Genomic DNA, 57,671 nt, shown 5'->3' with positions numbered 1-57,671 from the left:
CACACAATGATCGAGTATTTGTGCACCGGAATGAATGACACAGTTCTTGCCGATGGTAACATGATGTCCCACAAACACATTCGGATAAACCACTGTGCTCGGATCGATCACCGCAGAGTCGCTGATCATTTTCGTAGCCGGCTCAAACGGACGGAAATGTTTTACAATGGCGGAGTATGCTTCAAAAGGATTTTCAACAACCAGTAAAGCTTTGCCTTCGGGCACCATTACATTCTTTGTATTGATGATGATAAACGATGCCGCCGACTGAATGCACTTATCATAGTATTTAGGATGATCAACAAACACCAGGTCGCCTGGTTCTACTTTATGTATCTCGTTTATTCCCGTGGCTTGTCCGTTTGCATTGCCTATAAGTTCTGCTTTTATAAGATCTGCTATCCATTGAATAGAAACAGGAGAAGGAAATTGCATGTTTTGATTTTTTGCAAAGTTATAGCTGTGTTCAAAATGGCGAAAAATGATTTCAAGAGACAAAAACGGTGTTTGGACGACCCGCTACCCAAAAAATTTTTTGCGGCTCTGAATCGTTAACAAACGATTTATTTGAGGCTGTTTTTCTCCTTCCTCAAACAGCAATGATGATGTTGTGTTTTATAAAAAAGCATTTAGTTTTAAAACACGAAGCGCTGAAACGCTTTGGTACAAATAGTTTCAGAGGATGATAGAAATGCGACGACAAAAAGAGAAAGTATGAAAAACATTTTAAAGCAATTATAAGAGATCGTTTTTACTGTCACAAACAGGCGGCCTTATCCACAGGGTCAAAAAAAATGTGAATAAAATTTATGTCAAAAATTTTCTAGTTCGCAAAAATTATTTTTAATATTGTGTAGGGAATTTATTTTCCCATTACTTACTAACCCATTCATATATAAAAGTCCCACACAAAATGTGGGACTTTTTATTTGTACATGCATCACTACTTTATCATTTATAAACCATATGAAGTGCTTTGTCAGTTCAGCAAAGAGGGTGACAAGAAAACCTTGAAGGACTTCTTTGATGTGCCTTCCGATGTTTATCCTGTTGGCAGGCTCGATTATGACAGCGAAGGTTTATTGCTGCTCACCAATGATAAAAAACTTAATCATCGTTTACTGAATCCGGCCTTCGCACATGAACGAACTTATTGGGTGCAGGTTGATGGCGACATTACCAATGAAGCAATTTCTGCTTTGAACAAGGGTGTAACGATCACAGTAGATGGTAAGCCTCACCACACAAAACCAGCGAAGGCAAAAAGGATTGATGTGGACCAATCGGTACCGCCTCGTAACCCGCCTATAAGGTTCAGAAAAAATATTCCTACTTCATGGATCGGGTTAACACTTACCGAAGGAAAGAACAGACAAGTTAGAAAAATGACAGCGGCAGTTGGCTTTCCCACTTTGCGATTAATAAGGTTCAGCATGGAACGCATAACAATTGATGGGCTACAACCCGGAGACATGGTGGAGATAGAGGAGAGAGAGTTGTATAGGAAGTTGAAAATTGAAAGTTGAAAGTTGAAAACGGTAGGGGCGGATTCCATCTGCCCTGTTCAACAATCTACAGAAGCAGGTCTTGGCACCAACACCACTGACCGAATTTTCAATTTTCAATTTTCAACTTTCAATTCTCCACTCTCCACTCTTTTCATTACTTTGCTTAAAATTTAGACTACGATGCTCAAATCAATGACTGGCTTTGGAAGGGCCGAAAAAAATGTAGGAGATAAAACTTTCCTGATTGATATAAAATCCCTGAACGGAAAGCAGTTTGAAGTAAACCTGAAAATGCCTGCATTTTTAAAACCGTTTGAATTCGACATTCGTAGTATCCTTTCCAAGAAACTTGGTCGTGGTAGTATCGATTGTACCATTAGTTTAAAACAAACCGGCTCCGCAAAACCGGTGACTATAAATGTAGATCTCGCCAAAGCGTACTATGAACCCGTAGCTGCTTTATCAAAAGAATTGAATCTCGATCCTGCGCATATCCTCAGCTCATTATTGAAACTTCCCGAGGTAATCACTCCAACCGGCGATACTTTGACAGAGAATGAGTGGAACGAATTTGAAAAAGTTATTCTCGCGGCCATCGACGACCTGAACCTTCACCGCACCGAGGAAGGCCGAATTCTGGAAGAAGATCTTCTGCTACGTATATCCAACATTGAGAGTCAGCAAAACAAAGTGATCGAGCTGGAACCTTTACGCAAAACAAAAATTAAAGAGAACCTTGTAAAGCTCCTGGAAGAAAATGTGGGATCTGATAACTACGACACCAATAAATTGGAGCAGGAGCTCGTTTATTATATCGAGAAGATCGACATCAGCGAAGAACAGGTGCGTTTGAAGAACCATTGCGATTATTTCAGAGCGCTGATAAATGAGAATGGCGAAGAAAAAGGTAAAAAACTTTCCTTCATATTGCAGGAAGTGGGTCGCGAAATAAACACCACCGGTGCCAAAGCATACGACTCATCTATCCAGAAATGTGTAGTGATGATGAAAGATGAACTGGAAAAAGCAAAAGAACAAGTTTTAAATGTATTATAGGAAGTTGCTAGTTTACAGTTGTTAGTTGTTAGAAATGGCCGATAAGCGGAGACTTCTAACAACTATCAACCAACAACTAACAACTAGATCAAATTCCCCTTCATGAAAAAATATTTGCCGATAGCTTTTGTTGCATCGTGTTTGATTGGCATTTTAACGGGTTGTGCGACGAACGATGTTTTTGAAAAGAACGTTAAGATCAAAGATCAACAATGGAACGCTGCCGACAGACAAAGTGTTCAATTTGACATTGAAGATACCACGGCGCTTTACAATGTGTTCATCACACTAAGACACACAGATGCCTATAAATACAATAACATCTGGTTGAATGTTTACACAAAAGCTCCGGGCGACCTAAAAGGAACAAGACAGCAACTTGACCTGACGCTTGGCAACAACGATAAAGGTTGGCTGGGCAGTGGAATGGACGATATTTTTTACCACCGCATACGTATTACCCGCGATCCGGTGCATTTCAATAAAAAAGGAACATACGATTTTGCGCTCGAGCAAATTATGCGCGATGATCCTTTGGAGCATGTTATGAATGTGGGTTTGCGGGTTGAGAAAGCGAATTAGGAGGGTGCTTAACGCCCAACGCAGAACGCTGAACGCTTAGTGCTGCATACGGCATTGTGCGTTCAGCGTTAGGCATCAGCCGTTCAGCGCATTCCTCCTCAAACCTTCAAAACGATGTTTAGAAAACTGGTTCCGGCAAGGAAACTTGGCTTTGCCTCCGCATTATTTTATCTACTTCTGCTTTACATAATCGCCGCTTTGGTTTGGTGGTTCGTTTCGCTCATGCGCCAGAGCCATCAAATGACCAATTACAAACTGGAAGAACTCAAGGCAGACGATCCCGCTTATCTTACAAAAGTTCAGCAAATAACTGATGAGCAGCATCGCTCTACTGCAAAATATGTTGGAGAAGGCACAGTCTTTTTCTCCCTTATTATTGTTGGTGCATTTTTCGTGTATCGCGCCGTAAGAAGAGAATTTAAGCTGGCGGAGCAGCAGCATAATTTTATGATGGCGATTACGCATGAACTGAAAACGCCCATCGCCGTAGCAAAGCTGAACCTTGAAACGCTGCAAAAGCATAAGCTGGACGAAGAAAAGCAGCAAAAGATCATCTCAATGACCTTGCAGGAAACCAACCGGCTGAATACTTTAGCAAATAACATATTGGTGTCGGCGCAAATGGATGAGAAAGCATTTCATTCTTCAAAAGAAGAGCTAAACCTCTCGGACCTCGCAAGGCGAAGTGTTGAAGAATACAGAACCCGTTTCCCCGGCAAAAATTGGAACATTTCTGTCGAAGAGGATCTTTCGCTTGTGGGTGACCCTTTGTTGTTGCAAATACTGATCAATAATCTTGTTGACAACGCTGTAAAATACACGGGCAAAGAAGGTGAGATCGGCTTTACCATACAGCGCAAAAGAAATATGATCCTCGTAAGCGTTACAGATAACGGCGTGGGAATTCCGGACAATGAGAAACAAAAAATATTTGACAGGTTCTACCGAATAGGAGATGAAAAGGTGCGTAAAACAAAAGGAACCGGTCTTGGACTATATCTTTGTAAAAGGATCGCATTTGAACACAACGCACGCATTGTAGTAACCGATAATTTGCCAACCGGCGCTAACTTTACCATTCAGTTTCACGTATGAGCACAAAGAAATCAATTTTACTGGTAGAAGACGAAGAGAACCTTCACGAATCGCTGAAATTAAATCTTGAGCTGGAAGGATACGAGGTAACTTCTGCATTTGAAGGAAACGCAGCTTTAAAGGCCCTTCAGGGCGAGTATTTCGACCTGGTAATACTTGACGTTATGTTGCCGGAACTCGACGGCATTACCGTACTGGAAACCATGCGGGTGAAGAGCAACGAAACACCCGTGCTGATATTGAGCGCAAAGAACAGCAGCGCAGACAGAGTGCTGGGTTTAAAGAAAGGTGCAGACGATTATCTTACCAAACCATTTAACCTGGAAGAACTCTTACTGCGTGTTCATAAACTGATTGAAAAGAACGCTAAACTACAGGATAAAGACACCATTGGTGATACATATAGTTTTGGCAACAACACAGTTGATTTTAAAGCGCAAGAAGCCTCTACCAAAAATGGTGAAACGGTGCAGCTGAGCAAAAAGGAAACAATGCTCTTAAAGCTCCTGATAGAAAATAAAAACGAGGTGGTGCCAAGGGAAAAGATCCTTCAAACGGTGTGGGGCTACAACGTATATCCAACCACCCGCACTATCGACAATTTCATTTTAAACTTCCGCAAATACTTTGAAGACGACAGCCGCAATCCGAAGTACTTTCATTCAGTGAGGGGCGTGGGGTATAAATACAGCGAATGATTGAATAACTGATTAACTGAATAACTGAGTGTTTGAATTTCATATCTGCGCTGTGACCGCCAGTCACTCAGTTATTTGTGCTCTGCAAGGCTTGTAGCCTTGCAGTTTTATTTTGTTGCCTTTGGCAATATCATTAAAGTTAATCGCCAGAGGCGATAGAATGTTCCTGCAAGGCTACAAGCCTTGCAGAGCAAAGGGTTCAATAAAATAAAACTCCGAAGCCAAAAGCTTCGGAGAGCATAAGTTTCAATTTCGCAGGGCGACATTCAACCTTCAGTTATTCAGTTACTCAGTTATTCAGTCATTCCTACCAATCCTTGTCCGGCTGTGTAGGGCTTGCATCTTTCTGCTGCATCTTCTTCTGCACCTCTTTTTCTTTTTGTTGAAGGGCCTGGAGCAATTGTTCAACCTGCTGTTTATTTAGTTTACTTTGTTGCTCCTTAGGTTGCTGATCTTGTTTTTGATCCTGCTTTTTATCCTGGTCTTTTTTATTGTCTTTCTTGTTATCCTGCTTGTTTTGCTGTTGCTGCTGCTGTTGTTGCTTTTGTTCCATCAAAGCTTTTTGCAAGTTTTCTCTCGCCTCTTTATCGTTCCCGTTAAGCTTTAATGCGTCTTTGTAAGCCTCTATGCTTTCTGGCAATTTCTTTTGCTTGCTGAATGAAACGCCCTTGTTGTAATAAGCATTTTGCTTAAGTGTGTTATCGTTCGTATTTGAAACGGTATTATCGTAATCGTTTACCGCATTCTCAAATTTATTGTTGCGAAAGTTTGCGTTGCCGATGTTGTAGTTAATGGTAGAGTTATTCGGTGCAGCCTGCAATGCTTTGTTGTAAGCCTGCAGCGATTGATCAAACTTTTTCTCCTTATACAACTTGTTTGCCTCGCGCAGGTCCTTACCGCCCGATTGCGCGAGCAGCATCAATGGCGAGAACGCCGATGAAACCAGGAAAACGTATGTCAGATGTTTTGTTGTCATATCGTCCGATCAAATAATATAATTAGGGTTACCGCCCTTCTTTTCCGAAATTAACATTTCTACCAAAAGCAAAACGATCGCCAGCGCAATGAACCAATAAAAATAACTGATGTAGTTGATATAGGCATTGTCCGTTACTGCCTTTTGCTCTATCGTGCCGAGTTGTTTTGTAATTGCATCAGCCGTTTCAGTAGGATCTTCAAGCCTTTCATAAATGCCGTTTCCTGCCTGGGCCAACTGTTGCAACTCTGCTTCGTTGAGTTTCGTTATAACGTTATTGCCTTGGGCGTCCTTTTTAAAATCATTGGTATTGGGATCAATGATGGGTGCTCCTTCAGGGGAACCAATACCTACCGTGTTGATCATTACGCCATCCTGTTGCAATGTTTTCGCAACCGGCATAGCCTCAGGATCGTGGTCCTCACCATCAGATATCAGCACAATGGATTTGTATTTTCTTTCCTTGCTGTTGAATGCGCTGTTGGCCATTTTCAATGCTTCGGCTATCACCGTACCTTGTGTTGGCACTACATCCGGACTTGCATTTTGCACATACATTTTAGAAGCAGAATGATCTGTCGTTAATGGCATTTGCATGTAGGCGCGTCCGGCAAAAAGCACCAGGCCAATACGATCGTTTTCCATCCTTTCGATGATTTTGTTCACCAGTTGCTTGGCACGCTCGAGCCTGTTGGGCTTAATGTCTTGCGCCAGCATACTTTTGCTCACATCCATTACGATCATTACATCAACGCCTTTGCGGGTCACATTCTCCATTTTGCCTTTGCGCTGCAAATTTGCCATCGCAATAATTATCGCCGAAAGCGCGATAATGGACAACAAAAATTTGAGGTTAAATTTTTTTGGAGAATAATTCTTCAGCAATTCCTTTACCAATGAAGGATCGCCGATAGCAGCCGAGGTTTGCTTCTTCCACTTAAGTAGTCTCCAAAACAGGAAAACCACCAGCGGAACAACCGCAAGGCCGACTAAAAAAATGATATGCTCGAATCGAAAGTTCAAAATAAGTCAATTAAGGATCAAGTATAAGTAAAAAATCAAAAGTAAAAAGTAAAAACCATGCCTGTTTTTTGAGTAATTAATAATTAATAAAGAATAATTAATAGGTGTAGCCTGTGGAGGTATGGTGATATGTCTATGTTCAACACATAAGAATGCCACATTGACTAATAAATGCGGCCCTATTAATTGTTAATTATTAATTATTAATTTTTTGACGAAGGCGTTACTCAAACAACTCAATCTGTGCAGACACAATGTTAAAGCTTTTCCTATGATGCTGGCACAGGCCATGCTGGCCAATGGCGGTTCTGTGTTCCTCGGTGCCATAGCCTTTATTACTTTTCCAGTTGTAGTGCGGGAAAGAAGTGTGCAGATTCTTCATGTAAGCGTCACGATAAGTTTTTGCCAGGATGCTGGCGGCTGCTATAGAGGCATAAATGCCATCGCCTTTTATAATGCAGTGATGCGGAATTTTTTTGTAGGCTTTAAAACGATTGCCATCAATGAGCAGTTGCTCCGGAACTACCTGTAATTTCTTAATGGCAAGATGCATGGCCTTGAAAGAAGCGTTGAGAATGTTGATCTCGTCAATTTCACCCACCGTTACCTGCGCTACTGCGTAGCAAATAGCCTTTTCTTCTATGTAGATTTTCAATTCGTCCCTCAGGGATTCCTTTATCTGCTTGGAATCATTCAGTTCAGGGTGAAAAAAATCTTTTGGCAGGATAACAGCTGCAGCAAATACGGGTCCCGCGAAGCAACCGCGACCGGCTTCATCGCATCCGGCTTCTACTAACGTTTCATGATGATATGCCTGCAGCAAAGGGTAAAATTTTTCCAAAAATAACAGAACTGTTAATATTTGGCAGGGGTTTCCCAATAAAATTATTCACTTCTTTTGGGCTAAACGCTAAATGCCTAACGCTTAACACAGAGTGCAGCCCGCGGGCGTTGGGCGTTTAGCATTTTGCCTTAAGCGTTTTAGCTTTTCCATTCACCTTTTTATGCGATATTTGGCCGGCAAAACAGCGATATGAGTAAACCCGGACATATTTTTAGAACCCTTTCAAAGATGGCAATAGGCAGTTTTCTTTTGGTAGCCTGCGAAAACGACATTAACGAGGTGCGTGCACTTACCAAAAGCGTAGTTGCTATGGAGCAGGGAAAAGATATTGTTACCTACTACAGCCAAACCGGAAAGATGAGGGCAAAACTGACTTCGCCCATTATGAACCGCTACGATATTGACACCCCTTATATAGAATTTCCTAAAACATTACACGTAGATTTCTTCAACGATTCACTGAAAATAGAAACCAAACTGGATGCGAAGTATGGCAAGTACAGGGAAAACGAAAACAAAGTGTTTTTGAGGGACAGCGTGATCATCATTAACATGAGCGGAGATACGGTTTTCTGTAAGGAACTTTGGTGGGACCAGCGCAAAGAAAAATTCTACACTGATAAATACGTGGAGCTTCGCAGGAAAAGCGATACACTCAGAGGGCTCAATGGCATGGAAGCTGCACAGGACCTTAGCTCCAGAACTTTTTTCAACGCCAAAGGAATAACTATGGTAGCCAATGATAGCATGCCGTAGAAAATGACTGAATAACTGAATAATTGAATACCTGAGTGGTTGAGTTTCGGTTTTGCATTACAACCTTCAACCACTCAGTTATTCAGTCATTCAGTTATTCAATTACTATCCCCTGTAATACGGCATATGCGCATCTGAAAAATTCTTCTCAGCTTTTTCCCAGCTCTGCAATACCTGGTTTGTTTTTTTATTCAAATTCGTATTCACATCGTTGAAAGTCTGCACCGCGCTATTCATATCATTCACCGCTTTATTAAAAGCATCCACATCTGCTTTTGTACTGTCGGATTTGCTGTCCATCGTTTTTTTCAGCTTTTCAAAATTTTCCTGCTTCAGGTAAAAATCAAGCATTTTAGGAATGTCGTTTTCTGCAGCTTTCTTATAGCAGTCGATCGTTTCTTTGCAGGCGGATGCCAGGGCAGGATCATTGTCAAAAGAACTTAGCGAACTGCCTTGCAGGCTAGAGAAGCCTTCACCGGCATATTTGATGAGTGCATTGCGAGCTTGCTCCGCATCGTTAAGTTTCTTTTTGTTGAGCGATTCTATTACCTGGTTGTACTCCCAGTTGCATTTGAAAAATATCAGGTAAAGTTGGTTGGTGTAGTGATTCAATTTGCCCGCCACTTCAAGTTTTTCACTAAGCACGTCTTTTTCTCCCGCCACAATTGTTACATTGTTTTTGGCAGCGAACGCTTTTACCGCCACATCCATTTTGCCTGATGCCTGCTTCAGGCTTTCGTTTGTTTTTTCCTGCATTAAAATATATGCTTCCATGCCATCAAATGATTGCTCGGCAATTTCTTCCATGTTCACAATTTTGCCATAGTCTTCATTGAAAATGTTGTAGCAGAATTGAATGTAGTCGATCCCCGCTTGCCTTAGGGAATTATCGCCTTTGTAAATAGGAATATCAATTGTTTTGTAACGGGCATTGGTAATGGATTCCAGGGTTTGCTGTCGCATTTTTTCAATTTTCTTCGCTCGGCGTCCATGCGCTACGGCGCTGGTGTAGGCCATGTATTTCTGGTTCATTTCAACCTGTGCGTTGGAGACGGCTGTCATATAATCGCCGGGATTATCGAGCGATTGGGAATGGGCATCAAAGCCGCAAAAAGACAGCATGCCGACAAGGGCAAACGTGAGGGTGATTTTCATATGCGTATATGGTTTAGGTAGGTTAAAAATAATACAGGTAATTCAATTTGAAAATATGAGAATTTGAAGATTTGAAAATGAGCGGCTTTCCTCCTAAATCTGTGTGCGTCATACCAATTAAAAAATGCAACACCCTGCCCTTTACCTTTTTCGCGCGAGCTCTTCTAATAAATGTGCTTGCCGCATACGCTAACATGTCGCCCCGCTGGGGCTGGCATTAGGTTCTCCAATCGCCATTTATGCTACGGACGTTTAGCCCCGCTGGGGCTGTCTTCCCGATTAGCTGAAGTTGTTTTCGAATAGCGGAAAAGAATTTATTGGAAAAGAAACTCGAAACTAAGACAAGCCCCAGAGGGGCAAAACGTTAGTAGCAAAAAAGAAAAACAATCTAACCAATCAACTGCCAGTCCGCCGCGGCGGACGACATGTTAAAATTCGCGAAGCGAAAACACTCGCGGCGCGTCCAAAGCAGGCAACCCTATTTAAAATCCGTCATCAACAAATCGTACGCAATTTTGATATACGGATCTTTTTGCAACGCTTTTCTCCACTCGTTGTTCAGTCTTTTGAGATCTTCATCGCTGGCGAAGCGCTCTTCATCAAACGAATGATTGCTGATTACATAATAGGAATTGCTGGCTGTTTCTTTTGGCACTGCGTCGTCCTTTTCTTTGACCTTTTTTCTTGCGGCCAATACATCATTCAGGTAAAGCGAAATGTCCTGGTTGGCCATCACTTTTTTATATTCGGTAGCATACTTTTTCAGTTCGTTGAAATATTCCGATTGATCAATTTCCGGATTGGCCTTTTCCTGCAAAGCTGCAACCGGCAAGGGAGCAAGGGGTTTGTAGTATTTATTGGCCGCAATCACAGATGGCTTTAGCGCAAATGGCTCATCTGCTTCCCTGTGCGAATCTATTTCCAGGATATCCGGCAATTTCACATCAGGAATCACCCCGTTAAACTGTGCAGTTTGCCCTGTTACGCGGAAGAGTTTATTGATGGTGAGCTTTAAATAACTATCTGCTTTAGCATTGTTGGCATTATGATTTGCCAGCGCAGCGGTGTCCATTGGCATAATGAGCTGTGCGGTTGCCTTGCCATAGGTAGGCGAACCCACGATGAGCGCCCTGTTGTAATCCTGCATGGCCGCTGCAAGAATTTCAGAGGCGGAAGCGCTGTAACCATTTACCAGGAACACCAGCGGACCATCGTACATCGTGCCCCTGTTTACATCCATCATCGTGTACACTTTTGCATCGCGGGATTTTATTTGTCCCACCGGGCCGGCATCTATAAATATTCCGGCAAGCTCAATGGCTTCCTGTATGGAGCCGCCGCCGTTAAAACGCAGGTCAATGATCAATCCGGTAATATTCTCTTTTTTTAATTTCAATATTTCCTTTGCTACATCATTGGCACAACCATGATCTTCTGCGCTATTTGTTTCCCAATCGGTATAGAAAGCGGGCAAAGAAATAAAACCAATATTCTTCGCACCCTTCAATACAAAACTTTTCACTTTGTTATCCGCTTCATCATTTTCATTGGTGGCTTTTTGCAGTATTACTTTTCTTATTGTTCCATCCGCTTTTTTTATGGTAAACGTCACTTCTTCATGATTACTGGCATCCAGCACTTCCGAGATTTCTTCGCGGTTTGCTTCAGACACATCAATCTCCTCTTTGCCCGCCCATTGCAGCGCCATTATTTTATCGCCCTTGTTCAACTGACCGCTTTTAAATGCCGGACTGCCGGGCAGGAGTTTACCAATGGTTACATTTCCGTTGTCGTCTTCCACCAACTGAAAACCGAAACGCAGCGGTTTTGCGCCGAGCTGACTTTCGAAATTTTCTTTTTCTGTTAAAGGAAAATAAGCAGTGTGCGGGTCAAAGTAGGATGCGAGTGTATTGCAGTACGCATCTCCAACTACCTGGGATATACCGCCGGGGCTTTGCAATATCTTTTTCATCTCCAGCTTAAGTTTCAACTGCACTCTTTTCCTCGTTACGAGTTCTACGCTGTCCATAATTTTCTTTTGCCTATCGGCAGGCAGCGATGCGCTGTTTTCTGCAGCAAGCGAAATTTTGTTGAGCATCAATTTCTTGATGCTTTTTGCAATCTTGATCCTTTGAAGATTTGTATTGAGGGCAAATGAAGTATCTTCTGCTTCTGTAAGCGTTTCTTTTACAGAGAAATTGAAAGGCTTTTTGCAAATATTATCGATCATGGTATCTACCTGTGCGACCCTGGCCTGGTAGATAGTGGAAAGCTGCCCGAGAAATGCCGTTTTTTTGCCCAGTAATTCTTCATCCAAATGCATCCTGAAAGGCTGAAGCTTGTCAATATCTTCTTTTATAAAAAACATCCGTTCATCGTCCAGCGCATCAATTACATGGTCAAACAAATTATAGGAAAGCGTTTTGTCAACGGGCTTGGGCTCTACGTGGTATTTGTCTACTATCCGCGTAATGATAAAAGCGTTGGCGGCCACTTTATCCAGGACAGGGTTCTGGGCAGTTAGCTGAATGGTTAAAATGCTTGCAACAAAAACAAAGGAAAACTGTTTCATGTTGGCGGATAGATTTAAATGCTCCGTGATTTAGGAGTGTTTCAAATTTAATATTTAAATCTATAACCGGAAATGATATTAATTCAACCATCGATTGCGAGGATAGCTTTAATTTTTTGGGTGTAATTTAGCAGTACTCTTCTCACAACCCCATTGACAGATTGCTAAATATAAATTTTACGATATGGAATACCGTTATTTAGGTAAAACCGGCTTACAACTAAGCGTTCTGAGCTTTGGAAGCTGGGTTACTTTTCACAAGCAAATAGACGATAATCACGCAGACGAACTGATGAGCTTTGCCTACGACAATGGCGTTAATTTTTTTGACAATGCGGAAGTGTATGCTTTAGGAGAAAGTGAAAAAATGATGGGCCGCATATTGAAAAGAAAATCGTGGGACCGTACATCCATTGTGCTTTCTTCGAAAGTATACTTTGGATCGAGGGGCAAGGAAAACAAACCCAACCAAACGGGCCTCAGCCGCAAGCATATTATTGAAGCCTGCAAGGAATCTTTGCAAAGATTACAGGTAGATTACCTTGACCTGTTCTTTTGCCATCGCCCCGATCCTAATACGCCGGTGGGCGAAATCGTGTGGACAATGCACAACCTCATACAGCAGGGAAAAATTTTATACTGGGGCACCAGCATGTGGAGCGCAGAGGAAATTGTGAGCTCCCACAAATTTGCAAAAGAGAACAACCTTATTGGGCCTGTTGTAGAGCAACCAGAATACAACATGTTTGAAAGAACAAAAGTGGAACAGGAGTTTGCACCGCTCTACAAAGAACCGGGATTGGGAACCACCATCTGGAGCCCCCTGGCAGCGGGATTCTTAACAGGAAAATATTTAAACGGCGTTCCGGAAGGTTCAAGACTTGCCATGCCGGGGTTTGACTGGTTGAAAGAGCGCTGGGTGCAGGAAGACAAAGTGAAAAAGGTGCAAGCCTTAAATGACCTCGCAAAACAATTGAATGTTTCATTGCCTACAATGGCACTTGCATGGTGCATTAAAAATCCAAATGTAACAACCGCTATTCTCGGCGCTACCAAGCGCGAACAACTGGAAGAAAATTTCAAATCCCTTGAAGTGGTGAATGTGCTGAGTGAGGAGGTGATGGGGAAGATTGACGGGATATTGAAGTAACTGATTAACTGATTAACTGAATAACTGAGTGGCTTAAGATCGAAAAGACTTTTCGAATATGAACATTCAGTTATTCAGTTACTCAGTTATTCAGTTATTGGCTTATGCTAGCAGCTCCGCTTCAGAAGTAATATTCGTATTCAAAACCTTCGAAATCGGGCAGTTTTTTTCTGCGTTTTCTACGCTTGCATCGAATTGTTCTTTGGTGATGCCAGGAACTTTTCCTTTTACGATCAAATGAGATTTAGTGATCGCTCCATTTTCAAACGTGATCTCACATTTTGTTTCCAAAGAATCTGCTGTAAAACCTGCTTCGTTCAAAACGAAACTCAATTTCATTGTAAAGCAACCCGCGTGAGCAGCCGCTACAAGTTCTTCAGGGTTTGTTCCAACTCCTTCCGCAAAACGGGAATTGAAGCTGTATTGCGTTTTGTTCAGTGTTGTACTTTGTGTGGTAAGATTGCCATTACCTTCTTTTCCAGAGCCGTTCCAAACGGCTGTTGCGTTACGAATCATGGTATTTTATTTTAAGATTTGAAAAAGGTTGATTAGTTGTTCGTTGTGAAAAACTTTCGAAGTTCATAAAGGTAGCGGATAAATTAAGATGCCGCAATATTTTACAATAAAATAACTGTGCCAGAGGACGAAGCAGGGCGAATGCAATTCGCCCCTACGCGTAATAATGTTCCATTTTCAATTTTCAACTTTCAATTTTCAATTATCTAATCGCTTTATACAACGCTTCCTGAATTCTTCCACGTATGCTCATTGCCGTAAGCTTGTTAATGTTTGGCTTTGCAGCGTTCACTCTATTGGAAAGGAAGATGAACGTCATGTTGTATTTTGGGTCCACCCACCAGCCAATGCCTGTAAAGCCGGTGTGGCCAAAGGTTTGTGGTGATGCTGACAAACATGGATATGGTTCTTTCAATGTCGCGTTGTCTTTCTCCGGTTTGTCAAAACCAAGCCCCCGTCTGCTAACGTTACTTTGATAGGCGGTGAAATAATCGATGGTTTCTTTTTTAAAAATCTGTTTGCCGTAGATCGTTCCGCCGTTTAAAAGCAATTGTGCAATAATGGCCATGTCATGTGCATCGCTAAACAGTCCTGCGTGTCCCGCTACTCCGCCCATGATCGCAGACCCTGGATCGTGCACATCGCCGCGCAACAATTGTTTGCGAAAAATTTCTTCGTTCTCCGTTGGCGCTACACTATCCAGTGGCAAAAATGTTCTTGGCAAAAATCCGGTATGCGTTAATCCCAACGGTTCGTAGAAAGTTCTCTTTGCGTAATTATCAAGACTCTCTCCTGTAATGGCTTCCACAATTTTTCCGAGGAAAATAAAATCATTGTCGCTGTACAAATAATGGCCCGTTGGAGCAACATCACTTTGCAACATGCGCTTGTAGACCGTATCCTGAAAATCTTTTCTCAGGTAAAGACTCTCCGCTACACGTGTCGGGAATTCATCTGATTGAACCAAAGAATAATAGGTATCCCCGGGTTGCTCTTTTGCATCCAGCGTTTCTTTGTAAAAAGGGATAAAAGCTTTCAACCCAGCCTGGTGCAACAACAGATTTTTTACGAGAATATTTTCTTTGTTGGTGCCTCGTGTAGACGGCAAATAATCCACCAAACGTTTATTGATATCCAGTTTGCCCTCTTCATACAATTTCATTACAGATAAAGTAGTCGCGCAAATTTTTGTAACAGAAGCGAGGTCGTATATCGTATTTGTAGTTACCGGAGTAGAATCCTGGAAGGCATATTTTCCAAATGCTTTTTCATAAACGATCTTGTCATCTTTTGTCACCAGCACTACTGCTCCCGGAAAAGCAAGCGCGTTCAAGCCATCCTGCACAATGCAGTCAATTTCTGTTTGTATAGAATCGTTCATGCCCACTTGCGAAGGCGCTACCGGCAAAAGACTCAGGTTTTGCGTAATGCCTGCACCGTATTTAAATTCTTCGCTAACGGTTACAGGCAATTTTCCTTTAGGATCAATTTTTCCTTCCAGCAGATCGAGGGCTGCCGTTTGTATATAATCGTTATCATCATAACATGCGACGATTACTTTTCCATCGCTGAAATTTTTAATCGCGTAAGGATTGCCAAAAGCAAACGTTACACTCCTGTTTTCCTGCTGCAATTGTTTGATCAATTTTAACGAAGCGTCGCTAATGCCAAAATTATTTCTTGGAAAACGACTGTAGCCATGTACACCGATGATCACAACATCGTACCTACTTTTCACCAGTTGCGCAAGCGCCTCTGCTTTTTCAACTGATTGCGCGTTTTCAAAAAAGTACACATGCGCTTTAAATTCATCGCGCAGCCTGTTTGCCATGTAATTATCTTCTGTGGCGCCAATGGCAACGTATGCTACTTTTCTTTTTACAACAGCCAAAGGGAACGTCGCAGAATCATTGTTACGCAACAATGTCAACGCGTTCTCTGCGACCAATTTCCATGTTGAGCCGGCATCCTTGTTTAAGTCATTCGCAATGTTCTCAATCGCAACAGGCTGCCATTTTGCAAGGCCGTAATTGTATTTCGCATACAATACTTTCTTCACGTGCATATCAATGTCGGCCCATTTTAATCTTTTCTTTTTGATGGCCTGCTTTACTTTATCCAAAGTGTTTTTCACATCACCCGGTAAGCAAAGCATGTCGTTGCCCGCAATTAACGATTCTACCGAAGCCAATCCATCAGGATAATATTTGGCAACGCCTTTCATTTCCAGTGCGTCGGTAAATGTCAAACCCTGAAAGCCCATTTCATTGCGCAACAAATTAGTTACAGCGTTTGCAGAAATGGAAGTTGGTTTGTTTGGTGTACTATCAATGGACGGAACAGACAAATGCGCGACCATTACGCTTCCTACTCCGGCGTTAAACATCTGGCGGAAAGGATACAATTCCAGCGAATCCAGTTGTTCGCGGCTTTTCATGATGATGGGCAGGTCCAAATGTGAATCAACCGCAACATCTCCGTGGCCGGGAAAATGTTTGGCGCAGGCCATAATGCCGTTGTCCTGCAGCGCCTTCATGTATTGAATGCCGTAATTAGCTACCCTGTATTTGTCTTCCCCAAATGACCGGTCGTTGATCACAGGATTGTCGGGATTGTTATTTACATCCACTACAGGCGCATAATTCACCTGTATACCGGCTCGCTTGCACTGTTCGGCTACCGCTGTTCCGAATTTGTAAACAATGGAAGGGTCCTGCACGGCTCCAAGCATCATTTGCCTTGGCAGGTTCACAACGCTGTCGAGCATGCGCATGCCCAGTCCTGTTTCGCCATCAATACAGATCAAAATGGGCGTTTTTGTCATTGACTGGTAGCGATTGATGAGCATTGCCTGTTTTGCCGGCCCGCCCTGGAACAAACAAATTCCGCCAACATTGTATTTGTTGATGGCTTCCTCAACCTCTTTATCGTAAAAAACAACACTGCCGTTGGTAAGCCCGGAGAGTCGAACTACCATTAGCTGCGCTATTTTCTGGTCGTTATTTAATGTGTGGAAAACGCTGTCAACCCACCTGTCTGCATCCGCATTTTGTGCCATTGCCTTTGCTGAATAAAATAGAATAGAAATCCAGATCGATAGTTTCCTCATGATGTGTGTTTACTATTTGCAAATTATGAAAAATGGTGAATCGTCAATGGTCAATCGTGAATGTTGCACGCTAAACCTTATTCACGATTCACAATTGACGATTCACGAACGTGCCCATCACACATCCTTTAAAAACCCAAATTAGTCCTTTGTTCCCTCCCAAAGGTGTAATTGATCCGTGCTGGCGTGGCATTGCAGGTATCTTAACGCGCAAACATTAGAAACGGCAGGGTTGAAGTTGTGTTACAATCATTGGTTATCCTGACCGGAAAATGACTATTAATTACCGATTATTTGGAGGAGAAGCCAGTGTTTAATGACCATCAAACGTACAGCGAAAAGGAGCTCTATGCAAGAATTGCAGACGGAGATGAACAGGCCTTTTTGCTGCTCTTCAAAACGTTTTCTCCAATGATCCGGCCTTTTACCCGCAAGATCACAAATTCAGAAGCCGATGCAGAAGACGTTATACAGGAAGTATTTGTTCGCATCTGGCTCTACCGCGACCGCTTCACAGAAATTGAGAATCTAAAATCCTGGATATTTACGGTAACAGCGAATGAGTGTATGCGGTACATGAGGCAAAAACTCACTTACGAACGTAAGACGGACGAATTGGTTCATCGCCAGCCGTCGCCGGAGAACAACACTCCCCTGGAGTATGCGCAACTGAATCAAATCAGCCGTTTTGTAAAGGAAGCGGTTGAAGGAATGCCTGCCCAACGCAAAAAAATCTATTCTCTTAGCCGTGACCATGGCATGAAACCCGCTGCTATTGCGGCTGCGCTTTCCCTATCGGTAGGCACCGTCAAGAATGTTTTATCCCGTGCTTTGAATGACATCCGCGATCATCTTGTTGCCAGCGGAATCTCATTGAGCGTGATGCTTTTCCTGCTCCGCTAAACCTCACCCCAGCCCTCTCCAAAGGAGAGGGAGCAGAACCCGCTTCTGCAAGCAACCCCAAGAAGTCGAACTCATAAAAATGATATTCCAAAAAATTTTTGGCTCCGAGTGTTACGTTTTGTTTTGACGTGGTTCTTAATAAAGATCACGCGGCCCACTGAGCATTGTTACCCTTAGCAATGACCTTGGTGACCGGGGTTTTCTCTTCTGTTAATCCTATCCTACGAATCCCACCAGCCATAGCGCTGGTTCATTTAACAACGTCCCTATTACCCATTCGTAACGAACCTGAAAAACATGGAACCAGAAAGAATAAACTACCTGATAGAAAAATATATCTCGGGCAAATTAGCCGGAGATGAACACAGCGAACTGTATGATCTCCTTATTCAGCCAGAGAACAGAATAATGGTGCATACGCTGGTGGAGCGCTTGAGGAAAACATCTGAGAAGCCGGTAGCGATTGATGATGAAGCATCTCTTGCAGCTGTTAGAAATATTGTTGGTGTCGACAAACCAGGATATACAGCCGGTATTGTAAAGCCGATGAACAGAGCCAGGTTAATTGTACGATGGGCCGTGGCAGCATCCGTGATCTTTTTTATGGCTACGGGAAGTTATTTGTGGTTTCAAAACCGCACTGTGCCTTCGGTTAAGCTACAGGCAAAGGCACAACAGGATATTCCCGCCGGTAAAACAGGCGCAATACTTATTCTGGCCGATGGAAGCAAAGTGGTACTGGACAGCCTGGGTAACGGAGTAGTAGCACAGCAAAACGGATCACAGGTGATGTTGAAAAGCGGGCAATTGGCTTATGATGCATCGAGGTCATCATCAACCGAACTGACATACAACGTGCTCAATACACCGAAAGGCAGGCAGTTTCAACTGGTATTGCCAGACGGTACAAAAGTGTGGCTGAACTCAGCGAGCTCATTGAAATACCCAACCACATTTTCCAGTAAAGACAGGAGAGTGCAGTTGAGTGGTGAAGCTTATTTCGAAGTATCAAAAGCAGTTGACAAACCTTTTATCCTGATCCTGGCCAATAACGCAGAGGTAAAAGTTTTGGGTACAAGCTTTAACGTAAACGCTTATGATAATGAAAGTAAAATCAAAGCGACACTATTGGAGGGAAGTGTAAATGTTACTGCTTCCACTTCTTCTGGTGCAGCAAATGGTGAAGCGGCCATTTTAAAGCCACGCCAGCAGGCTCAGTTAACACAGGCAGGCAACGACATCGCTGTTGTAAGCAATGTTGATGTAGACAAGGTGGTAGCATGGAAGAATGGCGTGTTCAATTTCGAAGGCGTTGGTCTTACTGAAATGATGAAGCAACTGGAGCGCTGGTATGACATAGAAGTAGTGTATGAAGGCGAGGTGCCTAACATTGAGTTCTATGGCGAATTGAGTCGCAACAACAGCCTGAACGATGTGATTGCGGCGCTGAAAGATTCAGATGTGCATTTCCGCAGGGAAGGAAGAAAGCTGATCGTTTTTAAGTAAAGCCTCGGTTCGTGTCCCCACGAACCGAAACCGGGTCGCCAACATGTGGTTCGTGGGGACACGAACCAAGGCAAGAAGAAAGCTGATCGTTTTTAAATAAAGATTTTTTTGACATAACAGAAACAGCAATGAGAAAGCCGGAACAACAATCCGGTAGAAAGATTTGCCTGCTCTGAGGATTTCTATTTTTTAACAAGTAAACCAAGACAAATTATGCAAAAAACCGGAAGACGGCACAAGGCTGCCGCCTGGACGCGCAGTTATTTGCCCCAAACATTTCTGTACACCAAACTGACGCTCCTTTCCCTCGCTGTAACTTTTCTAACTGTTGCCACTGTTTGCGCACAGTCTGTAACGTTGTCCGCGAAAAACATGCCCCTTAAAGAAGTATTTACTTCCATTAAAAAACAAACGGGTTATAATTTCTTTGGAAGAAATGAATTGTTCAAAAATGCAAAGCCGGTAAATGTATCGGTTCGTGAAATGCCTTTGTCGCAGGCATTAGCCATGGTTCTGGCTGATCAACCAATTCAATACCGCATCAATGGAAACGACATCATTTTGTCGCACAAAGAAGCGGCGGCTCCCCTGTCACCAGCTCAATTGAGTGCAGACACAAGTGCTCCGCGTACTTTTCCTGTTTCCGGCACTATCTATAACGGAGAAGGGCTGCCTCTGCAAGGCGCAACAATTACGTTGAAAGGAACTACAACCACTGCAGCATCAAACACCAAGGGTCGTTTTATGATCAATGGTGCTTTGGATGACATCCTGGTAATTAGTTACGTGGGCTATTCAACTGCACAAGTCACTGTTGCCAGCGCTGCTCCGGTAAACGTTACATTGACCCTTGATGACAAACGCATGAATGACGTGGTTGTAACGGGGATCTTTAACCGTAGAGCAGAAAGTTTTACGGGTTCTTCTACCAAGATCACTCGCCAGGAATTGCTAAACGCTGGTACTACCAACGTTTTCCAAAGCCTTAGAGCAATTGAGCCAACGTTGAAAATAACTGACGATTTTGTAAATGGATCTGATCCCAATAAAATGCCCAACATGCAAATCAGGGGAACATCTACTTTTCCTGATGTAACAAAGCAATACACAACTGATCCGAACATGCCGCTTTTCATTGTTGATGGATTTGAAAGCACTATTCAAAAAGTAAACGACCTGGATATCAACAGAATTGAAACGGTTACCATTTTGAAAGATGCTGCGGCGAAAGCCATCTATGGTTCTAAAGCAGCAAATGGTGTAGTGGTTATCGAAACCATAAAAGTAAAACCAGGTGAACTACGCATTGATTACACAGGAACGATAAACGTGGAAATGCCCGACCTGAGCAGCTACAACCTGACAAACGCAACAGAAAAACTTGCTTTGGAAAAACAACTGGGTGCCTACAATCCACCTTCAAATGTTCCAATTTTTGGTCTTAGCAAAGACAGCTTGTATTATGCTAACTGGAATCAAATTCAAAACGGTGTAAATACCGACTGGCTTGCACAACCGGTGAAAACCGCTATTGGCTACAAGCACACGCTTAATATGGAAGTGGGTAACGATGCACTGCGTGCAGGTTTAACACTATTTACCGGCAACAATCCAGGGGTTATGAAAGGTTCCGGCCGTGAGAACTTCGGTGGCGCAATGACTTTGATTTACCGCTACAAAAAAATATTGTTCAGAAATGTACTTCAATACACTTCAGTAAAAGCGACCAATTCTCCTTATGGCGATTTCTCTCAATACGCCAGGTTAAACCCTTACTGGAAACCGTACAACGATGATGGAAGCGTGAACATGACGCTTGGCCTTGGACCGGTTTATACAGGTGCTGTTTACAATCCTTTGTACAACGTGCCTTACATGAAAAGCACCAGTCAATATACTGACCTTACTAACAACACCTATCTTGATTATATCTTCAATAGCAACTTAAAACTTACGGCAAGAATTGGTTTTACCAATACGGTAAACGGTTCTGACCTGTTTTATTCAAGTAAGCATACCATGTTCCTGGGCTATGCTGACTCCTCTTTCTTTACCAAAGGAAGTTATACCAAAGGCAACGGAAAAATTTCTTCTGTTAGCGGTGACCTTAACCTGAACTATAACAAATCTTTCGGCAGACACAATGTTTTTGCCAACGCAGGTGCTATTATCCGCGAAGACAAATCAGAAAACTTCCTGTATAACGCTGTGGGTTTTCCAAACGACAAAATGGATAACATCATGTTCGCAAATCAATATGCGATCAATGGTAAGCCTAGCGGAAGCGAATCTCACAACAGAGAAATTGGTTTCTTAGGGGCGGCTAACTATTCTTTCTCCGATAAATACTTTGCCGATCTCTCTATCAGAACAAGTGCTTCTTCTCAATTTGGCTCCAATAACCCATGGGGTTCTTTCTGGTCCGCGGGTATTGGCTGGAACGTGCACAAAGAAAAATTCTTTGCCGGAATGACCAATGTTGTAAAACAATTGAAACTGCGTTCGTCTGTAGGTTATACAGGATCGCAAAATTTCGATTCTTACCAGGCCATGTCATTGTATAGCTATTATACCAACGCATCTTACCAGGGCCAGGTTGGAACTTACTTAAATGGCCTCGCAAACGAAAACCTGAAATGGCAACAGCGATATGATTTCAACGTTGGTTTTGACATGAATATCCTTGATAAGGTAACCCTTCGTTTTGATCACTATCGTTCTACTACGAATAACCTGTTAACGGATATTACAACGCCTCCTTCTATGGGTTTCGCTTCATACAAAGAAAACCTTGGACAACTGTTGAACGTGGGGTACGAGTTTAAGGTTAACTACAGAGTTTTCAGCAATCCTGCCAGCCGTAGTTCTTTGAACATTTATGTGTCAGGCGCATCGAATAAAAACACCATTGAAAAAATTTCCAACTCTTTGCAAAGCCTTACCAAAGTAATGGATGACAGCTCTGCTAAAAGGAATACAAACAAACCATTGGTTCGTTTCCAGGAAGGTCAATCGCTGGATGCTATCTGGGCGGTTAAATCTAACGGTATAGATCCTGCAACAGGAAAAGAAATCTTTGTTAAGGCCAATGGCACCGTTACAGATACATGGGATGTTAATGATAAAGTTGTTGTTGGCAGCAGTCAGCCAAAACTATTTGGTGTGTTTGGTGCAAACTACGAATACAAAGGCTTTAGCATTGGCTTCTCTTGCAGATACACTACAGGCGGCCAGATCTACAACCAAACGCTCGTTGACAAAGTTGAGAACGCTGAAATCAACTACAATGTTGACAAACGCGCTTACTACGATAGCTGGAAACAACCAGGCGACATAGCATTGTATAAAGGTCTTGGCGTAAACAAAACTTCTACACTGGCAACTTCCAGGTTTGTGCAGGAATTGAGTGAAGTGGATATCGCTTCTGTGTATGCAGGGTACGATTTCTACAAATTCAGATTTGTTCAAAAAATGAAAATGCAAAGACTGAGAGTGTTGTTTAATATGAATGATCCTTACCAATACTCGTCTGTGAGAATTGAAAGAGGAACTTCTTATCCTTTTGCACGTAACTGCTCATTCACAGTGTACGCTAACTTTTAATTAACCAACTAGCTATTTTAACATGACACGATTCAAATTCATAATAATATTTTCCGCCGTTGTTTTAGTTACGGCAACATCCTGTAAAAAATGGTTGGATGTACAGCCAAAGACAAAAATTAAATCGGAAGATCTCCTGAGAACTGAGCAGGGGTACAAAGATGCATTGATAGGTGCGTACACTATGATGACAACGGAATCACTGTACGGCCGTGAGTTATCATTTGGTTTTTTTGATGCGTTGGCAAAGGAGTATGACGCTACGTCAAATGCATACACAGATCTTGTTAACGGTACCGGCAACGCGAATGTTTACAAGCTTACAACTGTAAGGCCGAGAATAGACCAGTTCTGGGGTGGATTATACAACATCAACGCCAACGTTAATAATATCCTGGGCAACATTGATGCCGATTCAGCCATTTTTACCGGCAACAATTACTCTATCGTTAAAGGTGAAGCTCTTGCTCTCAGAGCATTTCTTCATTTGGAAGTGTTTAAAATGTTTGCATTAAACGATTCCCTGAGTTTAACACAGCCGGCTATCCCTTATGTGAAAACGCTTTCAACCGGCGTTACCAAAGCCTCCACCGGGGCTCAGGTGTTAGCCTATGTTAGCCAGGATTTGCAGGATGCGGCAACCTATTTGCAAAAAGATCCGATCATTAACGGACAAAAAAAATCATCCGATGTGTTCCTGAACGATCGTAATCTGCGTCTTAATTATTATGCTGTAAAAGGTTTGCAGGCGCGTACGTATATGTGGCGAAAAGATTATGTAAACGCTTTGGCAGCAGCGCAGGCGGTAATGTCTGCCGGTGACCAGATTTTCCCTTGGGTAAACCCTGCGAACCTGATTTCCAGTGATAATAAGAATATAGACTTCACTTTTTCAACGGAACATCTGTTTGCATTGAACGTGTTCAACCTGCAAACCATTTCAAACAACTGGTTTATATCTGCGCTTACCAGCGGCAACCAATTATCCAGGAAAGGACGTACGCAATCAGGCTCTTCCATCACTTATTATTATGAAGGCTTTTTTGAAAACACAAGCATCAATAGTACAGGGTTAACCGACTATCGTTACGCGAGAATTTCTGATCAAAATATAATGCCCGCAGATGCTTCAAGCAACTACTATGTGTCAAAGAAATATTATCAGCCGTCAGGTTATAACTCAAACTACGCGGCCCGCATTCCTTTGCTTCGCCGTTCAGAAATGAACTACATCGCTGCTGAGTGTATTCTAAACGCACAGGGAGATTATCCTACTGCCGTAGGTTATTTGAATGAAGTACGCAGACACAGAGGTATCACAAACGATCTTGCAAGCACTCTGACCCCAACAACGTTACGTACAGAAATTACCAAAGAATACTATAAGGAATTCCAGGGTGAAGGGCAGTTCTTCTTCTATGCCAAAAGGAACAGAAGCGTTCCGGTAAACTTCCCAACATCAGTTAACAGCACAGGTACATGGAGTTACAATACGTTTTATTCGTCGCCTTCTACTTTTTGGTTTTTGCCAAAACCGGATAACGAAACTGAATACAACCCTTAATCGGTAACACCACCATTTCACTTCATTAAAAGTAAAAAAATGAAAACAGTAATATACATCGCGGGCGCATTTGTAGCAGGTATTTTGCTATTCACTGCCTGCAAAAAAAGCAACATTGAAACCTATCAACAGGATGCTCGTGTGTACTTCCGTATACCGGGTGAATTTGATAAAACTGTAACAAGAGATTCTTTGATATACTCTTTCCCTTTTCATCCGAATGTTACCACACAGGATACCATTTGGTTTGAAGCCAACGTGATGGGAAACGCAGCATCGACAGACAGGGAAATTGGTATTAATGTAGTTACCGACAGTTCAACCGCGAAAGAAAATGTAGATTTTAAAATTGCCAGTAACATAATGCCCGCAGGAGCATTCAAAGTAAACATCCCCATCGTTATTTACAAAAAAGCGGTGGTGACGGATTCCGTTTTACGATTGCAGCTTTCTGTAGTGGAGAATAGCAATTTCAAGCTTGGCTATGCAGGCAAAACTAAAGCTGTCTTCCTTTGGGGATATAAATACCTGAAGCCTGACAACTATGATAATTCAAACTATGCATCAGCTTTCGGCACTCCATTTTCAAGAGTGCGTACTCAATTTATTCTTGACTCGTGCCACATCACCAGCTTCCCTGATCCGAATAATCGCGCTTTGATGGGCTACTATAACCAAATAATACGGAACGCCTTAACCAACTATAACAGAACACACACTCCCGCATTAAAAGATGAGAATGGTGTTCAATTGTTCTTTGGTGTGTTTGGTGGCCCGGGACTTGGCTAGTGAAAAATTAAACGCATTGCCTTAGATAAATGCAATGCAGTATTTAGTTCTAAAATGATAAAAGAGACTCATGAAAAAAATTAAGTTAATTATACTATTTTCTTTGACAGCCGTTGCATTTACAGCCTGCTTTAAGGATAAAGGGAATTACGACTATAAAAATCTGAACGCCACTTTTGTGGATGCTTCAAAATTTGCATCACAAATGGTGGTGAGGCAAAATGACATATGTTCAGTTACTCCGACCTTTATGAAAGGAGTAGATCCTTCTAAATTAACATACGAGTGGAGGCTCACAAAGTCTGAATCTACGCCCGGTATTTCAGGAAAATTCATTGATACTGTTTTGAGCACAGCTCAAAATTTGTCTTCAAATATGTATTTCAGCCCCGGCACTTATATGCTGAGATTGCACGTTTCTGATCCTGCTAACGGGAACGTAACGCAAATAATCAATACGCCTTTTACGGTAAGCTCATTTGCTATGTCGGGCCTCATGTTACTGCATGGTGACGCTACGTCCTGCGATGTCAGCATTGTAGTAAACAATAAATTAAATACAGTGGTCCCAGCAGGCGTTGATTCAGTTCAAAGAAATATCTTCTCACTGGTTAACGGGAAAAAAATTGAAGGCGAGGCAAGGTCTGTAAACTTCACGAATCACGGATCTAGTGGTTCTGATAGTAAAGTGTACGTATTTACCTACCCTAACGGCGGGTACAGAACAGAGTTCGGTAATTTGCAAATTCAGGCACCGTATGCTAGTTTCTTTAGCCAGGCTCCTTCAGCTGTAGGTTTTCAGGCATACGGAACACAAGGTGTCAATGAACTTTTAATTAACAACTCAGGCGTATATTACCAGGGGCAAATCAATCCGGTAGGCTTCCAGCCTTTTGGAGTACAAAGTTTTCTAACTGCGTCACCATGGACCTACGCCGCATCTCCTTATTTGGCGATGGATATCGATAATCTGACAGCCGCAAATGCCTCTTATGCTGCAGTGTTCTTTAATACAAATGCAAGAACCTTTTACCTTGCAAACAACACCAATACAGTAGTTGCATTTTCAGGTACTGCTCCTACGGGCGGATTTAGTTTATCAGCTACGGGCAAGTTTATGGAATATGCTGAACAAGGGTACAGCCCAAGCCGTCTTAGCCCATACTATTCTAAATACTGGTATTGTGTAATGTCAGATGTTAACTTCACAAGCCCTATCTCTGCGAAAGCGGGAACACGCAGAGTTTATATAGCTGATCTGGGAAGACTTCCTGATCCGAACTTCCCTACAGACAATACAAAATCGCTCTCTCTTAACAGCAACCAGCGCGGTATAATAGTAGATTCTATTTCTTTGCTTTCACCACAAATAGCAGATGCTAAATATTTCGCATTCGGTAACAAAGGAGATGTAATGTATTACGCTGATAGTTCAAAAATCTATCTCAGCAACAACTATAAAACATCTAATCTTTATTATGACATTACCACTACTTATCCTGGCAATACTATAACATCCATGCAGGTGTTTAAAGTAAAAGATCATCCATATGATGGACAGCTCTTGTATGTAGCCCTTTACGACGGAACACAAAGCACCGTATTGCAAATACCTATTAATGGCATCAACGGAGCAATGACTGGCTCTGTAACAGCTTACACGGGTATTTCGGGAAAAATTTCAGCTATGAATTATAAACCGTTTTAAAATCAATTAATAATTAATAATGAATAATTAATAGGGCAGCATACCTGACAAAAGCACTGTTGCAAGTCTGTTCAAAAATTAGTACCGCTGCAATCTATAACGAATGTTCCCTTATTAATTATTCATTATTAATTATTAATTGGCTTTATACCAACAGTTTTCTCACTAAACAAAAAGTCTTTTATGAAACTCAAAAAAACATTATCAATACTGGCTGTGGCGTCGTCGCTGGTTATTTCAGCATGCTCAAAATCCGGTAATTCCGCACCCGATAATAATCAACAAGACACAACCCATACAAACAATTTTCCGAAGCCGAAGAGCCTTCAGGAGATGTCGGACCTTTTATCAGCAGCTATTAAATTGCTTACGCCAACCATTTACATGGATCTGTCTGCTATGAATTTGACAGCTGACCAGATAAACGTTACTGGAATCAACGCTTTTCAAAACGTAATAAACAAAGACAGTTCTTTGAAATATGCTTACACAACAGTGCAGACCTATAACCAACTGGCGAAGGTTCTCCAGTATGATATAAAATACATGCCCTTTAAATTAGGTATAAATCCAAACACAGTACCAGCCGGCACTAAAAAGGTCAACAGCTACAATGATCTGATCACTGCTGTAACAAGTTCTCCATTGGGACAAGAAATTCCTATTGCCATTACAAACAAAACGCTTGACGTTACTACCATGCAGTTGGTGTTGGGAGCTCAAACCGGATATGGCTTTATTGTCTATACTTTTAACGCCGACGCCACTTCTATTACCGCCGCCACTTCCCCTAAGGGACTGCCAAACTCTACAATAGATATGAATGACTGTATAGCACGAATCAACAGGTGCAAAGATTCAGTTACTCAAATTTTGGCGCGTATCATAACGCCTGGTATGACAAACGATCAAAAATTTACCGCCATCTATAATTATGTGGCACCTACCTCTTACGATTACAACTTCAATACCCCTAGTTTGGATTTTAACTCTCAGACAGCTTTTGGTGTTTTTGTAAACAGGAAGGCTGTTTGCGGTGGCTATTCGTGGGCATTAAACATGTTGGCAAACGGTGCAGGCATTCAATGCTACAATGTTTCAGGATATGGCAGTAATGTGGCGCATGCATGGACCAGGGCAAATTATAATGGTGGCTATTATTATTTTGATGCAACATGGGACAACTCTTTCACTGCTCCACGCACCTATCAATATTTTTCTCTGACAGAAGCTGCTTTGCTACAAAAAAATCATACTTGGAACAATACTATGGTGAATGCCTTGGTAGCTGAAAAATAATTCGTTAAAGAGCGAATGCAATTCGCCTTTACAACACCCTTAACCCCTAACCTCATTGCTCATTTTTATAAAAAATTAAACAGTTAAAAGAGAAAATGATTCAATTTAAGTATTTGCTGGCGCTGGCTTTCACCTCCGCAATTCAGCTAAGCAGTTTTGCAAATGACAACAAATGCACTGTTAGCGGAAATATTGCCGGCCTGCAACAAGAGGCTAAAGTTTTTGTGATACGGAGATCTGGAGAACATGGCGCAGATACCGTTGCCCGATCAATGACCAAACCGAACGGCGATTTTTCATTCGACCTTCCAGCCACTTTATTCAGCGATGTTTATGAATTAAGATTTGGCGGCGTTCGTTATGGTATCGATTTCATTGCAGAGAAAGGCAACGTAGAGATAAAGGGCAACAAAGATAAATTGTATACAGCCACAATTGCCGGTACGCCGGAAAATGATCGTTACAACCAATATCATCAATTTTACTTGCAGCAAACTTTTAAGCGCAATGAGATGATGATGAGCGCGACTGCTTCGAGAGAGGAAAAAACTGCCCTTTTTAAACAGCAGGACGACGAAAAAAAGCACTATACGGATTCTGTTATCAGGAACTATCCAACCTCATTGGTTGCACTGTACATGGCGAAGGAACCATTGCCAATGATGAAGTACAATGAGATAGACTCAATGCTGAGCATTTTCAAACCTTACTTCGCAAAACACAAATATTACCAGGAGATGAAAGAGCGCGCCGATGTGTTACGCAAAGTGGTTAGCGGTGTTGCAGCTCCTGACTTTAATGTGCAGCGACCAGATGGTTCCAAAATCTCTCTTTCTTCTTTTAAAGGTAAATACGTGATGCTTGATTTCTGGGCCTCATGGTGCGTGCCGTGTCGTGCAGAAAACAAACATAACAAAGCCATCTATGAAAAATTTCATCCTTATGGGTTAGAGATGATTTCTTTCTCATTGGATTCCGATAAAGGCGCATGGAAAAAAGCCATCGAAAAAGATGGTCTTGTGTGGCACAATGCTTCTGACCTTGTAGGAGGTAAACTGTCGCCCGTTGCACAAAAGTATGGCATCGACGGCCTGCCTGCAGTATGGATCATCGATCCAAACGGAAAGATAATAGCAGAAGGATTAAAAGGTGAGGCAATAGACAAAATGCTGGAAACCATCTTCAGTACAAAATAGTAGACCGCTTCGCGTCCAATGTTGCCGCAGAGGTACAGAAACACAGAACAAAATAAATGACCTCTGTGCTTCTGTGTTTCTGTGGCAAATATTTGCGCCGCAGGCGCATTCTTTTAACGATTGAATTAACTTATAATGATCAATACGAAGCCTCTTTTAAAATGGCTGGTGCTTGTTGTTTATTTATTTTCTGTTTCACTTCAGCTACGTGCCGATGATGGCATGTGGCTGCTGGCACTCCTGAAGCGCTACAATGCACAGGAACTAAAAGCAATGGGCCTAAAAATTCCTGTCGAGCAACTAACCGGAGAGAACGAAGGAGCATTGAGCGAGGCCGTGATAGCATTCGACAAAGGATGCACTGGTTCTATTATTTCCAACAATGGGTTAATACTTACCAACTACCATTGCTCGTACAGTGCCATTCAGCAATATGTGGGGCCAACCAATGATATTTTTCAAACAGGTTTTTGGGCAAAGTCCTCACAAGAAGAATTGCCTGTTAGCGGCCTTACCATTACCATCAATAAAAAAATCCTGGATATTACTGATGAGGTGAAAAGTCAAATGAGCAATGCGACTTCAACCAATAAGTTCCAGGATGTGATGACTACAGTTACGGAAAAATATAAAAAGCAGTATCCGCAATATAAAATTCAGATCAAGCCTTATAAAAACAACAGCATTTTCATTCTTTATCTGCAATTGCAATACAGCGACGTACGATTAGTGGGTGTAGCTCCTAAAAACGTAACAAAGTTTGGCGGAGAAACAGACAACTGGATGTGGCCAAGACAAAGCGCAGACTTCGCTTTCTTTAGAGTATATGGAAACAAGAATAGTGCTCCTGCTTCTTACTCTCCTGCAAATGTTCCACTGGCAGTAAAAACATATCTGCACATTTCAAAAGAAGGATACAAGAAAGGCGACTTTGCAATGTCGATGGGCTATCCTCAGCAGTCAGATAGAAACGCTACATCATTTCAAATTGAAGATAAAACGCGGTCCTTCAACAATCCAATGATTGCTGTTCGCAAGATCCGTCAATCCATTTTGGAAGATGAAATGAGCAAGAGCCCGGCAATCAAACAGCTCTATGCGGAAAAGTATGCCACCTCTGCTAACTACTACAAGAACGCAGTGGGCATGAATTACTGGATCGATAAATTAAATATCATTTCAAAAAAACAGGCTTTTCAAAATCAATGGACAAACTGGGTGATGCAGGATGACAGCAAAAAGGCATCTTACGCCACAACATTGCAAGACCTAAAAGCTGCGTTGGATGCAAATTCCAGCACAAAAAGAGCACAGACTTATTATTCTGAAAGTTTCTCAAATGCATGTGAAGTCATTCAGTTCATTGGAGCCTTTGGCACTTCGCTTAAAAATTATGCAACAGATTTTAAAAGCAAACCTTCGGTATCAAAGAATATTTTAACCAATACGTCTCATTACTACAAAGGCTTCAATATCTCTGTTGATAAACGCGTAACTAAAGAAGTATTAAAGCTGTTAAAAGATAGTTTGCCTGCCGAATTTTTGCCGGACATATTTGTCACAAAAAATCTTCAGTCACCTCAAGCCATTGATCAATACGTTGACGAAGTGTTCAACACTTCTGTGTTTTGTGATGGTGATAAATTGCAGAGCTGGCTGAAGAGCCCAACCGGAACATTGGAAAATGATCCTGGCATGCAGTTGTATAATTCCATTCATGAGAAAGACTGGCAAATATTCAAAACCTGCCAGGCGAATGCAGACAAGAGCCGCAGGTTTATTTACTCCTACTACAACAGCGTTTCTGAGTTTAAAAACAACGATTACTATCCGGATGCAGACAGAACAGAAAGACTGTCTTTTGGCACTATTTCAGATCTGCAGGTAGATGGAAAAACGATCCTGTATCAAACTACGCTCAATAGCCTGATAGCTAAAGCTGATAACACGAGCATCAAAGACTACCAGCTAAACAGCAAACTCAAAGATATCTGGCAAAGCAAGGACTACGGAACATTTGGAAGCAACAACGATATGCCCGTTTGCTTTATCACAAATGGCGACGTAACAGGCGGTAACTCCGGAAGCCCAATGATGAATGGCGAAGGAAAACTCATTGGCCTTGTTTTCGACTGCAACTGGGAGTCCATGACAAGAGAGTTTAACTACGAAAAAGATCTTCACAAAGTCATTTGTGTAGACATCCGCTATCTGCTGCTGATCACACAAAAGTTTTCAGGATCAGACAGAATTATTAACGAGATCGAAAAAGCAAATCAGAAAAGTTAATAGTTGTTAGTTAATAGTTGTTGGGCTTGAGGTTAAACATTTCCTACAAACAACTATCAACTAACAACCAACAACTTTCTTCCACCATTAAAATATTTACAATGAAAAAACTAGCTCTCTTATTAGTAATGCTCCCTGGCATCAGTGCATGGGGATTTGGACAAGAGTTCGAACTGAATGGCAAGTTGAACGCATTTAAACCGATCGACAAAATTCTATTTTCTTACAACGACGGTCAAACGAGGATCTCAGACAGTGCAAGCGTAACAAATGGCAGCTTTCAAATTAAGGGACACGTCGCTGAACCTGTAGTGGCATTTATGTCCATCGTATACACGCGTAAACCAGGACAGCAAGTTATTGACGATGTGTTACAATTTTGGTTAGAACCTGCAAATATTGGCATGACAGCCACTTCTTCTTTGAAAAGCGCAAAATTTACCGGATCTAAAGGTCAGCCAGATTACGCAAAAATTACGGCGCTTGAAAAACAGTTCTCTCCGCGTTATGAAAAATTGCTGAATAATCTTACTGCAGCACGCAGAGCGGGAAAGAAAAGCGAAATAGAAAGGCTGGGAAGGGAATTGGATTCAATTAAAGCAGTACATGCAGAAGAGCTTTACGCCAATTTTCTTGATAAAAATCCCAATACACCCATAGGGCTCTATGTGGTAAATATGTACAAAGGTTTTCAACCAGATGCAAACATGGCGCTGGCCCTGTTCAATAAACTGCCCGAAAATCTTCAACAGCTTCCTTCAGGCATTGAAATGAAAAAGAGAATTGAGACTTCACAAAAAACGGCAGTCGGCAAATATGCTATGGACTTTACCCAAAACGATACATTGGGCAAACCCGTTTCCCTTTCTTCTTTTAAAGGAAAATATGTACTGCTGGATTTCTGGGCGAGCTGGTGCCACCCTTGCCGCGCAGAAAACCCTAATGTGGTAAAAGCTTTCAACAAATACAAGGATAAAAACTTTACCGTTGTTAGCGTTTCTTTGGATAACAGCAAAGAAAAATGGTTAAAGGCCATTCACGATGATGGTATGCCTTGGACGCACGTGAGCGACCTAAAGTATTGGAAAAATGATGTTGCTAAACTATACGGCATCAGTTCCGTACCACAAAACCTGCTGATTGATCCCCAAGGAAAAATCGTTGCCAAAAATTTAAGAGGCGAGGCTTTGGAAGAGAAATTAGCGGAACTTATCAAGCTTTAATAAATAAAAGATCAAAATTCAAAAGCCTGTTTCCGGGGAAACAGGCTTTTTTATCCTATCCGCTCTCCAAAGCTTGTAGCTTTGGAGCTATATTCTATCGCCTCTGGCGATCTACTTGTTGCCAAAGGCAACAAAATAATGCTGCAAGGCTACAAGCCTTACAGAGCAAAAAGTGCAAATTCGCCCGTCTTTTGTATTTCCTCTGTGTCTTCTGTGGCAATATCAATGTTTGCATACGTCCGCCCCACGCATTTTCAAATTTTCAAATCTTCAAATTTTCAAATTAACCTAATTTCGCAAAAAGGGGACGACGACTTTGACAGATATAATTCAATTACTACCAGATAATATAGCCAACCAGATAGCTGCAGGAGAAGTGATCCAAAGACCGGCAAGCGCCGTAAAGGAATTGCTTGAAAATGCGGTGGATGCAGGTGCTACCGAAATAAAACTGATCATAAGTGATGCCGGCAAGGCACTGATACAGGTAATAGATAATGGAAAAGGGATGAGCGAAACCGACGCACGCATGTGCTTTGAGCGCCATGCCACTTCCAAAATTCAACAGATCGACGATCTTTTCCACATCCGCACCATGGGCTTTCGAGGAGAAGCGCTGGCTTCCGTAGCAGCAGTATCGCAGGTGGAACTGCGAACAAAAAGAGCAGAAGACGAAACCGGAACCTGCATTGAAGTCGAAAACAGTTTGGTCATTAAACAGGAACCCATTGCGATCAATACGGGTACGAGCATTGCGATGAAAAATCTTTTCTTCAACATTCCTGCAAGAAGAAATTTCTTAAAAAGCAATGCGGCAGAAATGCGCCACATCGTGGATGAGTTCATCCGCGTGGCAATGTCATTCCCGCATATTTTCTTTTCACTTACCTCAAACAATCAGCAGCTTTTTCATTTGGAAAAGGGCACGCTGAAACAACGCATCATACAAATACTCGGCAACCAGTACAACGCAAAACTCGTAAGCGTTCAGGAAAACACCGATTACCTGAACATCCAGGGTTTTGTGGGCAAACCGGAAACCGCAAAGAAAACCCGCGGCGACCAATACTTTTTCGTGAACAACCGCTTCATTAAAAGTGCGTACCTCAATCACGCGGTAATGAACGCCTACCAGGAAGTGATCGCAACTGACAGCTTCCCCATGTACGTGTTGTTTATTGAACTGGACCCTGCCCAAATTGATGTGAACGTCCATCCAACAAAGCAGGAGATCAAATTTGAAGATGAAAAAATTGTGTACGCATTTGTGCAGGCTGCTGTAAAACACGCATTGGCACAGTTTAGTATTACACCCACACTCGAGTTTGATATTGATGTAAATATTCAGCAATCGGAAGCCGTAAGCAAACCATTTACGCAAGACAAACAGTCCGCTGCTGCTTCATCCAACTTATACCAATCTTTCACGCAAAAGAACCAGGCACATTTTATTGATACAGGCAAAAGCGAACTGAAACATTGGAAAAGTTTTTACGAGCCATCTTCTCAGCCTGTTGAAGAAAAGTTTGAATACGAAAAACAATTGCCTGTACAAAGCGATGACGCAGGCATGGACTATGCCACGGCTGATCTGCTGGGGTTTGTAAAAAAGAAAAAACATCAGTTTACTGATGATACTGTTTTCACCCAACTTCATGGCACTTACATTATAGCACCCGTCGAAGATGGTTTTTTATTAGTCAATCAACAAACGGCCCACGAACGCATTTTATACGAGCGTTATGCAGCTGCACTGGTTGGCAGATCGATTTCTATTCAAAGAAGTTTATTTCCTGCAACAATAGAATTGTCTCCGCAAGATTCAGCTATGCTGAATGAGCTTATTCAGGATCTTTTGCAATTGGGATACCAGGTAGAACCTTTCGGTTTAAACACGTTTGTGATCCAGGGTACGCCTGCCGATTTGGAAGAAGGAAATGAAAAAGCAGCCATCGAGCATTTGATGGAGCAATACAAACATTTCAGCAGTGATGTGAAATTTTCCAAGCGGGAAAAACTGATTCGTTCACTGGCGTGGCAGCATTCTGTAAAAGCCGGTCGTTACCTGAACATAAAAGAAATGCGCAAGCTGGTGGAAGATCTGTTGGTGTGTGCACAGCCAAATACCACACCGGGTGGTACACCAACATTCGTAGAATTTAAAGGTAGTTATTTGCAGAAATTGTTCAATGCGTAGAGACGCATAATAATGCGTCTCCGTTACACCTGCAACCTAGCCCGATTAATATCGAACACACCGGATTTCGGGAGACGCATGCAATGCGTTTCTACGGGCACCCGCGATCTGTTTAAATATATTCGGAAACGTTGATTATCGGGAGACGCATTATTATGCGTCTCTACCACCATCAATATCGTTCATACACCTCCAGCAAAAACTTCTCTATCGCCTTTCTCACATCCACATTCGCTGCATGGTGATTGTTAATCAGAATGGAAAAAACCAACTGTTTATTACTGCGTGTTGTAAAATATCCGCTCAGGGCAATTTGCCCTGCCAGCGTCCCGGTTTTGGCATACAAATTATTTGACAGCGTTTTATAGTAACCTTTCAGTGTACCCGTGTTACCCGTTGGCAAAATAGTCGAAATGCGCTGCCACGAAAATTCATTTTTCATTTTACTCAGGAGCCACACAAAATCCTGCGGCGTAAATAAATTGTAGCGGCTAAGCCCGGAACCATCCACCCATGTTGGATTTTGGGGCAAATCTTTATAAACAGAATTCAGTAATGTATCAATAACGCGGCCATCGTTCATTACGCCGAGTTGTTTATTGGCAACCATCAACAGCGTTTGCTCCGCCATAAAATTATCGCTGGTATGGATCATTGCGCGAAACATGGAATCTGTAGGTTGCGATTTCTTTACCTGCCAATTACCGGAAGGCAATGTTTCTGCAACCGTAACCTCTTTTTGCAATGTATCTTTTAATAATTCCAACGCAGACGTTACACCTTTTGTATAAAAAGGGACCTCTACCACTTTCAGAATTTCTTTTCCCTGGGATATTTCAAAAACGTTTTCGTCTCTTCTTCTGATAACGTTGAATGCCGAAGTTCTGGCCGGGTTGAATTTTACTTTCCAATCAACTTCCGGTTCGGAATACACGATATTGTCTTCCGCACTTGAAGCACCTTGCTGGCGAAGTTGTGTCCATTTGATCACGTTTCCGTACACCGGCAGCGGGCTGCGTTCTGCCATATAGTAAGAACTGTAATCGTCCCATGCCCAGCCATAGCCAAGCGGTTTTTCCTGCCAGTTACTATCTGTTATGTAAACTTTTTTAGCCGTTTGCTGGAGCCATTTTACAACCGGCTGATTTAAAAAATCCGGGTGCAAAAACGTAGGATCTCCGGTGGGTTGTAAGTAAATCGCATCCTTTGTTTCCTGATAATGAATGCCGTCAATCGAGTCACCAAGAAATTTCATGCCGGCGTACAATGTAAAAAGTTTTGTATTGGAAGCCGGAACAAAATATTTATCTGCCTGGTAATTGTACCAGTACTTATTTGCCGAAGGCTCATAAATGCAAATGCCCACATGTGCAGCCGCAAGGCTTTTGTCTTTGATAAGATCTCTGGTGGCAGCTTTATCAATCTTTTTCTGCAGGGAACAGGAAACCAGGCACAGAGAGAGAACGCAGATCTTTATGATTTTCATGATTTTCCATGATTTGAAATTGATTTGAAATTAGGGTTTCCTGACATAAAAACCTTCGTCTCACACAATTTTAAATCTCAAAAATAAGCACCGCCTGCACAAACAAAATGCTAAATAAAAAGCAAGGTATTAGACCCTGAAGAATTCTTAATTCTTAATTATTTCAAGCATGTTTTATTGCAGGGCGAATGCAATTCGCCCCTACTGCCTTTCTTGCGCCCTCAACCATCTCTCTGGCAGCTCGTTGCTGCTGGCTTGCAGGTAATCTTTGTGTGAACAGGCGATAAAAGTTTCATCCGGCAGGCGCATCCACCAGCGGCCGGTTTTTTTGCTTTGAAGGAAAGTGGTTTCTATTTCAGAAAAGGTGAGATGATATTCATAAAAACTGTCGCGTTCGTCAAGCGTTGCTTCCATTTTTCCGCGACTGGCTCCGTCCATCAGGTACCAAAGCATGTGGCTGATCTGTTTTGCCGTAAGGCCGTCTTTATCGAGTTTTTCATCAAAACCATAAATACCAATGGTGCTGATGTTTGGGCTCATGCCCGCATAACGCATAAGAATGCACGCTTCTTCACCGATAAAGCCATTTGGGGAAACCGCACCTGCCGGTGCATAGGCATGTGCAAACGCAGCCATATCGAAGCTCAGCATATTGCTGTTGCGGATCACCGGCTCCATTTCTTCCATAAACTCTTTTGCATGTCCTACACGGAAGCAATCAAAGCGAAGCTTATCGATTGTTTCCAGCATATGCGGATGCACATAGTAGCTTTGAAAACCAATGTGATTATAGTGCTTTATAAAGTTGGGTTCACCCGTAAGCATTTCCATCAGGAAATTGTCCTTGCGCAAAGGCGAATCTATGTCGAGATTAATAAGCGCATCTATGCAGGTTGCTTCAATAATTTGAGTGCGTTGAGAATACACATAGTATTGAGCAAGTGTCATGTCGTGGGAGCCACCGAGAATGACCACAGTTTTTCCCATGTCAATCAATTCTTTTGCGACCATTTTTACGACCGCATAAGAATCGTTGAGAGATGCACCTGTTTTTACATTGCCCAAATCGGCAATTTGTAAATTGGTATGCCAGTAATAAAGCGAGTAAAATTCCTGGCGTATAGCATCTGCAGCCAGTGAAGGAGTATTTGCAAACCCTGCTCCACGTGTTTCCTTACAGCCGATAAACACAAGATCTACTTGTTCAATATCCGGCAACTCATCTTCATACACGTGAATTATTTTTCCTATTTGGCCATCTTTGTAACCTTCATCATTATTAAGTGCAGCAAGGTTAACAGGTTCTAAAAAGTCAGCAAGGCTTTGTAAATCACTCATGGGGCAAAAATAATTGAATAACTCAATAACTGAATAACTGAGTGGTTGAAAGTTGTAATGCCAAACTGAAAATCAACCATTCAGTTATTCAGTCATTCAGTTACTCAGTTATTACGAGACTTTCTCCCTCAACCTCTCCAGCGCCATCTGCGCTTCCTCACCCAAAATAAGCTTCGCACTAATGCCGGCGCGGTAGTATAGAAGTTCGTCCCAGTTCTCACAACCCTTCCAGAACATGTTTTTCATTTCCCTCATCGCATCGGGGTTAAAGTGAGAAAGTGAATCTGCAAGACGTTTGATGGATTCGTCCATATTTTCTACTGAAGTGTGCACCTCGGCATACAAACCTTTACGTTTGGCCCAATCCGCATTGCGCCATTTTGTGGCATCTATTGCAATATTGCTGAATGCTGCGGCTCCAATCTTTCTTTCAACTGCCGGTCCTATTACAAATGGCCCTATACCTATAGAAAGTTCACTAAGTTTTATTTCAGCAGCGTCCGTGGCTATTGCGTAATCAACTGCGGATGCAAGACCCACACCGCCTCCAACACATCTGCCCTGTATACGGCCAATGATAAACTTTGGACATTTACGCATTGTGTTGATCAAATTGGCAAAGCCCATAAAAAACCGCTTGCTTTCGTCGAGATTTTTAAGGCTCTTCAGCTCGTCAAAAAATGCACCGCTGCAAAAAGTACGATCGCCATCCGAGCGAAGCACAATCACTTTGGTATCATTGTCATTTGCCGCAGCATGAATAGTGTGTGCAAGTTCTTCTAACAGTTTTCCGGGAAGAGCATTGCTTTGGGGGTGGTAGAATTCAATGGTGGTAATGCCTTTGGAATAATCAGTCCTTACGTGGCCATTGTTAATTTCCTTGATCATTGTTTTCTGTTTAATCGTTAATCAATCCTCTTTTATATGGCAGCTCTCTGTATAAAGTTACTCAATAAGAATGTTCGTTTTATGCAAAATAACATCTGTATAACCATAGCATTCAAGCCGGTGCCACGTGCAGGCTAACAGATCTGACAGGTTTTTGAAACCTGTTAGGTCTGGGTGCAGCAAAACGCGAACGAGCGGCGTTCACAGAATGTTCATTTTATACAAAATACCATCTGCATAATCATAGGAAACCAGGGTTTTGGCAAAACCTGCCCAATAATATGATGAGAATCATATTTGCTCGCCAAAGCCTCATATACATAACGTTATACTTTTTGAAAAATTACTTTTAAGCGAAACATTCGGAATTTCAATAATAAAATTTTAAATCTCAGGCCGCGGTTACTAGTTTTGCATCAAATTGCCAAAGCAAACAGTTTGAAGAAGTTCACCGCCATATTTTTCCTGATCATTATAGCTGCTACCTCTTTCAATAAAGTGGTGGTATTGACGGACTATATGCTGAACAAAAAATACATCGCCACCGTTCTTTGCGAAAACAAGGCCAAGCCGATGATGCATTGTAACGGTAAATGTCATTTAAGAAAACAACTTCAAAAAGAAGAAGAGCAACAAAAGAAAGAGGGGCAAAGTGCACAGGAAAAATTTGAAGTACAATTTTGCAGCATTTCTTCCTTTATCTCTTTCGAACCAACTTATTCAGAGAATTCTATCAAACATACTTCCTCATACAGCAACAGTTACGCATTTACTGCTGTTAGTTCACTCTTCCATCCTCCTTGCGCTTAGGCTGTTTCAGTTTTCATTACGCTAAGATGTACGTTGTACGAAGTACGATGTACGAAATAATGTAAAGTGTACCATTCAAACGACTATTGTACACCGTACATCGTACTTCGTACACATTTTCAAACAATTACATAACTCATCCACTTCAGCCTCGATTTGATCAATCAAAACCTACAAAATGTTTTTAAAAAACATATTGGTTTGTGCTATGCTCCTGTTTGCAATGCAGGCATTCAGCCAAACTATGCAAGGAAAAGTAATAGACAAGAATTCCAAAGAAGCACTTGCGGGTTGCTGTATTTATTGCAACAATAAAATTATTGCGACTACAAACGATAAAGGCGAATTCGAACTATCGCAGCAGTTTCAAAATAAAACCATAACCGTTACTTACACCGGCTTTCAGTCTGCAGAAATAAAATGCGAGAAACTGGCAATCATAAGTCTTGAGCCGTCAAACAATACATTGAATGAAATATCTGTGTCTGCCAACCGCGAAGGTGTAAAGCGTTCGCTGGCGCCGGTTGCCATTGCAAATATCAATTCCAAAACAATCAAGGACACCAAAGCCACAACTGTTGACCAACTACTGAATAAAGTGAGCGGTGTGTACATGGTGAACCTGGGAAATGAGCAGCACATGATGAGCATCCGCCAGCCCATGACCACCAAAAGCATGTTTCTATACCTGGAAGACGGCATTCCCATTCGCACAACAGGCCTCTTCAACCACAATGCGCTGCTGGAAATGAATATGGCAGCGGTAAAAAATATCGAAGTAATCAAAGGACCATCCTCTTCCCTCTATGGAAGTGAAGCCATTGGAGGCGCTGTAAACTTCATCACCGCGTCGCCAACAGCCGTGCCTGTGCTTAAATTATCTCTGCAGGGAAATGATATCGGTTACAAACGTGCCGATCTGCAAACCGGCTTTACCGCCGGCAAATGGGGCGTTTCGGCAAGTGGTTATTACGCGGACAAACGTAACAGCTTTATTGAATACAGCGACTTTCACAAAGGCACTTTCACTGCGAAAGTTGACTATCGTTTCAATAGTAAAACCTACTTGACCAATGGCATTACCTGGCTGAATTATTACAGCGATATGCCCGGAGGTATTGACAGCGCCATGTATGTGGCAAAATCGTTCAGCAATCCGCAAACGTTCACTTACAGGCAGGTAAATGCATTGCGCTACCACTCTACGCTTGTGCATGAATGGAACGATAGAAGCAAAACAACAGCCTCCATCGTTTACCGCGACAATACAATCATTCAAAACCCGTCTTACAGCATAAAGGATGACTATCGCTACACATCATCCGGATGGAAAGGCGATAAAACGCTGGCACACGGAGAGATCAACAATTCTTCCTTTTCCAGTTATGCTTTCATTGCGCAGCACAGACAAAATCTTAACTGGAAAAAAGCGGTGATCATTGCGGGTGCAAATATTGATATTAGTCCGTCGACTTATACTGCAAACTATATCAGGATTAATAAAGACACCATCAGCAAAAAATACACGAGCTATCAAAATACAGACAGCATGCTTGCGCTGTTCAGCACAAACATCAACAACTACGCGGCTTTTGTGAATTTTGAATTTTCTCCCATAGAAAAACTGCGCGTGGTGGCGTCGCTTCGTTATGATTTGTTCAGTTATAAATTCGACAATTCATTGCCAACTTCTTCTTACTCGGGAGCAACAGATACAATCAAAAATTTCTCAGCAGTTAGTCCGAAAATTGGTTTCACTTATAATTTCAGCGATGGCGTTGGCATCTATGCAAACTATAGCCAGGGCTTCGTTCCGCCGCAGATCACCGACCTGTTCAAAGGTGTTAAAGTTCCCAATCTTGACCCTTCCGTTTTTTATAATTACGAGGTGGGTGGATGGGTTTCTATTATTAAAAATAAACTCACTGCAGACATAAGCGCTTACTCTTTGCAAGGCACCAACGAAATTATTTCTGTTCGCCTTGATGACGGCTCCTATGAAAACAGGAATGCCGGAAGAACATCGCACAAAGGCATTGAGCTTGGCTTGAATGCAAACCCGATCAAAAGCATTTCCGTAAGATTCAGCGGCGCTTATAGCAAACACACATTTGTTGACTACGTAGAAAAAGGGATAAGTTACAATAAGAACGAAATGGCCGCAGCGCCAAACTGGTTGTACAATACAGAGGTTTGGTACAGACCGGCTTTTGTAAATGGTTTGCGTCTGGGCGCTGAATGGCAGCACGTAGGCAGCTATTGGCTCGATCCACAAAACACGGCCAAGATTGGCAGTTACAATGTATTCAATGTGCGTGTTGCTTACCAATACAAAAACGCGGAAATATGGGTGAATGCCTTGAATGTGGCAAACACTTACTATGCGTACACTGCAAGCAAAAGTGCTTACGGTTATAGTTACAACCCAGGCGAACCAAGAAATTTCAACATTGGTGTAGCGTATGATTTTGGCAGCTTGTTCAACAAAAAAATGTAAAGAATGTCCCTTAGAAAATATGTCCGCCAGCGAATGATGAAATGGCACCGAACGGTTAGCCTTATAACCGGTATTCCCGTGCTGCTGTGGGCCGCAAGCGGTTTCCTGCATCCGCTCATGACGAATGTTCGTCCGAAAGTAGCGCAGCAAACTATCAATGCTTCATCGGTAGATACCAATCAAATTGTAGTACCGTTGTCACAGGCATTGCTTGCAAATAAAATCGACTCCGTAAAGAATGTTCGATTCGTTCACATCAATAAGCATTTGTTTTATCAAATAGAATTACCGCAACAAAAGGGCGCGCAATACATCAGCACCGAATCAGGAAAATCACTCGCAAACGGTGACGAGATTTATGCAAAGCAACTGGCATCTATTTTTTTATCGGGAAATGCAAAGAGCGATGCGAGTGTAATGGAATGTTGCAGCAATCCAGTGAATAGAAATACGCTGCTGGCTTCTACTAATGTTGATCGCACCAAAAGCAGCGATGCAAAAGACTGCTGCGAAAATATAAACATGAAGGGCGGAGCAACTGCTAACATTTCAGGCATTCAGAAGCTTACCAGTTTCAACGAAGAATATAAATACATCAATCGCTTACTGCCTGTTTATAAAGTAAATTTTAAGAGAGACGACAACATCAGAATCTACGTAGAGACCACGCAGGACAGGTTTGCATTTGCTATGGATAAAAAACGCCTGGTTTTTGATAAGATCTTTTCTCTGCTCCACAACTGGTCGTGGCTGGATGGTTTAGGCAAAGGGCGATTGTTGGTCATAAGCTTAATCACCGCTTTAGCATTCTTCAACACAATACTGGGGCTTTACGTTTTCTTTACCACCAAAGCAAAGAAGAACGGCAATGGCACGAGCGGCGCCAGGAACAATCACCGTTTTGTTTCAATTGTAGCTGCGCTTTTTACACTCCTGTTTACTTTCAGTGGCTGGTACCATGCATTCAACAAAATGACAACAACGGCTGTAGCACAAACTGCAAACGACGCATCGTTTGCGGCAAGCGAACTCAAACTGGATTTGAATGCGGCTTTACAAAAATTATCTTCCGGCGAAACATTTACCAATATTGGCCTCGCAGATATCGACGGTACTATTTACTGGCAGTTGTACGCGGCAAGGGACAAGAAAAACAATTTGCAGGGCGATCTGATGAAGGACCAAAAAGTTGCTGCACCCCTTGTAAAATTTGTCAGCAACAACAATTATGAACTCGCCAAAGACGGAGAAAAACTATATGCACAACATCTCGCAAACATGTACAGCGAAAGCTCCAGCAAAATTGTAGCAACGGAACTCGTCACAAAGTTTACTGACGAATACGGATTCATCAACAAGCGCCTGCCCGTTTGGAAAGTACAGTACGAAACAGGCAATCATGAAAAGTATTATGTGGAAACAAGCACCGGTGCGCTGGCATTAAAAATTAGCGATAAAGACCTGGCGGAAGGTTACAGCTTTGCATTGCTTCACAAGCATCACTTCATGGATTTTGGCGGCAAAATGGTTCGTGATATCAGTACGATGTTTTGGGCGTTTATGCAGATTGCAATGGTAGTGGTGGGGTTTGTGTTGTACTTCAAGCTGAGAGGGAAAGCACACGGATGACACGGATTGGACGGATTTACACGGATTTTTTGCTAATAATTGAATAACAGAATAACTGAAGGGTTACACATTCGAGGTGTCCGAAAAATATTTACGAGTTCGTGTTTCAGAAAGATCCGTGTAAATCAGTCCAATCCGTGTCATCTGTGTGCCATTCTCTGCGTGCCATTCTCTGCGTTCCCCTACCTTTGCACCATGAATATTCAAGACGATTTACAAAGCCGCTGGTGGCAACTGGAAGCGAAATTGGTGGAGCGCTTTGGCAAAAAGCCCGATATGGAAACCATTCTTTTCATGATAGGCGTTCAGGAGCTGGGCGATATAAAAAAGAAATTTTCCAAGGAACAAAAGCAGGACCTCATGCATATAGCGGTTTGTACCGTGCTAACGCCAAGCGGCTACTACGAAATGGAAGGAGTAGACGCCGATGGATGGCCGCATTTCCGCCAGTTAAAAGAATTGCCAAAATACGGTTTGAAAGAACAGGAAGACTTTTTGAAGGACCATGTGCTGATGTATTTTCAGCAACAGGAATTTTAGTTAGTGGAGAGTTGAAAATGGAGAGTGGAGAGTTAGAAATCGTTTAAGTATTGGCTACAAAAGCAATTACCGGCTTAACTCTCCACTCTCAACTCTCCATTCTCAACTCAAAAAAGCTTTTTCTTTTTTCTCAAAAAAAAGGCATCTTTGCTGCTCTAAAAACTAAAAAAACGTATCATGAACTTTCCAGATAATCTGCGTTATACAAAAGACCACGAATGGGTTAGCCTGAGCGGCAATGTTGCAACAGTTGGTATTACAGATTTCGCACAAAGCGAATTGGGTGATATCGTGTTTGTAGAAGTAGAAACTGTTGGTAAAGAGCTGGCTACCGGCGAAATTTTTGGTACTGTAGAAGCGGTAAAAACGGTGAGCGACCTGTTCTTGCCTGTTGCCGGAACAATCACTGAATTGAACCCTGCTTTGGCTGGAAGCCCTGAGCTGGTTAACACAGATCCATATGGCGAAGGCTGGATGATCAAAATGACGGTAAGCAACACTGCAGAAGTTGATGCATTGCTGGATGCCGCTGGTTACAAAGCCATCGTAGGTTAAACCAAACAACATATTTTGACGTATATAAAGAGTGCTTCGGCGCTCTTTTTTTGTTAATATTGTATCACTTTCAACGTTATTGTCAATTAAACAAACATATACCGAAGCAGAGCTTATAACGCTTTTAAAGCAACGGAATAATGGCTCCTACAATTATCTGTATGAACATTATTCAGGCGCTTTGTACAGCATTATATTACAGATCGTACAGAATGAAAGCGCTGCGGGCGATGTGTTGCAGGAGGTTTTTGTAAACATCTGGAAGAAAATAGAAAGCTACGATGAAACAAAAGGGCGCTTGTTTACATGGATGCTCAATATTGCCCGCAATGCGGCGATAGACATGGTTCGCTCCAAAACCTATCGCAACAGTCACAGAAGCGAATCACTTGATAGCAGTGCAGATAATTTGCAAAGCATACAACTGGAAGTTGACAATATAGGTTTGAGAAAAATAGTTGATAAGTTAAAACCAGAACAACGGTCGTTGATAGAGCTTGCATATTTTAAAGGATATACACACGAGGAAATTGCGGAGATTGAATCAATTCCTTTAGGCACTGTAAAAACGAGGATCAGAGCGGCGCTTCAACAATTGAGAACATTTTTGAAATAGAAATGAACATACAGGAATACATACAAAGTGGTATTATCGAGAGCTATGTACTCGGCCTTGCTTCGGAAGAAGAAAGGCTTGAGTTTGAAAGCGTATGTGCCACCTATCCTGAAGTAGTTAAAGCGAGAGAAGCATTTGAGCTGTCCCTGGAGCATATTGCCATGTCCGATGCCGTTACACCGCCGGCATATTTGAAAGATAAAATTCGCAATGCAGCCACCGGCGAAAGAAATGGTGAATACATGGCAAGCTATTCTTACACAGAAAATGAATATGAGGATGAAGACCAGCCTCTCATCATAAGAAAACTATTTTCACTTCGCTCTGCCGCCGCGGCCGCTATTATTTTGCTGGGAGCAAGCACTCTATTGAATTTCTATTTTTACAAGGAAAACAAAAAACTGGTTAAGGCATTTAATGACCTGTCCATTCAACAAAATCAATTGGTAAACAACAACCAGTCGATGCAGGCGAAACTGCAGGATTATGAAGCCAATTTTGAGCATATCAGAAATCCGAGAATGAAGGCGGTAAAACTTCCGGGCGTTTCTGCGAACCCTTCCAGCATGTGTACCGTTTATTGGGACACGCAAACAAAAGATGTGTACCTGATGGTAAACAACTTACCAAAACCAGCGCCCGGGATGCAATATCAATTGTGGGCAATGGTGGACGGCAAACCTGTAGATGCGGGAATGCTCGATATGGACAAAGACAATATGGTTGTAAAAATGAAAAATATCCCTTCGGCTACGGCGTTCGCAGTTACTTTGGAGAAAAAAGGAGGAAGCCCAACTCCTGACATGAACGCCATGTTTGTTATGGGAACCATTTAAATTAATCAAAACGCCCCGGTTCGTGTCTTCACGAACCGAAATGGCAATCAATGCCGGCTGGTTCGTGAAGACACGAACCAGGGCGTTTAATGCTCACACTAACTATTTATTTTTCCTGTGCTAAAATTTCTTTTTAAAACGCCTGTCGTACCCGTATTCTGGACCTTGGTAATCCAGGTTCTATTGTGCCTGCCGGGTTCTGCCATTCCACAAAGCAGTTGGCTGGACGCAATACATATTGACAAGATTGCACATGTAATATTGTTTGGCGGCCTTGTAGTTACATGGGCCTTGTTCCTTAACCGGAATCATTTCTACTCTAAGCAGCTCACAAAATTTTTGCTGATACTATTTTTGCTTTCTACGGCAAATGGCATTTTGCTGGAGTTCGTCCAGAAATATTATATACCGAATAGAAGCTTTGATTTATTTGATATTGTAGCGGATACGTGCGGAGCTGCAGCAGGTTTTTTATTTTCTTTCATTTATTTTTCAAAATCACGCAGCATTTAACAAAAACATATTGTCTTGAAATAAAAAGGCCCTTGTAGAAACAAGGGCCGTAACCAAAACTAACTGCTTATGAGAAAATTGACTGCTTTTGTGTAAGTCAATAGAAAGACTGTTTTATAAATTGAACTCCATATGTAAGATGCAAAACTGATGCCTTGGGTTCAATTTCTTTTGTTAAAGTATCCTTAAAGAGCTTTTAGACTTCTCGTCTCACTTTTCAACATCATTTTCACATCACAAAGCAACGCAATAACATTGTAACTTGCAAGTGCTTTTCGTCAGCTTTTCAAAATTTTAACACTACAAAGGCTGATTTTAAGCAGTTTAGGTAAAAATGCGGCCTTTAACGGTCCTTTTTTTGCGTATTTGTACTTATTCCGGTCAGTTCGGGATTTGTGGAAGTTCTTACCCATTTATTGCTGCTGCGCCGTCATTTTTTCTGCATTCTCCGCAAATTGCAGAGCATCAATGAATTCGTCCACATCTCCATTCATTACAGCATCCAGGTTATATACAGTCAGTCCAATCCTGTGATCGGTCACACGCCCCTGGGGATAGTTGTAAGTTCTGATCTTGGCACTTCTATCACCTGTGCTTACCAAACTTTTACGGTGTCGGGAAATCTCTTCTTCCTGCTTACGCACCTGCTCTTCATATAAGCGCGTACGCATCATCTGCATCGCCTTCTCCCTGTTGCCCAATTGAGAACGTTCTGTTTGGCAAATCACCACGGTTCCTGTTGGCAAGTGGGTCAACATTACCTTGGTTTCCACCTTGTTCACGTTCTGTCCACCCGCACCACCACTTCGCGCCGTTTCCATTTTCACATCGCTTTCTCTCAGTTCAAAATCCACCTCCTCTGCTTCCGGCATTACAGCCACAGTTGCAGCGCTGGTATGCACACGTCCACTGGCTTCCGTAGCAGGTACACGTTGTACGCGGTGCACACCACTTTCAAATTTCAGCGTTCCATATACATCATCTCCCACCACTTCCACGTTTACCTCTTTGTAGCCTCCCACAGTACCTTCACTTTCGCTCAAAATGGCTGTTTTCCAGCCTTTCTTGGCGCAATAACGCAGGTACATATCCAACAGGTTACCTGCGAATAAACTAGCCTCATCACCGCCGGTTCCTGCGCGAATTTCAAGAATGGCATTCTTCTCATCCTGCGGATCTTTAGGGATCAGCAATTGGCGAATCTCCGCTTCCATTTTCTCTTTGCGTTCTTCAAGATCTGCAGTTTCCAGCTTGGCCAGATCCCTTAGTTCATCGTCATCGCCCATCAAAGCTTCGCGATTAAAATCGATATCGTCGAGTAATCTTTTGTATGCATCATAAGCCATTACAATTTTTTCCAGGCTACGGTATTCTTTACTCATAGCGCTGAACTTCTTGTTGTCACTCACAATCTCGGGGTTTGTAAGCGCAACACCCAGGTCCGTAAACTTTGCTTTAATGGCTTCTAATCTGTCTAACATATTGTAATATTATTTTGAAACCGCAGAAGTAATGCTGTTCGCATCATAGATTTGCCCAGCCAACTTCAACCGTTCAACCTTTTTTAAAGGTTTGCAAAATTAATTCAATTAAAGCATGCGTTATCAAAAATTCAAAGGTGATTTTTTATTTACGGGAAAAGAAATGTTATCAGGCGATCAGGTATTGATAATCAGCGAAAAAGGAGAGGTGCAGGAGATCGTTCCATCAAGTGATGCGGGTGACGATATCCAGGTTTTTGAAGGCACTTTGGCCCCGGGTTTTGTAAACTGTCATTGTCACCTTGAGTTGAGCCATTTGAAAGATGTGATTCCTCCACACACGGGCTTGGTAGATTTTTTAATTTCGGTTATACAAAGACGTGGTTTTGAAAAAGAGGTGATCGCCGACGCGATTACAAGAGCAGAACAGGAAATGTATAACAACGGAACTGTTGCTGTTGGCGACATTGGCAATACCATAGATGCGATTGCTACGAAACAACAAAGCAACATCTACTGGCAAAATTTTATAGAGGTCCTTAGCTTTTCAGATGCGCGTGCGGAGGAAAACATGGCCAACTACAAAAATATTTTGCAAACATTTCAACAGGCACTAAGCGGCAAAAGCTCACTGGCGCCACATTCGCCATACAGCATCAGCCCTAAAACATTTGAAATGATCAATGCTGCCACTAAAGAACAGATCATTTCCATACACAACCAGGAAAGCATTGCAGAAGATGTTTTGTACAAAACCGGTGAAGGTGATTTTTTAAAACTGTATAAAAATTTTGGCGTTGAAAAATCGCCGTTTCCAATAACCGGCAAATCCACTATACAATCTTATTTACCGCACTTCAAAAACGGCCAGACTATTTTTATTGTGCATAACACCTACATGCAGGAAGAGGATATTGTGTTCGCTAATAATTACGCTATGCAAAACGGATTGCAGCTGGTGTATTGCTTTTGCCCAAATGCAAACAAATACATTGAAAACCAGTTGCCTCAATTGGATCTGTTCATTAAACATAATTGTCGCATGGTTTTGGGGACCGACAGCTACAGCAGCAACTGGCAACTGAATATTGCCAAAGAAATAAAAACTTTACATGAGGCTTTTCCGGATGTTTCTTTAACTACGCTTTTACAGATGGGGAGTTTGAATGGTGCAGAAGCGCTACAATTAACGGACAAACTAGGAAGCTTTGAAAAAGGAAAAACGCCAGGTGTGGTGGCTATTTCGGGCGACTTTAAGAGTAGAAGAATTGGTTGAGGAAGTTGTTCGTTGATCGTTGTTTGGTAAGAACATTTCTGCTCTCGTACGCTTTTAGCTTCGGAGTTCTATTCTGTTGCCTCTGGCAACATTTATCGCCAGAGGCGATATAATAATGCTGCAAGGCTACAAGCCTTGCAGAGCTCACATAAAAAAGTTGTTAGCTGTTAGACAGAAGTTCGAACTTAAGGTCTAACAACTAACAACCAATAACTAACAACTTATTATTCCGCCTTCTCCTGACGCATTTGAGGGAAGAACAATACATCCTGGATTGACGGCTGGTTGGTCATCAACATCACAAGTCTGTCGATACCAATACCAATACCACTTGTAGGCGGCATTCCGTATTCAAGTGCTCTTAAGAAATCATAGTCGATATACATTGCTTCATCATCGCCGCGCTCCATCAATTTTACCTGCTCCTCAAAACGTTCACGTTGATCAATAGGGTCATTTAGCTCACTGTAAGCATTTGCCAATTCTTTTCCGTTGATCATTAACTCAAAACGCTCTACCAGTCCGGCTTTGCTGCGATGTTTCTTGGTAAGTGGACTCATCTCTACCGGGTAGTCGATTATGAAAGTTGGCTGTATATAATTGTCCTCGCATTTTTCGCCAAAAATCTCATCGATCAGTTTGCCTTTACCAAATTTTGGATCGGCGTGTAAACCAAGCTGCTTACAAGCACCACGCAAACCTTCTTCATCCATTGCACTTACATCTATTCCTGTATGTTCGTTAATAGCATCGTAAATAGAAATACGCTTGAACGGTGCTTTGAAGCTGATTATTTTATCGCCTACCTGTACTTCTGTGGTACCGTGTAGTGCCAGCGCAATTTTTTCAAAAAGCTGCTCTGTTATTTCCATCATCCAGAAATAATCCTTGTATGCAGTATACCATTCAAGTACGGTGAACTCAGGGTTGTGCGTTCTATCCATACCTTCGTTGCGAAAGTTGCGGCTGAATTCGTATACCCAGTCAAAGCCACCAACGATCAGTCTTTTCAGGTAAAGCTCGTTTGCGATGCGCAGGTACAAAGGCATGTCCAGCGCATTGTGGTGAGTGATGAAAGGTTTCGCAGCGGCACCACCCGGAATGCTTTGCAGCACAGGGGTATCCACTTCAAGCGCCCCTTGTCCGTTAAGGAATTCACGGATCGTGTTCATCAATACCGTTCTTTTAACGAAGGTTTCTCTTACCGAAGGATTTACAATCAAATCTGCATAACGCTGGCGGTAACGGAACTCAGGGTCTGTTACTTCGTCAAACACATTCCCTTCCTTATCATGTTTTACTACCGGAAGCGGTTTAAGTGATTTTGTAAGTAATGTAATTGTCTGTGCGTGAATGGAGGTTTCACCAGTTTTTGTAATGAATACATAACCAGTGGCACCAATGATATCACCGAGATCCAGATGTTTTACCATATTATCCCAGAGAGACTTATCCTCGCCCGGGCAGATCTCATCACGCTTTACATATAGTTGAATAATGCCTTTGCTGTCTTGTATCTTAATAAAGAAAACCTTGCCTTTATCGTTATTACTCATGATTCTACCGGCAACGCACACTGAGCTGTACTTCTCCTTATTCTCTTCAGTAAAATCGTTCTTGATATCCGTTGAAAAATGGGTAACCGGATATAATGGCGCCGGATACGGGTCGATGCCCGCGGCTTGTAGTTTAGCCAATTTCTCCCTGCGAATGATTTCCTGTTCTGACAAATGTGTATTCATAAAAAAAAGCCCGCTTTCAAACGAGTGTGCAAAAATAATCGTTTATTTTTTGCTACTACCCTTTAAAAGCGGACTTTGAAAAAAAAGTTAAATTCTGTATAGAAAATTAAACCACCATTTTCTTGTTCACCTCTCTCACACGAGCCATTTCTGGTCTTGGAGAAATAGTAAGTTTTCTTTCAAGCTCTTCAATTTCTTTGTTTTTGTTTACCAGAGCATTTAATGTCTGTTGAAAAGTGATGCTAATCAGTTTCAAATCAAGAAAGAAACTAATGTGGCGGACATAAAAAATATCCCATTGGTATCTCGAAACAACGCTGTCAATATCATTGGTTGGTCCGCGAAAACCTTTCGTCTGCGCCATTCCGGTAATACCTGGCTTCACAGAATGTCTTAGATCATAGCTTGCTACAACATTGGAAAAGTCCCTACAATCTTTTGTCATATGAGGTCGTGGGCCAACGATACTCATGTTTCCAAATAAAACGTTAAAAAATTGCGGGAGTTCGTCAATATTAGTGGTTCTGAAGAAGCGGCCAACTCTTGTAATTCTTACATCATCATCGGTTGCCTGCTTAACATCCGCAAGATTGTTAACTACCATTGTGCGCAATTTCAGGCAGCTAAATAATCTCCCTTTATAGCCGACTCTTTTTTGTTTAAAGAAAACGGGGCCTCTGGAATCAAGTTTTATTAAGATAAAACAGATGGGTAATAGCCAAGACAATAAACAAATTATGACAACTAAGGAGAAGGCTATATCGAAAGCCCGCTTGGCGATCAAATGTTTCTTCTTTATTCGTGCGTAAGGGGCGGGCCTTTTAATGCCGTTAACAGTCGGCAACTCTCTACTCAGAGCTTTTGCTTTCTCTTTTTGTGCGATATTCATAATATCAGATAAGGTTTTGAGTGGTCAATCAGGATAATGGCAAATAAATCGCCGCAAATATATCCCATTATATATCAATAACAATACCACAAAGCGGGTATGCTATCGATAGTATATTTTGTAAACATCTAGCTGACACATCTCAAAAAGCAAACGTTGCATTGTCTTTCTGAAAAATTTTCTTTGGGGATCGATTATAAACCGATCTGGCTACCAAACCGAGGAATAGCCAGTAGCTGCTCGCAAATATTGGCGTTTCTAATACCGGGTTAAATGCAGCTACAATGCTTATTGCAAAAAATGATAAGAAAAAGATATAACTGTCTGATTGAAGGTATTGATCACGATTGTTAAAAAATTCTTTAAATACTTTCCTGTAAATCAATCCCAAGAAAACGATGGCGACAATTCCAAGCCTGCCGAATAAATAAATAAATGAATTGTGCCCGCCAACAACATAAGGAAGAGATGGCATCTTTGTAGGGTCCTCAACCGGAAAATATGTAAGCATCGGGGTACCGAAACCAGCCCCAAAGATATTTCCGGGAAAATGATTAAATAAAATCTGATCCCATAGCAAGATCCTCCAGGTGTTGTTTGGATCTTTTGCCAAAAGCGGGTGTTGCTTCATTACAAGTTCTATAACCTCATTTTTAGGAACGTTATACATCATAGCAACATAAGGATGCAAATAGATCATCAGCGAGGCAGCAAACACCAGACCTGTTATTACGACAATTTTGAAAAACTTGTATGATGGCGAAGCCAGAAGCAAAACATAAAACATTCCAACAACTGCGGCTGTAGAAGAATGGTAAGTCACAGCATAGACGAAATTTATCGGCACTAAAAGCCAATAAATGTGTTTATTTTGCACTCTTTTGAAAAGAGGAGGAAACAAAGTCGCCATCCCAAAGCGTTCAAAAAAAGACTCATTTGGTACAAGTAAAAACATCAGAATATATAAACCTAGTATATGTTTTGTCTTATTAAAAAAATATAAAAAATATTTCTGAAGATAAAATCCTACAAAAAAAGTCGCAATGGAATATACTATAACAAGGTTTCGCAAAAAGTAGTAAATGTTATCCAACCTGAACAAAGAAACGAAAACGTGGAAGGTACACCATAAGATTAAAATCAATAAATATATCGTTATGTCGTCGTTTTTAAACCGAAACTTATGGTAAGCAATAAGGCCAATGCCACACAGGGAAAGGATTTCATTTAAAAAAAATTGTCTTTCCAGTATTCTCGGCGCAATTATATATAACAGCGTCAAAAAGAAAACTAAGGATGCTAAAGTTACTTTTCTGGGCATTATCTAGGGATAAAATTTAGAAAGCGAAGTAATAAAATATTACGCGGAAAAAAATAATTTTTTAAATACCAAATTTTGAAAACCTATATCCTATGGATATAAAATTTAGAAAGAACATCGCAGCCTTATTGATATTACAAAAAGCTAACTATATATTACCCTTTGTAGTTATACCTTATTTAACACGCACCCTAGGCCCGGACAATTTTGGCAAAATAAGTTTTATCCAGGCGGTCATAAATTATTTTGTTTTATTCACAGATTTTGGCTTTAACATGTCTGCAACCCAGCACGTAGCCCTATCAAGAAACAATATCGACGAGTTAAGCAAAATTTTCTGGACAACAACTTTTTCTAAAATGCTACTTGCAATAGTTAGCTTCTTCTTACTATTGTGTCTCATTCTAGCCATTCCAGAAATGCGATCCAGCTTCTTTTTGTACATGATCGGTTTTTTTGTAGTGCTGCAAAGCCTGTTTAGCCCGACGTGGTTTTTCCAGGGAATCGAGAAAACACAATGGATCATCCCCATATCGGTCATACCCAGAGCTGTTTCAATTCTGCTCGTATTTGTCTTCATCAAAACATCAAACGATTTCACCGCAGCGCTATTTATCCAATCATTCGTTTGTTTTATTATGACGATAATCATAACCGTTATATTTTTTCTCAGGAAAAAGCTAATCAAATGGTACGTTCCAAAAATTGCAGAAATTAAAAATGCCCTGGATGATGGATGGCACCTGTTCTTGTCTACAGCTGCTATAAGCTTATATACAACGTCCAACACAGTATTGCTTGGCATTATTGCAAATGACAAAATGGTCGGCTATTTTGTTGCAGCTGATAAATTGATCAAAGGAGTCCAGTCATTAACATTCACGATAGGCCAGGCAGCTTATCCGAGAATGACCATCTATGCAAAAGAATCAAAAGAAAAAGCATTGGCGTTTCTAAAAAAATGCTATAAAATAATGTCCATTTCCGGGCTGGTCTGTTCAATTTTTTTATTTCTCTTTGCAGATATACTTATTCGAATAGTATTTGGTGCTCAATATTTGCCTTCAAAAGCATTATTGCAAATAATGTCTCCGGCGCCTTTTATTGTGATCTTAAGCTATGTATTTGGAATACTTGGCTTGTTACCATTTGGGCTTAAAAAAACATATTCAACCATATATATAATAACCGGATTGGCCAGCATTGCTTTTACCATACCCCTGGCCTTTTACTATAACATGTACGGAATTTGTGTGTCTGTCATTCTTACAGAAATTTTCATTACGATCGTAACATACAGTGCCCTGAAAAGAAACAATATAAATTTATCTTTAATCTAATCTAAGTTAATAGTTTATAATGCCCCTAGTATCTGTAATTATACCAACCTTTAACTCTTCAAAATACATTTTGAAAACGTTGGATGCGATTTTTACTCAAACGCTCCAGGATTTCGAAATTATTATTGTAGACGATTGCTCAACTGATAATACAGTTGATATTATTAAGGCAATAGGTGATCCCCGTATAAAATTATCTGTAAACGAAAGCAACAAAGGAATCTCTTTTACTCATAATAAGTTAATTAGCCTATGCACTACTAACTATATAGCTATTCAGGATCACGACGACATTTCTTATCCTTACAGATTGAAGAGCCAATTTGAATTTCTGGAGAAAAGGAAAGATTTGATTGCGGCGGCTTCATTTCCGACCTACATTGACGAGTCTGGCAATGATATTATGAGCCCATTTTTCAGAAAGATCTTAAGACTGTTGGGCCTTAATAATTACAATCCGAGCCAGGAAGGTATTTCTGCGTGCATGTTATTTGCAAACATTTTTTGTCATTCTACCGTAATGATAAATAAGAAACGATTAGGGGACCAGAGATATAGCGAAGATTTTAAAATTTGCGACGACTACGATCTACTTGCACGTTTTGCCAAAAACAACGCTATTAAAATAAACAGAAGGCCCGTTTTAAAATATAGAATACACCGGCTGAACACATCTTCAAAGCGCTTCAAAGAAAGAGAGCATGAAGTTGACATTATACAAAAAAAGTATTTAAGTCTTCTTAACATACATCCCTCTGAAGAAGAGCTTTATATTCACAACGGATATTTTAACAGACTCGAAATTTTTTCACCAGACATCGAATATCTGCATAAAACCGTCAACTGGTATAATAAAATCGAGTCGCATAATAAAGAATATAAAATTTATGCGAAGAAAGAGCTGAAAGAAGCAATTTCTTCCAATTGGTTTGTCAGATGCTTCGAAAGTAAAAGACTGGGGATGCCTGTGCTGAAAGCTTACTTTAAAGCAAAAGATGAATCTGGCAAAAAGATTGGAAAACCAGGTAAAGGATTGCTGCTTTTATTTGCAATACTTTTAAAGAGAGATTTAAAATGAGGATTCTATTTATACATAATGCGTACCGGCAGTTAGGCGGAGAAGATGTTGCTGTTAAACAGGAGATGGAACTGTTGAGAGCCAAAGGCCACTCGGTGGAATTGCTCAACTTCAATAATGAAATAACAGAAGGTGGGATGTCCAAACTAAAATTTGCGATTTCCTCCATTTACAATAAGCGGTCGTATCGAAAAGTACGGTTGATCGTCGAAACATTTAAACCGGATGTAGCCCATGTGCACAATTTCTTTTTCAATGCATCTCCCTCTGTTTTCTTTGCTTTAAAAAAAATGCGCGTTCCGGTAGTAGCTACATTGCACAACTACCGTCTTATCTGTGCAAATGCCTTGCTGCTGCGAAACAACACACCCTGTGAATTATGTGTTACCAAGATTTTGCCTCTGTCCGGAATTAAATATAAATGTTACCACAATTCAACAGTTCAATCTGCAGTTGTAACAGGCATTTCGTCGGTTCACAAATTTATTGGAACGTGGAAGAATCTGATAAACCGATACATTTTATTGACCGATTTTTCCAAGAATGTAATTATCAATTCGGCGCTTACTTTACCAAATGACAAGGTAACAATTAAACCTAATTTTGTTTTCGATAATGGTGTTGGGCAGGACGAGCGGGAAGATTTTTTTCTGTTTGTGGGAAGAATTTCAATCGAGAAAGGCATAGTAACATTATTGGAGGCTTTTTCTAAACATACAAAGGAAAAAATAGTTATTGTAGGTGATGGCCCTGAAAGAGCGAGACTTGAGCAACAGTATCAAAGCTTTGATAACATAGAATTTGCCGGGCAAAAATCAAAAAATGATGTTCTAAATTTCATGAAAAAATGCAAAGCGCTTATTTTTCCGTCTATTTGGTACGAAGGGTTGCCCTTTACCATAATTGAAGCCTTTTCAACTGGTACACCGGTTATTACATCAAGGATCGGATCAATGAAAGACTTGGTAAACGACGGTTTTAATGGGTTTTTATTTGAGCCGGGCAACGCGGCCCAACTGGTTGAAATTCTAGAAACATTTGGCAATAGGGCATCAAGCCACATTTATCACAACTCTCGTCTTACATACTTAAGCAAATACACGCCGGACGTAAACTACGAGATGTTAATGACAATTTATCAGCAAGTGCTTAACACAACTAAAATAAAGGGATAATTAATGAACCAGCGGTCAAGAATAATTAGTTTAGACGTACATCGCTTAACCTTTGAAGATTGCCTTGAAAACATAGTCAATCTTTCCAAACTTCATTCTCCATCATATGTGTGCTTTGCAAATGCGCATATGGTAATAGAAGCGCATGAGAATGCAAAATTCCGTACTCAGGTAAACGATGCAACACTTGTTGTTGCGGACGGCAGTCCGGTAGCCAAAGCTTGCAAATGGCTTTATGGCACTACTCAGGAAAGAATTGCTGGCATGAATTTTATGCCTGCAATATTACAGAAAGCCAATGAACATCACTTGGCGGTTTTTTTATATGGTTCATCCGAAGAAAC

General features: G+C 41.5%; 46 protein-coding genes (2 of these 46 only partly in view). 31 read left to right on the top strand and 15 right to left on the bottom strand.

Annotated elements, in window-relative coordinates; all coding sequences use genetic code 11:
* Positions 1 to 435, bottom strand: the beginning of a protein-coding gene (locus KTO63_RS04570; RefSeq protein WP_217790005.1) for a UDP-3-O-(3-hydroxymyristoyl)glucosamine N-acyltransferase. Its footprint begins 513 nt before the window's first position; only the first 435 of its 948 coding nucleotides appear in the window; the start codon lies at positions 433 to 435; the stop codon falls past the left edge of the window.
* Positions 436 to 935: 500 nt separating this feature from the next.
* On the opposite strand from KTO63_RS04570, the gene KTO63_RS04565 reads away from it, so the two are divergent.
* From KTO63_RS04565 to KTO63_RS04545, 5 genes are all read left to right on the top strand, one after another.
* Positions 936 to 1,526, top strand: coding sequence for a pseudouridine synthase (locus KTO63_RS04565; RefSeq protein WP_217790003.1), 591 nt, complete (start codon positions 936 to 938; stop codon positions 1,524 to 1,526).
* Positions 1,527 to 1,688: 162 nt separating this feature from the next.
* Complete coding sequence (locus KTO63_RS04560; protein WP_217789999.1) at positions 1,689 to 2,564, top strand: YicC/YloC family endoribonuclease; 876 nt, start codon at positions 1,689 to 1,691, stop codon at positions 2,562 to 2,564.
* A gap of 102 nt (positions 2,565 to 2,666) precedes the next feature.
* Entirely contained in the window at positions 2,667 to 3,146 is a 480-nt protein-coding gene (locus KTO63_RS04555) for a gliding motility lipoprotein GldH (RefSeq protein WP_217789997.1), read from the top strand.
* A gap of 114 nt (positions 3,147 to 3,260) precedes the next feature.
* Positions 3,261 to 4,241 carry a sensor histidine kinase gene (locus KTO63_RS04550; protein ID WP_217789995.1) on the top strand — a complete coding sequence of 327 codons (981 nt, stop codon included), beginning with the start codon at positions 3,261 to 3,263 and terminating at the stop codon, positions 4,239 to 4,241.
* Entirely contained in the window at positions 4,238 to 4,939 is a 702-nt protein-coding gene (locus KTO63_RS04545) for a response regulator transcription factor (RefSeq protein ID WP_217789994.1), read from the top strand. Before KTO63_RS04550 ends, KTO63_RS04545 begins: the two co-directional genes overlap by 4 nt.
* 307 nt (positions 4,940 to 5,246) lie before the next feature.
* Here the strand turns inward: KTO63_RS04545 and KTO63_RS04540 are convergent, their stop codons facing one another.
* The 3 genes from KTO63_RS04540 to KTO63_RS04530 form a co-directional block, all read right to left on the bottom strand.
* Positions 5,247 to 5,915 (bottom strand): tetratricopeptide repeat protein, encoded by a 669-nt coding sequence (locus KTO63_RS04540; protein ID WP_217789988.1) that lies wholly within the window; start codon positions 5,913 to 5,915, stop codon positions 5,247 to 5,249.
* A gap of 9 nt (positions 5,916 to 5,924) precedes the next feature.
* Positions 5,925 to 6,938 (bottom strand): VWA domain-containing protein, encoded by a 1,014-nt coding sequence (locus KTO63_RS04535; RefSeq protein ID WP_217789986.1) that lies wholly within the window; start codon positions 6,936 to 6,938, stop codon positions 5,925 to 5,927.
* 223 nt (positions 6,939 to 7,161) lie between these two features.
* Positions 7,162 to 7,779 carry a ribonuclease HII gene (locus KTO63_RS04530; protein ID WP_232373025.1) on the bottom strand — a complete coding sequence of 206 codons (618 nt, stop codon included), beginning with the start codon at positions 7,777 to 7,779 and terminating at the stop codon, positions 7,162 to 7,164.
* Positions 7,780 to 7,971: 192 nt separating this feature from the next.
* On the opposite strand from KTO63_RS04530, the gene lptC reads away from it, so the two are divergent.
* The gene (lptC, locus tag KTO63_RS04525; protein WP_217789984.1) at positions 7,972 to 8,538 is read left to right on the top strand and encodes an LPS export ABC transporter periplasmic protein LptC; all 567 of its coding nucleotides are present in this window, start codon (positions 7,972 to 7,974) and stop codon (positions 8,536 to 8,538) included.
* A gap of 105 nt (positions 8,539 to 8,643) precedes the next feature.
* Here the strand turns inward: lptC and KTO63_RS04520 are convergent, their stop codons facing one another.
* A complete protein-coding gene (locus tag KTO63_RS04520; protein WP_217789982.1) occupies positions 8,644 to 9,693 on the bottom strand; it encodes a hypothetical protein in 1,050 nt (349 codons plus the stop codon).
* A gap of 478 nt (positions 9,694 to 10,171) precedes the next feature.
* The gene (locus tag KTO63_RS04515) at positions 10,172 to 12,265 is read right to left on the bottom strand and encodes a carboxy terminal-processing peptidase (protein ID WP_217789981.1); all 2,094 of its coding nucleotides are present in this window, start codon (positions 12,263 to 12,265) and stop codon (positions 10,172 to 10,174) included.
* 184 nt (positions 12,266 to 12,449) lie between these two features.
* Here KTO63_RS04515 and KTO63_RS04510 point away from each other — a divergent pair, with 184 nt between their 5' ends.
* Positions 12,450 to 13,415 (top strand): aldo/keto reductase, encoded by a 966-nt coding sequence (locus KTO63_RS04510; RefSeq protein WP_217789980.1) that lies wholly within the window; start codon positions 12,450 to 12,452, stop codon positions 13,413 to 13,415.
* 102 nt (positions 13,416 to 13,517) lie between these two features.
* Here the strand turns inward: KTO63_RS04510 and KTO63_RS04505 are convergent, their stop codons facing one another.
* Positions 13,518 to 13,931 (bottom strand): OsmC family protein, encoded by a 414-nt coding sequence (locus tag KTO63_RS04505; protein ID WP_217789979.1) that lies wholly within the window; start codon positions 13,929 to 13,931, stop codon positions 13,518 to 13,520.
* 202 nt (positions 13,932 to 14,133) lie between these two features.
* Positions 14,134 to 17,040 (bottom strand): glycoside hydrolase family 3 N-terminal domain-containing protein, encoded by a 2,907-nt coding sequence (locus KTO63_RS04500; protein WP_217789978.1) that lies wholly within the window; start codon positions 17,038 to 17,040, stop codon positions 14,134 to 14,136.
* A gap of 294 nt (positions 17,041 to 17,334) precedes the next feature.
* Here KTO63_RS04500 and KTO63_RS04495 point away from each other — a divergent pair, with 294 nt between their 5' ends.
* From KTO63_RS04495 to mutL, 11 genes are all read left to right on the top strand, one after another.
* Complete coding sequence (locus KTO63_RS04495; protein ID WP_217789977.1) at positions 17,335 to 17,943, top strand: RNA polymerase sigma factor; 609 nt, start codon at positions 17,335 to 17,337, stop codon at positions 17,941 to 17,943.
* Positions 17,944 to 18,240: 297 nt separating this feature from the next.
* Positions 18,241 to 19,449 carry a FecR family protein gene (locus KTO63_RS04490; RefSeq protein WP_217789975.1) on the top strand — a complete coding sequence of 403 codons (1,209 nt, stop codon included), beginning with the start codon at positions 18,241 to 18,243 and terminating at the stop codon, positions 19,447 to 19,449.
* A 213-nt stretch (positions 19,450 to 19,662) separates the two neighbouring features.
* Positions 19,663 to 23,052 (top strand): SusC/RagA family TonB-linked outer membrane protein, encoded by a 3,390-nt coding sequence (locus tag KTO63_RS04485; RefSeq protein WP_217789972.1) that lies wholly within the window; start codon positions 19,663 to 19,665, stop codon positions 23,050 to 23,052.
* A 22-nt stretch (positions 23,053 to 23,074) separates the two neighbouring features.
* The gene (locus tag KTO63_RS04480; RefSeq protein ID WP_217789971.1) at positions 23,075 to 24,616 is read left to right on the top strand and encodes a RagB/SusD family nutrient uptake outer membrane protein; all 1,542 of its coding nucleotides are present in this window, start codon (positions 23,075 to 23,077) and stop codon (positions 24,614 to 24,616) included.
* Between the two features lie 39 nt (positions 24,617 to 24,655).
* Complete coding sequence (locus KTO63_RS04475) at positions 24,656 to 25,405, top strand: DUF4843 domain-containing protein (RefSeq protein WP_217789970.1); 750 nt, start codon at positions 24,656 to 24,658, stop codon at positions 25,403 to 25,405.
* Positions 25,406 to 25,475: 70 nt separating this feature from the next.
* Complete coding sequence (locus KTO63_RS04470; RefSeq protein ID WP_217789969.1) at positions 25,476 to 27,113, top strand: PKD-like family lipoprotein; 1,638 nt, start codon at positions 25,476 to 25,478, stop codon at positions 27,111 to 27,113.
* Positions 27,114 to 27,296: 183 nt separating this feature from the next.
* Entirely contained in the window at positions 27,297 to 28,412 is a 1,116-nt protein-coding gene (locus KTO63_RS04465; RefSeq protein ID WP_217789968.1) for a transglutaminase domain-containing protein, read from the top strand.
* 95 nt (positions 28,413 to 28,507) lie between these two features.
* Positions 28,508 to 29,608, top strand: a complete 1,101-nt coding sequence (locus KTO63_RS04460) for a TlpA disulfide reductase family protein (protein WP_217789967.1) — start codon at positions 28,508 to 28,510, stop codon at positions 29,606 to 29,608.
* 135 nt (positions 29,609 to 29,743) lie between these two features.
* Positions 29,744 to 31,897, top strand: a complete 2,154-nt coding sequence (locus tag KTO63_RS04455; protein ID WP_217789966.1) for a S46 family peptidase — start codon at positions 29,744 to 29,746, stop codon at positions 31,895 to 31,897.
* A gap of 101 nt (positions 31,898 to 31,998) precedes the next feature.
* Positions 31,999 to 33,120: a TlpA disulfide reductase family protein gene (locus tag KTO63_RS04450; protein WP_217789964.1), complete on the top strand. Its 1,122-nt coding sequence runs from the start codon at positions 31,999 to 32,001 to the stop codon at positions 33,118 to 33,120.
* A 316-nt stretch (positions 33,121 to 33,436) separates the two neighbouring features.
* Positions 33,437 to 35,317 carry a DNA mismatch repair endonuclease MutL gene (mutL, locus tag KTO63_RS04445; RefSeq protein WP_217789962.1) on the top strand — a complete coding sequence of 627 codons (1,881 nt, stop codon included), beginning with the start codon at positions 33,437 to 33,439 and terminating at the stop codon, positions 35,315 to 35,317.
* Between the two features lie 172 nt (positions 35,318 to 35,489).
* Here mutL and KTO63_RS04440 read toward each other — a convergent pair whose 3' ends face one another.
* From KTO63_RS04440 to KTO63_RS04430, 3 genes are all read right to left on the bottom strand, one after another.
* A complete protein-coding gene (locus KTO63_RS04440) occupies positions 35,490 to 36,803 on the bottom strand; it encodes a D-alanyl-D-alanine carboxypeptidase/D-alanyl-D-alanine-endopeptidase (protein ID WP_217789961.1) in 1,314 nt (437 codons plus the stop codon).
* Positions 36,804 to 37,004: 201 nt separating this feature from the next.
* The gene (locus tag KTO63_RS04435) at positions 37,005 to 38,141 is read right to left on the bottom strand and encodes an arginase family protein (protein ID WP_217789959.1); all 1,137 of its coding nucleotides are present in this window, start codon (positions 38,139 to 38,141) and stop codon (positions 37,005 to 37,007) included.
* A 111-nt stretch (positions 38,142 to 38,252) separates the two neighbouring features.
* On the bottom strand, positions 38,253 to 39,029 hold the full coding sequence (locus KTO63_RS04430) for an enoyl-CoA hydratase/isomerase family protein (protein WP_217789958.1): 777 nt from the start codon (positions 39,027 to 39,029) through the stop codon (positions 38,253 to 38,255).
* Positions 39,030 to 39,467: 438 nt separating this feature from the next.
* Here KTO63_RS04430 and KTO63_RS04425 point away from each other — a divergent pair, with 438 nt between their 5' ends.
* From KTO63_RS04425 to KTO63_RS26215, 8 genes are all read left to right on the top strand, one after another.
* The gene (locus KTO63_RS04425) at positions 39,468 to 39,839 is read left to right on the top strand and encodes a hypothetical protein (protein WP_217789956.1); all 372 of its coding nucleotides are present in this window, start codon (positions 39,468 to 39,470) and stop codon (positions 39,837 to 39,839) included.
* Positions 39,840 to 40,017: 178 nt separating this feature from the next.
* Positions 40,018 to 42,336, top strand: a complete 2,319-nt coding sequence (locus KTO63_RS04420) for a TonB-dependent receptor (protein ID WP_217789954.1) — start codon at positions 40,018 to 40,020, stop codon at positions 42,334 to 42,336.
* Between the two features lie 3 nt (positions 42,337 to 42,339).
* Positions 42,340 to 43,965 (top strand): PepSY domain-containing protein, encoded by a 1,626-nt coding sequence (locus tag KTO63_RS04415; protein WP_217789953.1) that lies wholly within the window; start codon positions 42,340 to 42,342, stop codon positions 43,963 to 43,965.
* A gap of 195 nt (positions 43,966 to 44,160) precedes the next feature.
* Positions 44,161 to 44,505: a hypothetical protein gene (locus KTO63_RS04410; RefSeq protein ID WP_217789952.1), complete on the top strand. Its 345-nt coding sequence runs from the start codon at positions 44,161 to 44,163 to the stop codon at positions 44,503 to 44,505.
* Positions 44,506 to 44,682: 177 nt separating this feature from the next.
* Positions 44,683 to 45,060, top strand: coding sequence for a glycine cleavage system protein GcvH (gene gcvH / locus KTO63_RS04405; RefSeq protein ID WP_217789949.1), 378 nt, complete (start codon positions 44,683 to 44,685; stop codon positions 45,058 to 45,060).
* 79 nt (positions 45,061 to 45,139) lie between these two features.
* On the top strand, positions 45,140 to 45,676 hold the full coding sequence (locus KTO63_RS04400) for an RNA polymerase sigma factor (RefSeq protein ID WP_217789948.1): 537 nt from the start codon (positions 45,140 to 45,142) through the stop codon (positions 45,674 to 45,676).
* Between the two features lie 2 nt (positions 45,677 to 45,678).
* The gene (locus KTO63_RS04395; RefSeq protein ID WP_217789946.1) at positions 45,679 to 46,512 is read left to right on the top strand and encodes an anti-sigma factor; all 834 of its coding nucleotides are present in this window, start codon (positions 45,679 to 45,681) and stop codon (positions 46,510 to 46,512) included.
* A gap of 117 nt (positions 46,513 to 46,629) precedes the next feature.
* On the top strand, positions 46,630 to 47,025 hold the full coding sequence (locus tag KTO63_RS26215) for a VanZ family protein (RefSeq protein WP_217789945.1): 396 nt from the start codon (positions 46,630 to 46,632) through the stop codon (positions 47,023 to 47,025).
* A gap of 413 nt (positions 47,026 to 47,438) precedes the next feature.
* Here the strand turns inward: KTO63_RS26215 and prfA are convergent, their stop codons facing one another.
* Positions 47,439 to 48,506: a peptide chain release factor 1 gene (gene prfA / locus KTO63_RS04385; protein ID WP_217789944.1), complete on the bottom strand. Its 1,068-nt coding sequence runs from the start codon at positions 48,504 to 48,506 to the stop codon at positions 47,439 to 47,441.
* A gap of 115 nt (positions 48,507 to 48,621) precedes the next feature.
* Between prfA and KTO63_RS04380 the strand changes: the two genes are divergently transcribed.
* A complete protein-coding gene (locus KTO63_RS04380) occupies positions 48,622 to 49,782 on the top strand; it encodes an amidohydrolase family protein (RefSeq protein ID WP_217789943.1) in 1,161 nt (386 codons plus the stop codon).
* 224 nt (positions 49,783 to 50,006) lie between these two features.
* Here KTO63_RS04380 and lysS read toward each other — a convergent pair whose 3' ends face one another.
* From lysS to KTO63_RS04365, 3 genes are all read right to left on the bottom strand, one after another.
* Positions 50,007 to 51,524: a lysine--tRNA ligase gene (gene lysS, locus KTO63_RS04375; RefSeq protein ID WP_217789942.1), complete on the bottom strand. Its 1,518-nt coding sequence runs from the start codon at positions 51,522 to 51,524 to the stop codon at positions 50,007 to 50,009.
* 106 nt (positions 51,525 to 51,630) lie between these two features.
* Positions 51,631 to 52,413 carry a sugar transferase gene (locus KTO63_RS04370; protein WP_217789940.1) on the bottom strand — a complete coding sequence of 261 codons (783 nt, stop codon included), beginning with the start codon at positions 52,411 to 52,413 and terminating at the stop codon, positions 51,631 to 51,633.
* A gap of 142 nt (positions 52,414 to 52,555) precedes the next feature.
* Positions 52,556 to 53,506 carry a hypothetical protein gene (locus KTO63_RS04365; RefSeq protein WP_217789938.1) on the bottom strand — a complete coding sequence of 317 codons (951 nt, stop codon included), beginning with the start codon at positions 53,504 to 53,506 and terminating at the stop codon, positions 52,556 to 52,558.
* A gap of 320 nt (positions 53,507 to 53,826) precedes the next feature.
* Between KTO63_RS04365 and KTO63_RS04360 the strand changes: the two genes are divergently transcribed.
* The 4 genes in view from KTO63_RS04360 to KTO63_RS04345 are tightly spaced (at most 19 nt apart) and all read left to right on the top strand, a layout consistent with a single transcriptional unit that may run on beyond the window.
* Entirely contained in the window at positions 53,827 to 55,074 is a 1,248-nt protein-coding gene (locus KTO63_RS04360; RefSeq protein ID WP_217789935.1) for a flippase, read from the top strand.
* Positions 55,075 to 55,093: 19 nt separating this feature from the next.
* The gene (locus KTO63_RS04355; protein ID WP_217789933.1) at positions 55,094 to 56,152 is read left to right on the top strand and encodes a glycosyltransferase family 2 protein; all 1,059 of its coding nucleotides are present in this window, start codon (positions 55,094 to 55,096) and stop codon (positions 56,150 to 56,152) included.
* A complete protein-coding gene (locus KTO63_RS04350; RefSeq protein ID WP_217789932.1) occupies positions 56,149 to 57,327 on the top strand; it encodes a glycosyltransferase family 4 protein in 1,179 nt (392 codons plus the stop codon). The genes KTO63_RS04355 and KTO63_RS04350 overlap by 4 nt, the downstream gene beginning before the upstream one ends.
* A gap of 3 nt (positions 57,328 to 57,330) precedes the next feature.
* Positions 57,331 to 57,671, top strand: partial view of a WecB/TagA/CpsF family glycosyltransferase gene (locus tag KTO63_RS04345; protein ID WP_217789930.1) — the beginning only. 409 nt of this gene lie beyond the right edge of the window; only the first 341 of its 750 coding nucleotides appear in the window; it begins with the start codon at positions 57,331 to 57,333; its stop codon lies beyond the right edge, outside the window.

The organism is Pinibacter aurantiacus (genome assembly GCF_019130065.1).
GTDB lineage: Bacteria > Bacteroidota > Bacteroidia > Chitinophagales > Chitinophagaceae > Pinibacter > Pinibacter aurantiacus.
This window is presented reverse-complemented; position numbering and strand designations above follow the sequence as displayed.

What these genes read in the sequence shown, in the direction of transcription:
- KTO63_RS04485 (WP_217789972.1), top strand. Translation starts at nt 19,663, where the DNA reads ATGCAAAAAACCGGAAGACGGCACAAGGCTGCCGCCTGGACGCGCAGT.
- KTO63_RS04355 (WP_217789933.1), top strand. Translation starts at nt 55,094, where the DNA reads ATGCCCCTAGTATCTGTAATTATACCAACCTTTAACTCTTCAAAATAC.
- KTO63_RS04370 (WP_217789940.1), bottom strand. Translation starts at nt 52,413, where the DNA reads ATGAATATCGCACAAAAAGAGAAAGCAAAAGCTCTGAGTAGAGAGTTG.
- KTO63_RS04500 (WP_217789978.1), bottom strand. Translation starts at nt 17,040, where the DNA reads ATGAGGAAACTATCGATCTGGATTTCTATTCTATTTTATTCAGCAAAG.
- KTO63_RS04410 (WP_217789952.1), top strand. Translation starts at nt 44,161, where the DNA reads ATGAATATTCAAGACGATTTACAAAGCCGCTGGTGGCAACTGGAAGCG.
- KTO63_RS04380 (WP_217789943.1), top strand. Translation starts at nt 48,622, where the DNA reads ATGCGTTATCAAAAATTCAAAGGTGATTTTTTATTTACGGGAAAAGAA.
- KTO63_RS04455 (WP_217789966.1), top strand. Translation starts at nt 29,744, where the DNA reads ATGATCAATACGAAGCCTCTTTTAAAATGGCTGGTGCTTGTTGTTTAT.
- KTO63_RS04490 (WP_217789975.1), top strand. Translation starts at nt 18,241, where the DNA reads ATGGAACCAGAAAGAATAAACTACCTGATAGAAAAATATATCTCGGGC.
- KTO63_RS04420 (WP_217789954.1), top strand. Translation starts at nt 40,018, where the DNA reads ATGTTTTTAAAAAACATATTGGTTTGTGCTATGCTCCTGTTTGCAATG.
- KTO63_RS04550 (WP_217789995.1), top strand. Translation starts at nt 3,261, where the DNA reads ATGTTTAGAAAACTGGTTCCGGCAAGGAAACTTGGCTTTGCCTCCGCA.
- KTO63_RS04430 (WP_217789958.1), bottom strand. Translation starts at nt 39,029, where the DNA reads ATGATCAAGGAAATTAACAATGGCCACGTAAGGACTGATTATTCCAAA.
- KTO63_RS04555 (WP_217789997.1), top strand. Translation starts at nt 2,667, where the DNA reads ATGAAAAAATATTTGCCGATAGCTTTTGTTGCATCGTGTTTGATTGGC.
- KTO63_RS04440 (WP_217789961.1), bottom strand. Translation starts at nt 36,803, where the DNA reads ATGAAAATCATAAAGATCTGCGTTCTCTCTCTGTGCCTGGTTTCCTGT.
- KTO63_RS04460 (WP_217789967.1), top strand. Translation starts at nt 28,508, where the DNA reads ATGATTCAATTTAAGTATTTGCTGGCGCTGGCTTTCACCTCCGCAATT.
- prfA (WP_217789944.1), bottom strand. Translation starts at nt 48,506, where the DNA reads ATGTTAGACAGATTAGAAGCCATTAAAGCAAAGTTTACGGACCTGGGT.
- KTO63_RS04450 (WP_217789964.1), top strand. Translation starts at nt 31,999, where the DNA reads ATGAAAAAACTAGCTCTCTTATTAGTAATGCTCCCTGGCATCAGTGCA.
- KTO63_RS04510 (WP_217789980.1), top strand. Translation starts at nt 12,450, where the DNA reads ATGGAATACCGTTATTTAGGTAAAACCGGCTTACAACTAAGCGTTCTG.
- KTO63_RS04545 (WP_217789994.1), top strand. Translation starts at nt 4,238, where the DNA reads ATGAGCACAAAGAAATCAATTTTACTGGTAGAAGACGAAGAGAACCTT.
- KTO63_RS04360 (WP_217789935.1), top strand. Translation starts at nt 53,827, where the DNA reads ATGGATATAAAATTTAGAAAGAACATCGCAGCCTTATTGATATTACAA.
- KTO63_RS04565 (WP_217790003.1), top strand. Translation starts at nt 936, where the DNA reads ATGCATCACTACTTTATCATTTATAAACCATATGAAGTGCTTTGTCAG.
- KTO63_RS04540 (WP_217789988.1), bottom strand. Translation starts at nt 5,915, where the DNA reads ATGACAACAAAACATCTGACATACGTTTTCCTGGTTTCATCGGCGTTC.
- KTO63_RS04470 (WP_217789969.1), top strand. Translation starts at nt 25,476, where the DNA reads ATGAAAAAAATTAAGTTAATTATACTATTTTCTTTGACAGCCGTTGCA.
- lysS (WP_217789942.1), bottom strand. Translation starts at nt 51,524, where the DNA reads ATGAATACACATTTGTCAGAACAGGAAATCATTCGCAGGGAGAAATTG.
- KTO63_RS04515 (WP_217789981.1), bottom strand. Translation starts at nt 12,265, where the DNA reads ATGAAACAGTTTTCCTTTGTTTTTGTTGCAAGCATTTTAACCATTCAG.
- KTO63_RS04505 (WP_217789979.1), bottom strand. Translation starts at nt 13,931, where the DNA reads ATGATTCGTAACGCAACAGCCGTTTGGAACGGCTCTGGAAAAGAAGGT.
- KTO63_RS04435 (WP_217789959.1), bottom strand. Translation starts at nt 38,141, where the DNA reads ATGAGTGATTTACAAAGCCTTGCTGACTTTTTAGAACCTGTTAACCTT.
- gcvH (WP_217789949.1), top strand. Translation starts at nt 44,683, where the DNA reads ATGAACTTTCCAGATAATCTGCGTTATACAAAAGACCACGAATGGGTT.
- lptC (WP_217789984.1), top strand. Translation starts at nt 7,972, where the DNA reads ATGAGTAAACCCGGACATATTTTTAGAACCCTTTCAAAGATGGCAATA.
- KTO63_RS04415 (WP_217789953.1), top strand. Translation starts at nt 42,340, where the DNA reads ATGTCCCTTAGAAAATATGTCCGCCAGCGAATGATGAAATGGCACCGA.
- KTO63_RS04520 (WP_217789982.1), bottom strand. Translation starts at nt 9,693, where the DNA reads ATGAAAATCACCCTCACGTTTGCCCTTGTCGGCATGCTGTCTTTTTGC.
- KTO63_RS04350 (WP_217789932.1), top strand. Translation starts at nt 56,149, where the DNA reads ATGAGGATTCTATTTATACATAATGCGTACCGGCAGTTAGGCGGAGAA.
- KTO63_RS04475 (WP_217789970.1), top strand. Translation starts at nt 24,656, where the DNA reads ATGAAAACAGTAATATACATCGCGGGCGCATTTGTAGCAGGTATTTTG.
- KTO63_RS04560 (WP_217789999.1), top strand. Translation starts at nt 1,689, where the DNA reads ATGCTCAAATCAATGACTGGCTTTGGAAGGGCCGAAAAAAATGTAGGA.
- KTO63_RS04465 (WP_217789968.1), top strand. Translation starts at nt 27,297, where the DNA reads ATGAAACTCAAAAAAACATTATCAATACTGGCTGTGGCGTCGTCGCTG.
- KTO63_RS04395 (WP_217789946.1), top strand. Translation starts at nt 45,679, where the DNA reads ATGAACATACAGGAATACATACAAAGTGGTATTATCGAGAGCTATGTA.
- KTO63_RS04480 (WP_217789971.1), top strand. Translation starts at nt 23,075, where the DNA reads ATGACACGATTCAAATTCATAATAATATTTTCCGCCGTTGTTTTAGTT.